46 protein-coding genes and 24 pseudogenes (2 of these 70 only partly in view) are annotated in these 57034 nt (G+C 61.5%); 48 read left to right on the forward strand and 22 right to left on the reverse strand.

Annotation, left to right across the window (positions count from 1 at the left end; all coding sequences use genetic code 11):
• The 20 genes and pseudogenes from QNJ43_RS21890 to QNJ43_RS27640 all read left to right on the forward strand — a co-directional run.
• A protein-coding gene (locus tag QNJ43_RS21890; RefSeq protein WP_300473092.1) for an AraC family transcriptional regulator crosses the window boundary here: on the forward strand, positions 1-159 show its final stretch. 645 nt of this gene lie to the left of the window's left edge; 159 of the gene's 804 nt are visible here — the last part of the coding sequence; its start codon lies beyond the left edge, outside the window; its stop codon occupies positions 157-159.
• Between the two features lie 120 nt (positions 160-279).
• Positions 280-516 (forward strand): helix-turn-helix domain-containing protein, encoded by a 237-nt coding sequence (locus QNJ43_RS21895; protein ID WP_300473095.1) that lies wholly within the window; start codon positions 280-282, stop codon positions 514-516.
• 169 nt (positions 517-685) lie between these two features.
• Positions 686-1931: pseudogene (locus QNJ43_RS21900) on the forward strand (sarcosine oxidase subunit beta family protein).
• 198 nt (positions 1932-2129) lie between these two features.
• A pseudogene (locus QNJ43_RS21905) lies at positions 2130-2412 on the forward strand (sarcosine oxidase subunit delta).
• On the forward strand, positions 2412-2810 hold the full coding sequence (locus tag QNJ43_RS21910) for a (2Fe-2S)-binding protein (RefSeq protein WP_300473097.1): 399 nt from the start codon (positions 2412-2414) through the stop codon (positions 2808-2810). The pseudogene QNJ43_RS21905 and the gene QNJ43_RS21910 overlap by 1 nt, the downstream one beginning before the upstream one ends.
• Positions 2800-3078, forward strand: coding sequence for an FAD/NAD(P)-binding oxidoreductase (locus QNJ43_RS21915; RefSeq protein WP_300473100.1), 279 nt, complete (start codon positions 2800-2802; stop codon positions 3076-3078). Before QNJ43_RS21910 ends, QNJ43_RS21915 begins: the two co-directional genes overlap by 11 nt.
• A gap of 4 nt (positions 3079-3082) precedes the next feature.
• Complete coding sequence (locus tag QNJ43_RS21920; protein WP_300473102.1) at positions 3083-3997, forward strand: hypothetical protein; 915 nt, start codon at positions 3083-3085, stop codon at positions 3995-3997.
• 24 nt (positions 3998-4021) lie between these two features.
• Positions 4022-4165, forward strand: a pseudogene (locus QNJ43_RS21925) (hypothetical protein); the annotation flags it as partial.
• Between the two features lie 125 nt (positions 4166-4290).
• Complete coding sequence (locus QNJ43_RS21930; RefSeq protein ID WP_300473402.1) at positions 4291-5418, forward strand: glycine cleavage T C-terminal barrel domain-containing protein; 1128 nt, start codon at positions 4291-4293, stop codon at positions 5416-5418.
• Positions 5411-5899, forward strand: a complete 489-nt coding sequence (locus tag QNJ43_RS21935; RefSeq protein ID WP_300473105.1) for a sarcosine oxidase subunit gamma family protein — start codon at positions 5411-5413, stop codon at positions 5897-5899. The genes QNJ43_RS21930 and QNJ43_RS21935 overlap by 8 nt, the downstream gene beginning before the upstream one ends.
• 189 nt (positions 5900-6088) lie before the next feature.
• Complete coding sequence (locus QNJ43_RS21940) at positions 6089-7990, forward strand: NADH:flavin oxidoreductase (RefSeq protein WP_300473107.1); 1902 nt, start codon at positions 6089-6091, stop codon at positions 7988-7990.
• A 4-nt stretch (positions 7991-7994) separates the two neighbouring features.
• Positions 7995-8740, forward strand: a pseudogene (locus tag QNJ43_RS21945) (DUF3483 domain-containing protein).
• Between the two features lie 6 nt (positions 8741-8746).
• Positions 8747-9853 carry a (Fe-S)-binding protein gene (locus QNJ43_RS21950; RefSeq protein WP_300473110.1) on the forward strand — a complete coding sequence of 369 codons (1107 nt, stop codon included), beginning with the start codon at positions 8747-8749 and terminating at the stop codon, positions 9851-9853.
• A gap of 202 nt (positions 9854-10055) precedes the next feature.
• The gene (locus QNJ43_RS21955; protein ID WP_300473113.1) at positions 10056-10412 is read left to right on the forward strand and encodes a hypothetical protein; all 357 of its coding nucleotides are present in this window, start codon (positions 10056-10058) and stop codon (positions 10410-10412) included.
• Positions 10413-10535: 123 nt separating this feature from the next.
• Complete coding sequence (locus QNJ43_RS21960; RefSeq protein ID WP_300473115.1) at positions 10536-10739, forward strand: hypothetical protein; 204 nt, start codon at positions 10536-10538, stop codon at positions 10737-10739.
• A 42-nt stretch (positions 10740-10781) separates the two neighbouring features.
• Entirely contained in the window at positions 10782-11081 is a 300-nt protein-coding gene (locus QNJ43_RS21965) for an FAD-binding protein (RefSeq protein WP_300473118.1), read from the forward strand.
• Complete coding sequence (locus QNJ43_RS21970; RefSeq protein WP_300473120.1) at positions 11074-11805, forward strand: electron transfer flavoprotein subunit beta; 732 nt, start codon at positions 11074-11076, stop codon at positions 11803-11805. Before QNJ43_RS21965 ends, QNJ43_RS21970 begins: the two co-directional genes overlap by 8 nt.
• Before the next feature lie 392 nt (positions 11806-12197).
• Positions 12198-13317: pseudogene (locus tag QNJ43_RS21975) on the forward strand (aromatic ring-hydroxylating dioxygenase subunit alpha).
• 62 nt (positions 13318-13379) lie between these two features.
• On the forward strand, positions 13380-14072 hold the full coding sequence (locus QNJ43_RS27635; protein ID WP_346433095.1) for an FAD-binding oxidoreductase: 693 nt from the start codon (positions 13380-13382) through the stop codon (positions 14070-14072).
• A 30-nt stretch (positions 14073-14102) separates the two neighbouring features.
• Positions 14103-14486 (forward strand): 2Fe-2S iron-sulfur cluster-binding protein, encoded by a 384-nt coding sequence (locus QNJ43_RS27640; RefSeq protein WP_346433096.1) that lies wholly within the window; start codon positions 14103-14105, stop codon positions 14484-14486.
• Between the two features lie 461 nt (positions 14487-14947).
• On the opposite strand, the gene QNJ43_RS21985 is transcribed toward QNJ43_RS27640, so the two are convergent.
• From QNJ43_RS21985 to QNJ43_RS22005, 5 genes and pseudogenes are all read right to left on the reverse strand, one after another.
• Positions 14948-15391, reverse strand: a complete 444-nt coding sequence (locus QNJ43_RS21985; protein ID WP_300473122.1) for a glycine betaine ABC transporter substrate-binding protein — start codon at positions 15389-15391, stop codon at positions 14948-14950.
• Positions 15351-15767, reverse strand: coding sequence for a glycine betaine ABC transporter substrate-binding protein (locus QNJ43_RS21990; protein ID WP_300473404.1), 417 nt, complete (start codon positions 15765-15767; stop codon positions 15351-15353). Before QNJ43_RS21990 ends, QNJ43_RS21985 begins: the two co-directional genes overlap by 41 nt.
• 208 nt (positions 15768-15975) lie before the next feature.
• Positions 15976-16749, reverse strand: coding sequence for an ABC transporter permease subunit (locus tag QNJ43_RS21995; RefSeq protein WP_300473124.1), 774 nt, complete (start codon positions 16747-16749; stop codon positions 15976-15978).
• A 267-nt stretch (positions 16750-17016) separates the two neighbouring features.
• Positions 17017-17574, reverse strand: a complete 558-nt coding sequence (locus QNJ43_RS22000) for a CBS domain-containing protein (RefSeq protein ID WP_300473127.1) — start codon at positions 17572-17574, stop codon at positions 17017-17019.
• A gap of 91 nt (positions 17575-17665) precedes the next feature.
• Positions 17666-18004 (reverse strand): annotated as a pseudogene (locus tag QNJ43_RS22005) (ATP-binding cassette domain-containing protein); the annotation flags it as partial.
• A gap of 21 nt (positions 18005-18025) precedes the next feature.
• Between QNJ43_RS22005 and QNJ43_RS22010 the strand changes: the two are divergent.
• On the forward strand, positions 18026-18199 hold the full coding sequence (locus QNJ43_RS22010) for a hypothetical protein (protein WP_300473129.1): 174 nt from the start codon (positions 18026-18028) through the stop codon (positions 18197-18199).
• An 818-nt stretch (positions 18200-19017) separates the two neighbouring features.
• Here QNJ43_RS22010 and QNJ43_RS22015 read toward each other — a convergent pair.
• From QNJ43_RS22015 to QNJ43_RS22035, 5 genes and pseudogenes are all read right to left on the reverse strand, one after another.
• The gene (locus QNJ43_RS22015) at positions 19018-19242 is read right to left on the reverse strand and encodes a formate dehydrogenase subunit delta (protein WP_300473132.1); all 225 of its coding nucleotides are present in this window, start codon (positions 19240-19242) and stop codon (positions 19018-19020) included.
• A 117-nt stretch (positions 19243-19359) separates the two neighbouring features.
• Positions 19360-22183, reverse strand: a pseudogene (gene fdhF, locus QNJ43_RS22020) (formate dehydrogenase subunit alpha).
• Positions 22184-22190: 7 nt separating this feature from the next.
• A pseudogene (locus QNJ43_RS22025) lies at positions 22191-23766 on the reverse strand (NADH-quinone oxidoreductase subunit NuoF).
• Positions 23763-24215: pseudogene (locus tag QNJ43_RS22030) on the reverse strand (formate dehydrogenase subunit gamma); the annotation flags it as partial. The pseudogenes QNJ43_RS22025 and QNJ43_RS22030, both read right to left, overlap by 4 nt.
• A 151-nt stretch (positions 24216-24366) precedes the next feature.
• Positions 24367-25263: pseudogene (locus QNJ43_RS22035) on the reverse strand (LysR family transcriptional regulator).
• Between the two features lie 414 nt (positions 25264-25677).
• On the opposite strand from QNJ43_RS22035, the gene QNJ43_RS22040 reads away from it, so the two are divergent.
• From QNJ43_RS22040 to QNJ43_RS22055, 4 genes and pseudogenes are all read left to right on the forward strand, one after another.
• Entirely contained in the window at positions 25678-27204 is a 1527-nt protein-coding gene (locus QNJ43_RS22040) for an ABC transporter substrate-binding protein (protein WP_346433097.1), read from the forward strand.
• An 18-nt stretch (positions 27205-27222) separates the two neighbouring features.
• Positions 27223-28164, forward strand: a pseudogene (locus QNJ43_RS22045) (ABC transporter permease).
• An 89-nt stretch (positions 28165-28253) separates the two neighbouring features.
• A pseudogene (locus tag QNJ43_RS22050) lies at positions 28254-29035 on the forward strand (ABC transporter permease); the annotation flags it as partial.
• Between the two features lie 18 nt (positions 29036-29053).
• A pseudogene (locus QNJ43_RS22055) lies at positions 29054-30480 on the forward strand (ABC transporter ATP-binding protein).
• On the opposite strand, the pseudogene QNJ43_RS22060 reads toward QNJ43_RS22055, so the two are convergent.
• The 5 genes and pseudogenes from QNJ43_RS22060 to cyoA form a co-directional block, all read right to left on the reverse strand.
• Positions 30477-31160: pseudogene (locus QNJ43_RS22060) on the reverse strand (SURF1 family protein). The pseudogenes QNJ43_RS22055 and QNJ43_RS22060 sit on opposite strands and share 4 nt — an antisense overlap.
• Positions 31161-31243: 83 nt before the next feature.
• Positions 31244-31615: a cytochrome o ubiquinol oxidase subunit IV gene (cyoD, locus tag QNJ43_RS22065; protein WP_300473135.1), complete on the reverse strand. Its 372-nt coding sequence runs from the start codon at positions 31613-31615 to the stop codon at positions 31244-31246.
• Positions 31612-32244: pseudogene (gene cyoC / locus QNJ43_RS22070) on the reverse strand (cytochrome o ubiquinol oxidase subunit III). The gene cyoD and the pseudogene cyoC overlap by 4 nt, the downstream one beginning before the upstream one ends.
• A gap of 4 nt (positions 32245-32248) precedes the next feature.
• A pseudogene (locus QNJ43_RS22075) lies at positions 32249-34078 on the reverse strand (cbb3-type cytochrome c oxidase subunit I).
• A gap of 154 nt (positions 34079-34232) precedes the next feature.
• Positions 34233-35162 (reverse strand): annotated as a pseudogene (gene cyoA, locus QNJ43_RS22080) (ubiquinol oxidase subunit II); the annotation flags it as partial.
• Between the two features lie 350 nt (positions 35163-35512).
• Between cyoA and QNJ43_RS22085 the strand changes: the two are divergent.
• Positions 35513-36759: pseudogene (locus QNJ43_RS22085) on the forward strand (MFS transporter).
• Positions 36760-36824: 65 nt separating this feature from the next.
• Here QNJ43_RS22085 and QNJ43_RS22090 read toward each other — a convergent pair.
• From QNJ43_RS22090 to QNJ43_RS22105, 4 genes and pseudogenes are all read right to left on the reverse strand, one after another.
• Positions 36825-37634: pseudogene (locus QNJ43_RS22090) on the reverse strand (phosphoenolpyruvate hydrolase family protein).
• Between the two features lie 18 nt (positions 37635-37652).
• Positions 37653-38216 carry a Tm-1-like ATP-binding domain-containing protein gene (locus tag QNJ43_RS22095; RefSeq protein ID WP_346433098.1) on the reverse strand — a complete coding sequence of 188 codons (564 nt, stop codon included), beginning with the start codon at positions 38214-38216 and terminating at the stop codon, positions 37653-37655.
• Positions 38173-38292 (reverse strand): Tm-1-like ATP-binding domain-containing protein, encoded by a 120-nt coding sequence (locus tag QNJ43_RS22100; RefSeq protein WP_300473138.1) that lies wholly within the window; start codon positions 38290-38292, stop codon positions 38173-38175. The genes QNJ43_RS22095 and QNJ43_RS22100 overlap by 44 nt, the downstream gene beginning before the upstream one ends.
• Positions 38243-38851 carry a Tm-1-like ATP-binding domain-containing protein gene (locus tag QNJ43_RS22105; protein ID WP_300473140.1) on the reverse strand — a complete coding sequence of 203 codons (609 nt, stop codon included), beginning with the start codon at positions 38849-38851 and terminating at the stop codon, positions 38243-38245. The genes QNJ43_RS22100 and QNJ43_RS22105 overlap by 50 nt, the downstream gene beginning before the upstream one ends.
• Before the next feature lie 900 nt (positions 38852-39751).
• Here QNJ43_RS22105 and QNJ43_RS22110 point away from each other — a divergent pair.
• From QNJ43_RS22110 to QNJ43_RS22180, 14 genes and pseudogenes are all read left to right on the forward strand, one after another.
• Positions 39752-39937 (forward strand): hypothetical protein, encoded by a 186-nt coding sequence (locus QNJ43_RS22110; protein WP_300473142.1) that lies wholly within the window; start codon positions 39752-39754, stop codon positions 39935-39937.
• Between the two features lie 8 nt (positions 39938-39945).
• The gene (locus QNJ43_RS22115) at positions 39946-40539 is read left to right on the forward strand and encodes a LysR substrate-binding domain-containing protein (RefSeq protein WP_300473145.1); all 594 of its coding nucleotides are present in this window, start codon (positions 39946-39948) and stop codon (positions 40537-40539) included.
• 200 nt (positions 40540-40739) lie between these two features.
• The gene (locus tag QNJ43_RS22120; protein ID WP_300473409.1) at positions 40740-41075 is read left to right on the forward strand and encodes a hypothetical protein; all 336 of its coding nucleotides are present in this window, start codon (positions 40740-40742) and stop codon (positions 41073-41075) included.
• Between the two features lie 53 nt (positions 41076-41128).
• On the forward strand, positions 41129-41401 hold the full coding sequence (gene dctP, locus QNJ43_RS22125) for a TRAP transporter substrate-binding protein DctP (protein WP_300473147.1): 273 nt from the start codon (positions 41129-41131) through the stop codon (positions 41399-41401).
• 16 nt (positions 41402-41417) lie between these two features.
• Complete coding sequence (locus QNJ43_RS22130; protein WP_300473150.1) at positions 41418-41552, forward strand: hypothetical protein; 135 nt, start codon at positions 41418-41420, stop codon at positions 41550-41552.
• A gap of 64 nt (positions 41553-41616) precedes the next feature.
• Complete coding sequence (locus tag QNJ43_RS22135; protein WP_300473152.1) at positions 41617-41988, forward strand: TRAP transporter small permease subunit; 372 nt, start codon at positions 41617-41619, stop codon at positions 41986-41988.
• Positions 41989-42040: 52 nt separating this feature from the next.
• Complete coding sequence (locus QNJ43_RS22140; protein WP_300473154.1) at positions 42041-42280, forward strand: TRAP transporter large permease subunit; 240 nt, start codon at positions 42041-42043, stop codon at positions 42278-42280.
• A 1-nt stretch (position 42281) separates the two neighbouring features.
• A complete protein-coding gene (locus tag QNJ43_RS22145) occupies positions 42282-43343 on the forward strand; it encodes a TRAP transporter large permease (RefSeq protein ID WP_300473157.1) in 1062 nt (353 codons plus the stop codon).
• Between the two features lie 52 nt (positions 43344-43395).
• A pseudogene (locus QNJ43_RS22150) lies at positions 43396-43623 on the forward strand (dihydrodipicolinate synthase family protein); the annotation flags it as partial.
• Between the two features lie 133 nt (positions 43624-43756).
• Positions 43757-44050 (forward strand): hypothetical protein, encoded by a 294-nt coding sequence (locus QNJ43_RS22155; RefSeq protein ID WP_300473160.1) that lies wholly within the window; start codon positions 43757-43759, stop codon positions 44048-44050.
• Positions 43959-44297, forward strand: coding sequence for a dihydrodipicolinate synthase family protein (locus QNJ43_RS22160; RefSeq protein ID WP_300473163.1), 339 nt, complete (start codon positions 43959-43961; stop codon positions 44295-44297). Before QNJ43_RS22155 ends, QNJ43_RS22160 begins: the two co-directional genes overlap by 92 nt.
• Positions 44297-46498: pseudogene (locus QNJ43_RS22165) on the forward strand (molybdopterin-dependent oxidoreductase). The gene QNJ43_RS22160 and the pseudogene QNJ43_RS22165 overlap by 1 nt, the downstream one beginning before the upstream one ends.
• A gap of 56 nt (positions 46499-46554) precedes the next feature.
• Positions 46555-47311 (forward strand): annotated as a pseudogene (locus QNJ43_RS22175) (SDR family oxidoreductase).
• Between the two features lie 955 nt (positions 47312-48266).
• On the forward strand, positions 48267-49007 hold the full coding sequence (locus QNJ43_RS22180) for a DUF554 domain-containing protein (protein ID WP_300473165.1): 741 nt from the start codon (positions 48267-48269) through the stop codon (positions 49005-49007).
• A gap of 56 nt (positions 49008-49063) precedes the next feature.
• Here the strand turns inward: QNJ43_RS22180 and QNJ43_RS22185 are convergent.
• The 3 genes and pseudogenes from QNJ43_RS22185 to QNJ43_RS22195 form a co-directional block, all read right to left on the reverse strand.
• Positions 49064-49721: pseudogene (locus QNJ43_RS22185) on the reverse strand (3-oxoacid CoA-transferase subunit B).
• The gene (locus QNJ43_RS22190; RefSeq protein WP_300473167.1) at positions 49714-50376 is read right to left on the reverse strand and encodes a 3-oxoacid CoA-transferase subunit A; all 663 of its coding nucleotides are present in this window, start codon (positions 50374-50376) and stop codon (positions 49714-49716) included. The pseudogene QNJ43_RS22185 and the gene QNJ43_RS22190 overlap by 8 nt, the downstream one beginning before the upstream one ends.
• Before the next feature lie 202 nt (positions 50377-50578).
• The gene (locus QNJ43_RS22195; RefSeq protein ID WP_300473169.1) at positions 50579-51316 is read right to left on the reverse strand and encodes a DeoR/GlpR family DNA-binding transcription regulator; all 738 of its coding nucleotides are present in this window, start codon (positions 51314-51316) and stop codon (positions 50579-50581) included.
• A gap of 65 nt (positions 51317-51381) precedes the next feature.
• On the opposite strand from QNJ43_RS22195, the gene QNJ43_RS22200 reads away from it, so the two are divergent.
• The 8 genes and pseudogenes from QNJ43_RS22200 to arsB form a co-directional block, all read left to right on the forward strand.
• On the forward strand, positions 51382-51720 hold the full coding sequence (locus QNJ43_RS22200) for a hypothetical protein (RefSeq protein WP_300473171.1): 339 nt from the start codon (positions 51382-51384) through the stop codon (positions 51718-51720).
• 112 nt (positions 51721-51832) lie between these two features.
• Positions 51833-52018 (forward strand): hypothetical protein, encoded by a 186-nt coding sequence (locus tag QNJ43_RS22205; protein WP_300473174.1) that lies wholly within the window; start codon positions 51833-51835, stop codon positions 52016-52018.
• A 180-nt stretch (positions 52019-52198) separates the two neighbouring features.
• Positions 52199-52969, forward strand: a complete 771-nt coding sequence (locus QNJ43_RS22210; protein ID WP_300473177.1) for an ABC transporter ATP-binding protein — start codon at positions 52199-52201, stop codon at positions 52967-52969.
• Positions 52970-52981: 12 nt separating this feature from the next.
• Positions 52982-53191, forward strand: coding sequence for a TOBE domain-containing protein (locus QNJ43_RS22215; protein WP_300473413.1), 210 nt, complete (start codon positions 52982-52984; stop codon positions 53189-53191).
• Entirely contained in the window at positions 53191-54093 is a 903-nt protein-coding gene (locus QNJ43_RS22220) for a sugar ABC transporter permease (RefSeq protein WP_300473179.1), read from the forward strand. Before QNJ43_RS22215 ends, QNJ43_RS22220 begins: the two co-directional genes overlap by 1 nt.
• A 157-nt stretch (positions 54094-54250) precedes the next feature.
• Positions 54251-54919, forward strand: a complete 669-nt coding sequence (locus tag QNJ43_RS22225; protein WP_300473181.1) for a carbohydrate ABC transporter permease — start codon at positions 54251-54253, stop codon at positions 54917-54919.
• A 190-nt stretch (positions 54920-55109) separates the two neighbouring features.
• A complete protein-coding gene (locus QNJ43_RS22230) occupies positions 55110-56108 on the forward strand; it encodes an extracellular solute-binding protein (protein ID WP_300473416.1) in 999 nt (332 codons plus the stop codon).
• Between the two features lie 403 nt (positions 56109-56511).
• Positions 56512-57034 (forward strand): annotated as a pseudogene (gene arsB, locus QNJ43_RS22235) (ACR3 family arsenite efflux transporter) (it continues 511 nt past the right edge of the window).

The raw sequence follows: 57034 nt of genomic DNA on the forward strand, positions 1-57034 counted from the left end.
CTGATCGAGTGGCATCTCGGCCGGGCCGCGGCGCAAAAGGCGATGCATATCCTGCAGGTGAACCCCGGACGCCCGTCCGGCCAGTCGCAACCGCCGCCGCCGGTGGGCGGGCCGGTGCTCGATGAGCGTGTCCGCCGCGCCATGCTGATGATGGAGTAGCATCTGAGCAGTCCGCTCGCCATGGAGGAGATTGCGGCGAAGCTCAAGATTAGCACGTGGCAGTGCGAACGGGTCTTCCAGTCGGCGACGGGCATGAGCCCGAATCGGTTCTAGCGGCTTTTGCGCCTGCGCTACGGGCTGTGGATGCTGAAGACGTTGAGCCGCCCTGTCACCGACGTGGCGCTTGAGGCGGGGTTTGCCGATTGTGCGCATTTCTCGCGCTATTTCCGAGAAGTGTTCGGCCTCTCTCCGTCGCAAGTGCGCAAGGAAAGCGAGACCGCGGGGCCGGGACTGACCATCCCAATGCGACGGCCGGACAAGCCGCAAGGCCCGCAGGAGCGGCGTTTTTACGAGTAGGCCGGATTTGCGGGGGCTGTCCGTCCCGCGTTGCCGTGCGATGTCGATTTCGACCTGTCGATGTCGGGTTTATTTAAGTGCGGTGGCCCTGCCATTCTAGCGGCAGGTTCCGTTTCGGGATCATGCTTGCCGATACCTGTCATGAGGCGTGTTGGGGAGATGATCGGGCATGGCCTCCTATTCCGTTTTCGCACTGGCGAATAATGCATTGTCCCACCATGCCGGTTGGGAGCGGGCCTGGCGCGATGCCGCGCCGGAGGCTGCCTATGACGTCGTCATCATCGGGGCGGGCGGGCACGGGCTGGCGACTGCCTATTATCTGGCCAAGGAACACGGCATCACCAATGTGGCGGTGGTCGAGAAGGGCTGGCTCGGTGGCGGCAATACCGGCCGAAACACCACGATCATCCACTCCAACTACTTGTGGGACGAGAGCGCGGCGCTCTACGAGACCTCGCTCAAGCTCTACGAGGGGCTGAGCCAGGATCTCAACTACAACATCATGTTCTCGCAGCGCGGGGTGCTCAATCTCGCACACAATCTCTCCGATGTGCGCGAGGCGCACCGGCGGACCCATGCGCTCAGGCTGAACGGCATCGACAGCGAGTGGCTGGATGGCTCGGGCCGTGAAGGATTTCTGCCCGATCATCAACGCGTCCGACGACGTGCGCTATCCGATCGGCACGTTGCAGCGTCGCGGCGGCACGGCGCGCCACGATGCGGTGGCCTGGGGGCTGGCGCGGGTGGTGAGCGCGCGCGGCGTCGATATCATCCAGAACTGCGAAGTGATCGGTATTCGCCGCGAAGGCGGCGAGATCACGGGCGTGGAGACCGTCAAGGGTTTCATCGGTGCGCGCAAGGTGGCGATCGTCACCGCCGGTCATTCCTCGGTGATGGCCGACATGGTGGGCCTCAGGCTGCCGATCGAGAGCCACCCGTTGTAGGCGCTGGTGTCCGAGCCGGTCAAGCCGATCATCGATTGCGTGGTCATGTCGAACGCGGTGCATGTCTATGTCAGCCAGTCCGACAAGGGCGAACTGGTGATCGGGGCGGGCATCGATGTCTTCATCGGCTATGGCCAGCGCGGCAGCTTCCACATGATCGAGCATCAGATGGGCGCGCTGCTGGAACTTTTCCCGGTCTTCTCTCGGCTCAGAATGATGCGGCAATGGGGTGGCATCGTCGACGTGACGCCCGATGCGAGCCCGATCATCTCGAAGACGCCGATCGACAATCTTTTCATCAATTGCGGTTGGGGAACGGGTGGCTTCAAGGCAACGCCGGGGTCTGGCTGGGTCTTCGCGCACACGATCGCGAAGGATGAACCGCACCCGGTCAACGCGCCCTTCACGTTGGAACGCTTCACCTCCGGCCACTTGATCGACGAACACGCCGCCGCCGCCGTGGCGCACTGAGGGGACGGATATGGGACAGGCTTCGTTTCGGTTTTCAGTCTCCCCGCCGTCATCCCCCGGCGTAGTCCGGGGGATCCATCGCGCGGGCCCGGCATGTCGTCGCCCATGGATTGCCCGGACTGCGCCGGGCAATGACGGAGGAGGGGGCGGAGCCCGGATAGCTCAGTTTGAAGCGGCTTTCTCGAAAGGGGCCCAGTCATGCTCTTGATCGAATGCCCCTGGTGCGGGTCGGGTGACGAAATCGAATTCTCCTAATGGCGGGGAAGCCCATATCGCCCGGCCGGAAGACCCATCCGCGCTCACCGACGAGTAATGGACCGAGTTCCTGTTCATGCGCTATAATCCGAAGGGGGCGCACAAGGAACGGTGGTGTCATAGCGCCGGGTGCCGGCGCGGGTTCAATGTCGAGCGCGATACGGTGAGTTACCGGATCAATCGGGTCTATGCCTGCAATGCCGAGACGGTCGGGGAGGAACGGTGATGGCGGATTTGTGGACCTCTTCCGGCGGTCGCATCGACCGTGCCAATCCTCTCTCGTTCCGCTTCAACGACAAGCGGTATCAGGGGTATCAGGGCGATACGCTCGCCTCCGCGTTGCTGGCGAACGGGGTGCATCTCGTTGCGCGCAGCTTCAAGTATCACCGTCCGTGCGGCACCGTGTCGGCCGGATCGGAGGAGCCGACGGCGCTCGTTCAGCTTGAGACGGGTGCCTTCAGCGAGCCGGACCTTCGAGCGACCCAGATCGAGCTTTACGACGGACTAATCGCCGCGAGCAAGAATGCCTGGCCGAATGTCTCCCACGATGTGGGGGCAATCAACGACCTGTTCTCCAAGCTCTTCGTGGCGGGCTTCTACTACAAAGACCTTCATGCATCCTAAAAGCTTCTGGATGCGGGTCTACGAGCCGATCATCCGGCGCGCGGCAGGTTTCGGCGTCGCGCCCAAGGAGGCCGATTCTGACACTTACGACAAGATGCACGCCCATTGCGATGTGTTGGTCGCGGGCGCGGGACCTGCCGGTTTGATGGCGGCGCTTGAGGCGGCCAAGGCCGGGGCGCGGGTGATCATCGCCGATGAGCAGGCGGAATTCGGCGGCTCCCTTCTGGGCGCGGCTCGCGAGATCGACGGGGGGGGGGCCGGCTACTGAGTGGGTGGAGAAGATCCGGGCCGACCTCGCGGCCTTTCCGGAGATCCGGCTTCTGCCGCGCACGACGGTTGCGGGCTATTATGACCACAACTATCTGACGCTGGCTGAGCGTAAGTTCTATCATCTGGGGCGGGGCGCGGACGGGGTGCGCCAGCGGCTCTGGAAGGTGCGGGCCAAGCGCGTGGTTCTGGCAACCGGCGCGCATGAGTGGCCGCTGGTCTTTGCCGACAACGACCGGCCGGGGATCATGCTGGCGGGAGCAACCCGCACCTATGCCAACCGCTACGGCGTACTGCCGAGGCGTTGCGGCGTTGTCTTCACCAACAATGACAGCGCCTATGACGTCGCAATCGATCTGGCGAAGGCCGGATGTCGGATCGAGGCCATCTTGGACGTGCGTGTGCAGGCAATGGGTCCGGCAGCGGAGCGCGCCTTCGCGGTGGGGCTTCGCGTCATCTGCGGGGCCGCGATCGTCGGCGTGAATGGTACCAAGCGCGTGAAGGGCGTGGAGATTGTCCGGCTCGCCGCCGACGGAGAAACGGCCAGCGGCCCGGTGGAGCGGTTGTCGTGCGATTTCGTGGCAGCGTCGGGCGGTTGGACCCCGGCGGTGCATTTGATGTCGCAATCGGGCGGCAAGCTTCTATATGACGATGAAAAGGCCTGTTTCGTACCGGATCGCTCGGTGCAGGCCGAAAGCTCGGCCGGGGCCTGGAACGGAGCCTTTTCGCTTCTCGGTGCTCTGAGCGAGGGCGCTGCGGCCGGTCGTGCGGCTGCCGAGGCTGCTGGGCTGACCCCGGCGAAGAGAGCCGCGTTTCCGAAGGTGGAGGCGGAAGAGCCTCAGCCGATCCATCCGCTTTGGATCGTTCCGGGCAAGAAGCCAGTCGGGTTCGGCAAGGCGAAGAATTTCGTCAACGTTTAGAATGACTTGACGGCGGCCGACGTCATGTTGGCCTCGTGGGAAGGGTATCGCTCGGTCGAGCACCTGAAGCGCTACACGACGACCGGCATGGGTACCGATCAGGGCAAGACCTCGAACGTCAACGCGCTGGCGATTCTGTCCCGCACACTTTCAAGCCCGATCCCGGCGGTCGGAACCACGACCTTCCGTCCACCCTACACGCCGGTGGCCTATGGCACGCTCGCCGGGCGGGACGTTGGCGAGTTGTCGGATGTTGCCCGCGTAACGCCGATGCATGGCTGGCACGTGGCGCGATCTTCGAGGATGTCGGCCAGTGGAAGCGGCCCTGGTACTACCCGAAGAACGCCGAAAGCATGCAGAATGCGGTGTCGCGCGAATGTCTGGCAGTCAGAAATAGCGTCGGCGTGCTCGATGCGACGACGCTCGGCAAGATCGACATTCAGGGCCCGGATGCGGCCGACTTCCTCAACCGCGTCTACACGAATGCCTGGTCGAAGCTCGACATCGGGCGGTGTCGATATGAGATCATGTGCAAGGAAGACGGCATGACCTTCGACGACGGCGTGACCTTGCGGCTCGGCGAAAACCACTTCCTGATGACGACGATCACCGGCAATGCGGCCGCCGTGCTCGACCGGCTGGAGGACCACCTTCAGATCGAATGGCCGGATATGAAGGTCTATCTGACGTCCGTGACCGGGCACTGGGCAATCGCTTCCATCGCTGGGCTGAAGGCGCGCGGTCTGATGCGCGATCTGGCACCCGATCTCGATCTCTCTGTTGAGGCCTTCCCCTTCATGTCGATGAAGGAAGCAACGGTCGCTGGGATCGAGGCCCGCGTCTACCGGATCAGCTTCACCGGGGAACTCTCCTTCGAGATCAACGTGCCCGCCTATCAGGGTATGGCGCTGTGGGAGGCAATCTTTGCGGCCGGGGAGAAAATACGATTGACGCCCTATGGCACGGAGACGATGCATGTGTTGAGGGCGGAGAAGGGGCTCATCATCGTCGGGCAGGAGATCGACGGCACGGTGACGCCCTACGATCTCGGTCTCGACTGGATCGTCTCGAAGAAGAAGGCCGATTTCGTCGGCAAGCTGTCCTGCTCGCGGCCCGACACGGCGCGCGACGATCGCAAGCAACTGGTCGGGCTTCTGACCGACGACCCGAACGAGGTTCTGCCGGAAGTTGCACAGATCACCGAGGAAGCTGACGGCACGCCGCCCGTGTCGATATTGGGTCGCGTCACCTCCAGCTATCACAGTTCTACGCTCGGCCGCTCCATCGCGCTTGCCGTGATCAAGGGCGACCGGAACCCGATGGATGCGACGGTTCATGCGTCGCTCGGGGACAAAACCTTGCTGTGCAAGGTGGTGGCGTCGATCTTCTTTGATGCCGAGGGAGAGCGTCTCAATGGCTGATGCGATTATGACGAGCGATATGCGCGCCGGAGCGCTAACCCGGCCGTTTGCGGGGCTGGAGCCGTTTGTCGAGGCCGGACCTCTGACCCTTCGCGAGATGCCGCTCGGCGGGCAGATCGATCTTCGCGGCGACCCGAAGAATGCGGGCTTTTTGGAGGCCGTCGCCTCGGTTCTCAGCTGCGCTCTGCCGCTTGCGCCCAACACGGCGGCGCAAGGGCGGGATGTCTTGGTGCTCTGGCTAGGGCCGGACGAATGGCTGGTGCTGAGCGCGCCGGGAATGGAGACGGGTCTCGTCGGATGTCTCAGGGAAGCGTTCGGCGACCGCCATTGCGCCGTGGTCGATGTGACGGGCAACCGGACGATCTTCCGGCTTTTGGGCGCTGGGTTGCAGTCTCGATCTGCATCCCTCGTAATTCGCGTCCGGTCAGTGCGCGCAGACGCTTCTGGCGCGTTCGGGCGTGATCCTTGTCCAGATCGATGACGTCCCTACCTTCGATATTCTGCCGAGGCGCTACTTTGCCGAATATCTCTGGCGCTGGCTGGAGAATGCGATGGGGGAATATCGGTAAAAAGTGCGGCGGTCTGTCGCAATTGGCGCAAAACTTGTCGCAAAGGGATGTGAAGGCGTTCGGTCGCGATTTCAAACTCGTATCGTGAAAGGAAGTTGCCGATGTCCGCTCCGCACGATGCCCTGCTCCGGCCTTTGACGATCAAGGGGCTCACGATCCGCAACCGGATCATGAGCACCAGCCACGCGCCTTCCTACGGCAAGGACGGTCGCCCGCAGGAGCGCTACCAACTCTATCACGAGGAAAAGGCCCGGAGCGGTATTGGCCTGACCATGTTCGGCGGCTCTTCCTCCGTTTCGCCGGACAGCCCGGCGACGCCGTGGAACCAGATCTCCATCGCAGATGACGGCGTGATTCCGTATTTTCGGGAGTTCTCCGATCGTATCCATGCCCACGGCGCGGCGCTGATGAGCCAGCTCACCCATATGGGACGGCGCACGTGCTGGGATACAGAAAACTGGCTGACGACGACAGTTTCTCCCTCGCGCGAACGCGAGCCTGCCAGCCGCTCTACCCCGAAGGAGATGGAAGATACCGACATAGCGCGTGTGGTGCAGGATTTCGCCGCCGCCGTGCGCCGCTGCAAGGAAGGCGGGCTCGACGGGTGCGAGTTCTCCGCCGCCCACGGCCATCTGATTGATCAGTTCTGGAGTCCGTCGTCGAACAAGCGCAGCGACAAGTACGGCGGAAGCTTGGAAAACGGCATGCGCTTTTCCATCGAGGCGCTGGAGGCGGCGCGCGAAAGTGTGTGCGACGATTACATCATCGGCATCCGCATGTCGGGTGATGAGTTGATCGACGATGGGCTCAGCCATGAAGATTGCCTGATCATCGCCCGCACGCTGATGGAGCGCGGGCTGGTCGATTTCATCAATCTCATCGGCGGGCAGGCGCGCGATCATCTGGCCCATGCGATCTCGCTGCCCAACATGTCCTTTCCCGTCGCGCCGTTTCTTGCACTGGCGAGCGCCATCAAGCGCGAGGTCGGCGTGCTGGTCTTCCATGCCCAGCGCATCACGGATCTGGCGACGGCCGGACGTGCGGTTTCCGAAGGCCATATCGACATGGTGGCGATGACGCGGGCCCATATCGCCGATCCCCATATCGTCAGGAAGCTGATGGAAGGTCGGGCCGACGATATCCGTCAATGCGTCGGCGCGGGCTACTGCATCGATCGCATCTATGCCGGGGGCGATGCGCTGTGCATTCAGAACGCGGCACCGGGCGGGCAGGTCTCTATCGCAGCCAAAGCGACATGGCGCGAGGCCCTGTCGGGCATCACCTGCTGGCTTGCGCAGCAGGCGGAGAATAAGGGCGTCGAGATGCGGCTCAGAGAAGCCGCGACCGCAGAAGCGATCTCGGCCGAGACACCGGACGTGGTGCTGATCGCCACGGGCGGGATGGCGAACCGCGGTTCCATACCCGGCGCGGAGCTTGCGCATACGATCTGGGAGATGCTGACGGGTGCGGTGGAGCCTGCGGAAAACATTCTCATCTATGACGGGATCGGTCAGCATCAGGCGCCGTTTTGCGCGGAGATGCTGGCAAAGCAGGGGGCGCTCGTCGAGATCGCCACGCTCGACCGGATGATCGGCGAGGAAATCGGCGTCACAAATCAATCCGTTCACCTGCGTGAACTTTACAAGCACGGGGTGATCTTCTCGCCCAACCTGCAGCTCACTGAGATCTATATGGAGGGTAACAAGCGGGTGGCGGTGCTGCGCAACGAATTCACGCTGGAGGAGGAGGAACGGCTCGTCGATCAGGTGGTGGTCGAATACGGCACCTTGCCCGAGGACGGGCTTTATCACGACCTGAGAGAAACGTCGGTCAATCGCGGCGAGATGGATATCGATGCGCTTCTGGGCGATCGTCCGCAGCCGTCGGTCGAAGGGTTGAACGGGGCGGGCGGCTTTGCGCTTTTCTATCTGAGCGATGCGGTGGCAAGCCGCAACATTCACGCCGCGATATATGACGCGGCGCGGCTGTGCAAGGACCTGTGAGACCATGGTCGCGGGGCTCGTCAGTTGGGCTGTCATCGCGTTGCTGGTCGCGGGTGCATCGCTCGCCGCGCTCTATTCGCGGCGCTGGCGGGCGGGGGCTGCGGCGGAGGTCGATCTGGTCGCCGGGTTCAAGGCGCTGCCGAAGCGCTATCTGGTCGATGTGCATGACATTGTCGGCCGCAAACCCTTCAATGCGCGGTTTCATGCGCTGACCGCCGGGGGCTTTCTTGCCTCGTTGGTCCTGATCGTTCTGGCCGTTTTGCCGAGATTGGGCGGGGCCGTCGTTTGGGCGCTGGCGGGGCTCGCTCTTGCGGTGATGCTTGCGGGGGCGCTGATGGTCGGCTAGCGACGGCAGGTGTCGCGGCCGAAAGAGCTTTCAGGCGAGCGGTTCGCGCGGCTGCCGTTCTCGTTGCTTGCCTATGCCGTCGGGCTGTTTGTGGTCGCAGTCGATCGTGTTGCCGGCGGTGTCCTGCCTCAGCCGGTGACTGCGGCCTTTGCCGTGCTCGGCCTTCCGTGGGGGGGGACCTCGTGCTGGGTGTTGGGCGCGGACCGTTGAAACATGCTGTTCACGGCGCGCTGTATCTCGTTGTCCATCCGCGCGCCAACCGGTTTTCCGACAAGAGGCGCAGCCGTGAGACGGCTCTCCATCCGCTTAATCTGAACGATCCGAAGCTCGGCACGGAAGTGCCGCTCGATTTTGCCTGGAACAGGCTTCTGGGGTTCGAGGCCTGCGTCCAATGCGGGCGGTGAGAGATCGTGTGCCCGGTCTATGCGACGGGCTTGCCGCTGAACTCGAAGGCGATGATCCAGGATTTCGTCGGAGCGTTGGGAGACGGGTCGACCGGCTATGCGGGGCATGGGCATCCGGGGCGGGAACCGTCAGGACAAGGCGAGCCGCTGCTGCCGGTGGGTCGGTGGGTCGGTGGGGGGCGGCGATCCACCCGATACGCTGTGGGCCTGCACCACGTGCCGGGCCTGTGTCGAAGCCTGTCCGATGATGATCGAGCATGTGGATGCGGTCGTCGATCTGCGCCGGTTCGAAAGGCAGCAGGCGTTCTGGAAGAATTGCGCGCAGCCGATAATCCCGGCGGATTGCCGCTCTCCCGCCGGATCGACTGGGCCTCCGATCTCGCGCTGCCACTGGCCGGTGAGCGGGACGGGGTCGACGTGCTGCTATGGCTGGGAGATGAGGCCTTTGACCTGCGCGGTCAGCAATCTCTGCGCGCTTTCATCAAGCTTTTGCACAAGGCGGATGTCGATTTTGCGGTGCTCGGCGAAGAGGAGCGCGATTGTGGCGATCTTGCCCGCAGGCTCGGTGACGAAGCGACGTTTCAGGATCTCGCACGCCGGAACATCGCGACGCTGGAAGGCGTGTCCTTCAAGCGTATCGTGACGATGGATCCGCACGCCCTGCATGTGCTTCGCAACGAATATCCGGCCTTCGGCGGCGTCTTCGATGTCGTCCACCACACCCAATTCCTGCTGGATCTGGTGGAGGAAGGACGGCTGACGCTCAAGGGCCTGCCGGAGGCGCTGACCTATCACGATCCCTGTTATCTCGATCGTTACAACGGCGAGAAGGACGCGCCGCGCAAGCTGCTCGATGCACTCGGTGTGGAGCTTCGCGAGATGGAATTTTCGGGCAAATTCTCCCGCTGTTGCGGCGGTGGGGGCGGGGCGCCGGTGACCGATATTGCCGGGGATCGGCGCATTCCGGACGTGCGCATGGATCAGGCGCGAGAAACCGGGGCCGCTTGCGTTGCTGTCGCCTGTCCGAATTGCACGGTGATGCTGGAAGGCGTGGTCGGGCCGCGCCCGCAGGTTCGCGAAATCACGGAATTGGTGCTGGAGGCCGCGATATGAGAGTACGCCGGGATCCAAGACGTGAGCGCGAAGAGAGGCGGCAGACCGGATGCGCGCGTCTGCGTTTCGCTCTGTCCGCATTGAAGTCGTCGAGCGCCCGGGTGCGGCGCGAACCTCGCCTGTTGCGTCAGGCCGCGCGGTTTCCACAGCGCCGCGTCTGAGGCTTGCATGGCGCGGAGTCGTTCCCGCGCGCGAGACAGGCGTGGCAATCGCGGCCCGCACGCCGGTGGAAACGGTGCATGTCATTTCCGATCCCGCGTTCCATGTGCTCGTCGTGCTCGACATGGCGGACGGCGGGTTGAGCGAAGCGGATCGTCAACTGATTGCGGCCGGCCGGGTTCTGGCGAATGTGGGCGGCGGGGCTGTCTGTGCTCTGCCGCTGGGCGGCGACGGCGATTTCGGACCCACCGGGGGGGATCGCGTCATGAGCGCTCTGCTGGAGGATGAACGGGCCTATGATCCGGAAGGGCGGACGGCCGCCGTACTTGCCGCGATCACGGCTCTCTCTCCCCGCCATGTGGTGTTTGCCGAGACGCCAGATGGGGGCGATATCGCGTGACGGGTGGTGGCGCGGTTGGGAGACCGTTTGTTTTCCGGTGTAGAGACCCTGGAGTCGGGAGCAAACGGCGAGATGCGCGGAGTGCGCAAGGCGGATGGTGGGCGCCTCGGATAGTCGGCAACTTTGCCGCGTCTTCTCTCTGTCGTGCCCTATGCTTTTCCAGCCCATCACGGTGCGCCGCATGAGGGCCGCGTTGCCGATGCGCCGTCGCTTGAACCGGCCGAGAGACGCATCGTCAGTGCCCGGCGTCTGCCGATCGATCCCGATACGGTCGCGCTGGAAGAAGCCGATTTCCTGTTGAGCGGCGGAAACGGCGTGACGGATTGAGACGTCTTCGCCGATCTTGCCGCAGCGCTTGGCGCGACGCGGGTGGGCAGTTGGGTCGTGTGCGATCAGGGGCACTTGCCGGGTGAACGGCAGGTCGGAGCATTCGGCATACTGGTGACGGCCGGGTGCTATTTTGCGCTGGGGATTTCCGGCGCGCCGCAACACTTGCAGGGGATCACGCGGGTCGGCAGCGTGATTGCCGTCAACACCGATCTTCATGCCGAGATGATCAAGCGGGCGGATCTCGCCATTGTCGCCGATGCGCAGGCCGTCATGCCCGCACTTCTGCGACTGCTGACTGAGTGGCGGGGACCGAACGATGTGGGCAGGAGCGATGATTAAGGTCGCGGTGCTTCTCTCGCTCGTTCTCCATCCTGCAAGCGGGCTGGCGCGGTGCGCCGGGCTCGATGCCCGGGCGCTGGAACTGGCTCTGCGGATGCCGGGCGCGGAAATCCATGCCGTTCACGCGGGCGATCCTGAAGCCCCGGCCTTGCGGGATTATCTCGGCATGGGGCTTGAGAGCTTGACTGTTCTGGCATGCTCTGCCGGATGCGATCCGGTTCCGGCACTGATTGCGCGGTTTCGGGAGATAAAGCCCAATCTGGTACTGACGGGCATGCGGGCGGAGGCAGGTGAACAGAGCGGGATGGTGCCCTATCTGATCTCCGAGGCGCTGGGCACGTCGCTCTTGTGCGATGCGGCGGATGTCGCATGCGAGGGGGAGACGGCGCGCGTGGTGCAGGCGCTTTCCCACGGGCGTCGGCGGGAGGTTTCTGTCCGGCTGCCATCGGTTCTGCTGGTCAACGAGGCGGGGCCGGTGCCGCGGGCCCCGGCCTTTGCCAAGGCACGGCGCGGGCAGATCCTGTCCTTTGCAGCTTCAAATCCGGATGATGCCTTTCTGGCGGCAAGCGAGATGCATCCCTGGTGGGCCCGGCCGAAGCGAATGGCGATGCCCGGCGGCGGATCGGCGCTGGAACGGATGAAGGCGATGACGGAGGCCAAGGCCGGGGAGGGGCGGCTTCTGGTCGGGCCTCAGCCTGAAGAGGCCGCCGCCGCCATATTATGACTATCTTGCCGGCAAGGGCGTTCTGCCGCTTGAGGAGGCGGACAAGGGACGCTCCTGACGAGCGCATATCCCTTTGCGGCACTTGCGAGATCCGCAAGGTCGTTTGAGCTCTTGTTTTGTGAAATTTGTCGGTTCCAGAAAACACTCTGTCGCAAATTCATACGCGGGCGTCTTTTTGAGGGCGGACAATCTGTCGCAGTTCAGGTTCCCACGCGAGGGGAGAGTGATCTGCATGACGGGTCAACCCTCCATCGAGGCGATGCTGCAACGCCGCATTCCGGGCTACAGCGCTTGAAGCGCCGCTCTATACGCGCGCCGATTTCTTCGACCTCGATATGGACCTAATCTTCCACCGGCACTGGATCTTCGTCGGCGTGGAGCCGGACGACTGCATGACGGTCAAGGTGGGCGCGAGTCCCGTGCTGATCCTGCGTGGCGAGGACATGGAAATCCGCGCCTTTCACAATGTCTGCCGCCATCGCGGGGCGCGTCTCGTCACGGGGCCGAAGGCGACGATCGGCAACATCGTGTGCGCCTATCACGGCTGGACCTACGGCGAGACGGGCGAGCTGTTTTTCGCCGAGCACATGGGGCCGGATTTCGATCATTCCTGCCATGGGCTGAAGCCGGTGCATCTGCGCACCCTGGCCCTGGCCGGGTTGATCTTCATCTGCCTGGCTGAGGAAGCGCCCGACGATTTCGACCGGATGGCGGAGGCCGTCACCCCCTATATCGCGCCGCACGACATCGCCAATTCCAAGGTCGCCTATTCCTACGATCTCATCGAAGACGGCAACCGGAAGCTGACGATGGAGAACAATCGCGAGTGCTATCACTGCGCGATCAACCATCCCGAGCTGACCGTTCCGCTGCAGGAATACGGTTTCGGTTTCTCGCCCGACGATATTGACGATTACCGCCGGGCGGATATCGCCAAGTATCAGGCGGAACTGGAGGTCGCCTATGCGCGCTGGGCCGGACTGGGCCTGCCGTCGGATGAATGCGAGGCGCTGGACAATACCACCGGCTATCGCACGCGGCGGCTGGTGCTGATGGGAGCGGGCGAGTCCCATACGCTCGATACGCGGCGCGACTCGAAGAAACTTCTGTCGAATTTCAAGGATGCGCGGCTCGACGGGCTGTCCTTCTGGACGCATCCGAATTCCTGGTATCACTTCATGGCCGATCATGCGGTCACCTTCATGTGCATGCCGCTCGGGCCGGACCGCACTCTAGTGCGCACCAATCGGCTGGTTCACAAGGATGCCGTGGAGGGCCGCGACTACGATCTGGAGAACCTCATTCCGCGTCTGGATGATGACCAACCAGCAGGACGCGGATCTGGTCGCGCTCGCCCATACCGGCATCGCGCAACCGGCCTATGAGCCGGGGCCCTATTCGCGCTTTACCGAGAGCTTCGTGGACAAGTTCTGCCAGTGGTACGTCGATCGCATGTCGGCGTACCTGTTGAATGCGCTGGCACTGGTCGAAGACACGGTGGCGGGGGAATGACGAGGGAAGGCCCTGGCGCCGATATTGCCGCCGCCGGATCCGGGCAAGAGGATGAGCCCGCCATGCTGTTGCAGCCGCCGCCTTCGGAAACGAGGGAATTTCAGGCCGTTTTGCCCGAGTGGAACCCGGATGTGGACGACGTGCTTGTCTGTCACCAGATCCGCGAGGAGACACACGACGTCAAGACCTTCATCTTTTCAGAACGTTACCATTGCCAATTCCGTTTCCAGTCGGGGCAGTTCCTCACCCTCGATCTGCCGGTGGATGGCTGGAAGATCCAGCGTTGCTACACCATCTCCGCATCCGCCGCGCGGCCCTTCCGGGCGACGATCACGGTCAAGCGCGTTCCCGGCGGGATCTGTTCCAACTGGCCGCACGACAATCTGAAGCCGGGCGACGAGATCCGCGCCGTCGGGCCGATGGGCGATTTCGTTCCCGACCTTGATACGGAGCGGAAGTGGCTGCTGTTGTCGGCGGGAAGCGGCATCACGCCGTTGATGTCGATGGCGCGCACGAGCGCGGATCTCGGTGACGATCGCGACATGATCTTCGTCCATGCGGTCCGCAGCCCGCGCGACATCATCTTCCGTCAGGAACTCGACATGATGGCGCGCCAGCAGGAAGGCATGCGGCTTGCGCTCATCTGCAAGAACCTCTCGCAGGAAAAGAGCTGGCTCGGACTGACCGGGCGGTTGTCGAGCGTCATGCTGCAGCTCATCGCGCCCGATCTCGACGAGCGCGAGATCTATTGCTGAGGTCCGGAGCCGTTTATGGAAGCGGTGCGCATGATGTTGGCCGAGCTCGGCTACGACATGGCGCACTACCACCAGGAAAGCTTCAATTTCGCCGCCCTGGAAGAGGACGACGACTTCGAGATCCCCGAGTCGGACGAGACGGTGGAGCGCACCGTCTTCCGCGTGGAACTGGCCAAGAGCGGGCAAGTTCTGGAATGCGGGCCGGACATGACGATCCTGAATGCGGCGCGTGCGGCGGGCCTCCGGCTGCCGTCGTCCTGCGCACGCGGGCTTCGCGGAAGCTGCAAGAGCCGCATGGTCTCCGGCACCGTCGACATGAAGCACGGCGGCGGGATCCGCCAGCGCGAGGTCGATCAGGGACAGATCCTGTTGTGCTGCTCCAGGCCGACATCGGATGTCGTGATTGACCGGTAGCATTCGTGGGCGGGCTTTCCGTATCCACGAGAGATCTCCTCCCCTCACCCCAGCCCTCTCCCCATGGGAGAGGGAGCCGCTCCAGACGTGCTGCAATATCTCCGCTACACAACGGCGTAGCTGACGACATCATCCGTGCGGCTCAAAGCCAAATCAGCACAAGAGCCTGGCTCTATCACCTCTCCCATGGGGAGAGGTCGGCGCGTATGCGCCGGGTGAGGGGATGCGCGTTTTCCGTATTCCTGAGAGATCGAAACCCCTCACCCTAAACCTTTCCTCATGGGAGAGGGGATACGTCTGTGCCGTGTCGCCGTCGGCTCGGTTCTTGAGGCCATCCCCAAACCGCAGGCAAAAAATACCGGGCGCCGAAGCGCCCGGTATCGTGACCCGTTAGAGGGTTATTCGTTCGGCGATTACTTCGCCGCAGCGCGGGCTGCGGCGAGCCAGCCGTCGACTTCCTTCTAGTGCTTCTCGATCCAGGCGGTCGCTTGGGCCTTGACGTCGTCGTCGCCCTTGTTCATCGCGGCGTTCTGGGCATAGATGTCCGGAAGCGGGATGGAGACTTCCTGCAGAAGCTTCTTCACGGCCGGGTTCTTCTTGAGTAACTCGGTATTGGCCACCGGCACGATGTCGTTGGCCTGGAAGCTCATGGTGCAGGGGTCGGCGACGCAGGTGTCCAGACCCGTGGCGGGCTTGGGCATCTCGATGTCCGGGTTGGTGGTTGCCTCGATCCACATGACGTCCTTGCCCGGCTTCAGCTCGTTCACCGTCCAGGTGTAGAACATGATGTGTTCGCCGCTCTGGTAGGCAGTGATCGCATCGGCCATGGAGGTGGAGTAGCCGGCTTTGATCGGGTTGATGTCGTCACGCAGCTTCAGCTTGTCGAGCGTCTCGGCAATGCGCACAGCCCGGTGGGCAGGTCACGAGATCAGCCTTGCCGTTGCGGTCGAAAGCTTCCTTGACTTCCGGACGCTTGAAGTCTTCCAGCGACTTGATGTTGAACTTTTCGATCGCCGCCTTGTCGACCAGGTAGTCCTGGAGGGCGCCGCCCTTGGCCACGGCGCCGACAAGCTCGGCACCCTGGTCGATGGTGGACTTGTAGGTGTTGTGCAGCGGGAACCAACCGTTCACCCAGAGGTCCATGTCGCCCTGGGCGACGGACTGGTAGAAGGCCGGGACATCAAGCGTGGTCGGGCCCTGGACGTCGTAGCCGAGCTTCTGGAGAAGCTGGCTGTAGATCTCGGAATGGAACCAGCCTGTATCCCAGGTGTCCTGTGCCATTTTCACGGTGACACCTTCGCCAGGCTGCTCCTGAGCCGAAGCGGCCGTCGGCGAAAGTCCGATCGCAAATATGGCTGCGGCTGTCAGGGATCGCATTAGATGAGGCATATGTCTCTCCGTTTTTGAAACGATGATCGGAGCCGGCTCCCCCCCTGGAATTTTGGCTACTTCTGAAAACGGGCCGAAAAGGCCCGGGTACAGACGGCAGTTAAGCCGCCTTGTCCTGTGTCGCGGACGCCGCTTCCTGCTCCATGTTCTGCCCCTTGAAGAAGGACAGCAGAGCTTCGCGCAAGGACGAGCCGGAATGCGGCTCGACAAGGTCCTGCGTGAGGCGGTCGAGGACGATGGCCAGGATCACAATGCCGACACCGCCGGCCGTCGCTCCGCCCACATCCAGCCGGCCGAGGTCGGTATTGACTACGAGGCCAAATCCGCCCGCGCCAATCAGCGCGGCGATGACGACCATGGAAAGGGCCAGGATCAGGGTCTGGTGCAGACCCGCCATGATGATTCGCATGGCCAGAGGAATCTGCACTTCCCACAGCATCTGCCACGGCGTGGAGCCGAAGGCTTCCGCCGCTTCGATCAGGTCGGTGCGCACGTTGCGGATGCAGATATTTGTCATGCTAATGATCTGCGGCAGCGCGAAAATGATGGTTGCGATAATGCCCGGTGCCATCCCGACGCCGAACAGCATGACGATCGGCACGAGATAGACGAAGCTCGGCACCGTCTGCATGATGTCGAGGATCGGCCGGACGATCTTCCAGGCGAGGTCGTTTCTCGCCACGAAAATGCCGGTCGGAACACCGATGACCGTGCAGAAAAGCACGGACGTGATGATCATCGACAGGGTCGTCATGGTTTCAGGCCACAACTGAATCATGTTAATGAAGATGAAGCTGATAATCGTCAGGATCGCCATGCCGCGACCAACGATACGCCACGACATGAGCGCGAAGACGGCGGTCGTGACCACCATCGGAATCTAGGCAAAGAACGCGTCGAGAGCGTTCAGAATCTCATTCACCGGGACCTGAAGAGCACGGAAGAACGGCCGGAAATTCGGGACCAGGAACCCGCGTACGAAGGTATTGATCCAATCATCGAACGGAATGACAAGAAGTCCGTGTGGACTAATCATTGCGACCTCATGTCGTCTTGTTGCTCTTCGTTTGCTTCGGAGGGGCTTTCTTCCGCAGCCGTGTCTTCGTCCTCGACCTCCTCTTCGGAGTGGTTTTCTCCGTCGTCACCGACCAGGTGCATCGAAGATGCTTTCCTGCGTGACCACGCCGACGAGCTTGCCTTCCTCGTTGGTGACGGCAACCGGAACGCCCTCCTGGGCGGGGCCGTACAGCTCGTTGAGGTAGGCGTCTTCTTTCTCTGGAGGCGGCTCGGGCTTCATCAGCTTAGAGACGAGGGTTCCCGGAGGCGCGTCGTTGGCGTCCTGGCGGGTGATGTAGCCGCCCGCCACGCCGTCCTTCACCACGTGAATGGTGTCGACGTCGTTGATCACCATCACCTTGAGCACATCGGCGACCGTCGCCCTGGGCGAAATCTTGTGCGCTTCCAGCGCGATATCGGAAGTCGTGTAGACGCGGCTGCGGTCGATATCGGCGACGAAGGCGCGCACGTAGTCGTCGGCCGGGTCGGAGACGATGTCCTGGGCGGTACCGACCTGCACGAAAGAGTCGTCCTTCATGATGGCGATACGATCGCTCAGAAACAGCGCCTCGTTGAGGTCGTGGGTGATGAAGATGATCGTCTTTTTCAGTTCCTTCTGAAGAACGATCAGTTCGTCCTGCATCTCGCGCCGGATCAACGGGTCGAGTGCGCCGAAGGGGTTCGGCCATGAGAAGGATCTGCGGATTGGTGGCCAATCCGCGGGCAAGGCCCACGCGCTGCTGCATGCCGCCGGACAGTTCGGAAGGATAGCTGTCGGCGTGGTCCTGAAGACCCACCTTGCTCAGCGCTTCCAGTGCGGCCGCACGGCGTTCCTGCTTGCTCGCCCCCTTCATCTTCAGACCGTAGGCGACGTTTTCGCCGACCGTCTTGTGAGGGAACAGCGCAAAGTGCTGGAACACCATCGTGATCTTGTGCCTTCGCACTTCGCGCAGGTGGGACATGCCACAGGAGGCGACATCGTTCTTGTCGATCCAGATTTCACCGGATGTCGGCGGGATAAGGCCGTCGAGCATGCGCACCAACGTAGATTTGCCTGACCCTGAAAGACCCATGATGACGAAGATCTCGCCTTCATGAACCTCGAAGCTGACATCGTTCACGCCGACAACAACGCCAGTTTCCCGAAATATTTCCTCTTTCGTTTCGCCGCGTTTCAGGCGTTTCAGCCCCTCGCTATTATCATTATTGAAGAACTTTTAGAGTTTTTTGACGATCAGTTTTTCTTTCATGCTCTCTTAGTATCGTGACTGTATTAAAAATTTGACCGTCAATCACTCTGTTTTGACGTAGTTTAATTTGGCATATGGACGAGTCTTCATAATTAGATTCACTGTGATCGTCACATGAAGTATCGTTCTCTACATGAATACTGAAGCGTTGGTTGTCTATAATTCGCGGCCACAATCATGCCATGTAGGTTAATATCTTGTGGATCGCGGGTTTTTGCGAATGCGGGTGTCGGATGCGCGGGGGGAATGTCGAGGTGCGCTGCACCTTGATCACGTGCCGCGTTCGGCAACGTTCTCATGTCCGTTTCACGCCGCGTCGCCGTTCGGTGACGGCTGCTCGCGTGAACGTGGTGCGCAGTCTCGCGCCTCAGACGGTTCCGCCTTCTGCGGTTCCGGATCTGTCCGTTTCCATGCATGGGGGTGCGTGAACGGTCAGGGCCTGGAACCGGCGGACGCCATTGCGCCAACGGGGGGGATTTGAGGTGGTCGTGGAGGAAAAGAATGGCAGAGAGGGCGAAAAATTAAGTCGGGTACCGCCTGTGGATTTCCGGCAATAAATAACACCTTCCGTCCAGACGACCCCGCCTGGACGGTAACAAGCCAATCAAGTTTGATGCGTTGTGCACGCTCTTGCCGTTCAGATCAATTGAATCCGGACGACAGAGCTCTCTGGTCGAAGTTGTTTTGACGCCATATGAGCCTCGTGTCGGAGCCCTTACAAGGCAGCGCGAGCCCGCACTACCTTTCCACTCGGCGATATAACTCAACGAGACACGATTTGGTTCCGTTTTTTTATCTGGGGCGGCCGATCGGGCCCAGGCACCCGCCGATCCGGGTCATGCAACTGGCTCGGGGAACTCGATCATTTTCGCCGCTTCGATGACCAGCGGCTTCAGGCCGTTGTCGTCCTGGCCGAGGGTTTCGGAAAACTCCCGGCGCATGCGCGGTTCCCAGAACTTGTTGATGTGAGCGGCAACGCCGGCGGCGGCCTCTTCAGGGGCCTGGGACTGGAAAAAGGTCTCGATCTGGTTCGCCTTGTAGACGAGTTTTGCAGCCGACATGGACGGCTTCTCCCGGTAGTGCCCGACAAGCGGGGCCGTTGAACGAATTGCCTCCCGCCGCAAGGGGCGGCTCACGGCCGGAGGTGGCGGCTCGGGTATTGTTTCCGTTGCCGGCAGTTATTCAACGGCGTCGACCGTGGTTGCGATCCTGCGGGCCTGCTCTTCATATTCGAGCTGCCAGTCGATCGGTTCGTTTGACATGGAGATCTGCACGGCCGTGACCTTGTATTCCGGGCAACTGGTCACCCAGTCGGAATCGTCGGTGGTCACCACGTTGGCCTGCGTGGAGGGGCGGTGGAAGGTCGTGTAGACCACATCCGGCGCCACGCGGTCGGTGATCAGGGCCCCAGGCTCATCTCGCCGGAGCGGCTTACGACGCGCACCCAGTCGCCGTCCTTCACGCCGCGTACTTCCGCGTCGATCGGGTTGATCTCCAGCCGGTCTTCCTCGTGCCAGACCGAATTGGCCGTGCGCTGGGTCTGGGCGCCGACATTGTACTGGGAGAGGATACGCCCGGTGGTGAGAAGCAGCGGGAAACGGGGCCCGGTGAGTTCGTCGGTCGCGACGTATTCGGTGCGGATGAACTTGCCCTTGCCGCGCACGAAGCCGCCCACATGCATGATCGGCGTGCCCTCGGGGGCTGCGTCGTTGCAGGGCCACTGGATCGAGCCCTTCTCCTCCAACAGGTCGTAGGTGACGTCGGTGAAGCTCGGCGTGGTCGCCGCGATTTCCGCCATGATCTCAATGGGGTGACTGTAGGACCAGTTCGCCCCCATGGCGTCGGCGATCAGTTGGGTCACCTCCCAGTCGGCATAGCCCGCCTTCGGCGTCATGACCTTGCGCACGCGGTTGATGCGGCGTTCCGCATTGGTGAAGGTGCCGTCCTTTTCCAGGACGGTGGAGCCGGGCAGGAAGACGTAGGTGTAGTTCGCCGTTTCGTTGAGGAAGAGGTCGTGGACGACGACGGACTCCATGGCATCGAGCCCGGCGGCGACATGGTGGATGCCGGGATCGGACTGCAGGATGTCCTCGCCCTGGATGTAGATACCCTTGAAGGAGCCGTCGACGGCGGCATCGAGCATGTTGTTGATGCACAGGCCCGGTTCGTCGTTGAGGCTGACGCCCCAGATTTTCTCGAAGCTCTCGCGCACCGCGCCGGTGGAGACATGGCGATAGCCCGGGAACTCGTGCGGGAAGGAGCCCATGTCGCAGGACTCTTGCACGTTGTTCTGACCGCGCAGCGGGTTCACGCCGACGCCGGGCCTGCCGATATTGCCCGTCGCCATGGCGAGATTGGCGATCGCCATCACCGCCGTGGAGCCCTGGCTGTGTTCGGTCACGCCCAGCCCGTAATAGATCGCGCCATTGCCGCCGGTGGCATAAAGTCGGGCTGCGCCGCGGATTTCTTTCGGATCGATACCGGCAAGCGCGCCGACCGTCTCAGGGCTGTTTTCAGGACGCGAGACGAATTCCGCCCAATCCTGGAACTCGTTCCAGTCGCAACGCTCGCGGATGAAGATCTCGTCGTAGATCTTCTCGGTGACGATCACGTGGGCAAGCGAGGTCAGCACCGCGACATTGGTGCCCGGGCGGAGCGGCAGATGGTGGGCTGCCTCCACATGGGGGTGCGCACCAGGTCGATGCGGGGCGGGGCGATGACGATGAGCTTTGCGCCCTCGCACAACCGCTTCTTCAACCGCGAGCCGAAGACTGGATGGCCGTCGTTTGGGTTGGCGCCGATCACCAGTATCACGTCGGATTGCTCGACGCTGTCGAAATCCTGGGTTTCGGCCGAGGCCCCGAACGTCTGGCCGAGGCCGTAGCTGGTGGGGGAATGACACACACGGGCGCAGGTATCGGTGTTGTTGTTGCCGAAGACGGCGCGCGCCAGCTTCTGCACGAGGAAGGTTTCCTCGTTGGTGCAGCGCGAGGAGGTGATGACGCCGATGCTTTCGCGCCCGTGCTGGTACTGCAGGCGGTGGAACTCGCTCGCTACGTGGGCCAAAGCCTCTTACCAGGTCACTTCGCGCCAGGGATCGGAGATCTTTTCGCGGATCATCGGGTTGAGGATGCGGTCGCCGTGATTGGCTTTGCCTTCCTTGTAGGGCAGCATGCGGACAAGCTCGTCGCCGGCGCATCTCCGCCTTGAAGGAACAGCCGACGCCGCAATAGGCGCAGGTGGTGACGACCGAATGCTTCGGCTGGCCGATCTCGATAATCGACTTTTCCTGAAGCGTACCGGTCGGGCAGGCCTGAACGCAGGCACCGCAGGAAATGCATTCGGAACCGAGGAAACTCTCGTGCATGCCGGGCGAGCCGCGCGATTCAAAGCCGCGGCCCTCGATGGTCAGCACGAAGGTACCTTGCACTTCCTCGCAGGCCCGCACTCAGCGCGAGCAGACTATGCACTTGGACGGGTCGTAGGTGAAGTAGGGATTGGATTCGTCCTTGGCCATCCAGCGGAAATTGTCGGCGCCGTCGGAGGCCTCGGCCTTGACGTGGTTTTCCCTGTCATAGCCGTAGCGCACGTCGCGCAGGTCCACGACGCCCGCCATGTCCTGCAACTCGCAATCGCCGTTCGCCGCACAGGTCAGACAATCGAGCGGATGGTCGGAAATGTAGAGTTCCATCACCCCGCGGCGCAGCTTCTTCAGCCTGTCCGTCTGGGTGTGAACCACCATGCCGGAGCTTGCCGGAAGCGTGCAGGACGACGGCGTGCCGCGCTTTCCTTCGACCTCGATGAGGCACAGGCGGTAGGAGCCGAAAGACTTGACCATGTCGTTCGCGCACAGCTTCGGGATCGCGATCCCCGCTTCCGCTGCCGCGCGCATGACGGAAATGTCTTCCGGCACGGTGATCTCGAAGCCGTCGATCGTCAGCGTGACGGTCTTGTCGGACTTGACGGCGGGGTTTCGAAATCGGGCTCTTGAATGAGTTTCATGGGTCTATTACTCCGCCGCTTCCGCGATCGCGTGGGGACGGAAGTCCTCCGGGAAATGGGTCAGTGCGCTCACCACGGGAATCGGGGTGAAACCTCCCAATGCGCACAGGGAACCGAGTTTCATGGTCTCGCAAAGATCGCTCACCAGCTCGATCTGGGCGTCGACGTCTTCTCCTTCGGCTTTCCGGGCGGCGATGCGGTCGATGACCTCCACGCCGCGCACCGCGCCGATGCGGCAAGGCGTGCACTTGCCGCAAGACTCAAGGGCACAGAACTCGAAGGCGAAGCGGGCCTGCTTGAGCATGTCCACCGTGTCATCGAAGACGACGATGCCTGCATGGCCGATCAGGCCGCCGGCATCGGTGAAGGACTCGTAGTCGAAGATCGTGTCGAACTTCTCCGGCGGAAAATACGCGCCGAGCGGTCCGCCGACCTGAACGGCTCTGACCGGTCGCCTGCTCAAGGTGCCGCCGCCGATATCCTCCACGATCTCGCCGAGCGGCGGGCCGAAGGCGGTCTCGAAAAGGTCGCCGTGGCGCACGTTGCCCGCGATCTGGATGGGGATCGTGCAGTGCGACTTGCCGACCCCGTAATCGCGGTAGAATTCCGCGCCCTTGTCGAGAATGATCGGTACGCTGGCCAGCGACATGACGTTGTTGATCACGGTCGGGCGGCCCAGGAAGCCTTCAAGGGCCGGGAGCGGCGGCTTGGGGCGCACCACGCCGCGCTTTCCTTCCAGCGAATTCAGCAGCGAGTTTTCCTCGCCGCAGACATTAGGCGCCCGCTCCCATGCGGATTTCCATGTCGAAGGCGCGGTCGGAGCCCAGAACGTTGGGGCCGAGAACTCCCGCCTGGCGTGCGATCTCGACCGCCTCTTCCATGATGCGGATGGCATCGGGATATTCGGAGCGGGTGTAGAGATAGCCCTCGGTCGCGCCCGTCGCGATGCCCGCAATCGCCATGCCCTCGATGAGCACGAAGGGATCTCCCTCCATGATCATGCGGTCGGCGAAGGTGCCGCTGTCGCCCTCATCTGCGTTGCAGACGATGTATTTGTGCTCGCCCGGGGCCTGAAGCACCGTGTTCCACTTGATACCGGTGGGAAAGCCCGCACCGCCGCGACCGCGCAAGCCCGAATGGGTGACCGTTTCGACGATCGCTTCCGGCGTCATCTTCGCGGCATTGCGCAGGCCCGTCAGGCCGCTGTGTTACTCGTAGGATTTCAGCGAATGCGGATCGATCACGCCGCAGTGCGCGAAGGTCAGCCGGGTCTGTTTCTTGAGGAAGGGGATTTCTTCCGTCAGACTGAGCGAGAGCGGGTGATCGGCGCCGTTCTGGAAGCTGGCGTCGAACAGGCTCTCCACATTGCTCGGCAGAACCGGACCTTAGGCGATGCGGCCTTCCGGCGTTTCCGCTTCCACCATCGGCTCCAGCCAGTAGAGGCCGCGCGAGCCGTTGCGCACGATCTCAATGTCGAGACCGCGCTTGTCGGCTTCCCTGGCGATTGCGGCGACGACGTCATCGGCGCCCAGTGCGATGGATGCGGAATCGAGGGGGGGGGGGACGAAGATCCGGGTGGTCATGCCTTCACCTCGCGGATGACGTCATCGAGACGGTTTTCATCGAGGCGGGCGACGAGCTTGCCGTCGACGGTGGCTGCTGGGGCACAGGCGCAAAGACCGAGGCAGAAGACGAGCTCAAGCGTGATGGAGCCGTCCGCAGACGTTTCGTTCCAGTCGAGGCCCAGGAGCTCGCGCGCTCTGTCGGCAAGCGCTTCGCTGCCCACGGACTGACAGGCTTCCGCCCGGCACAGGCGGATGACATGGCGGCCGGACGGCCTCTCGCGGTAGTCGTGATAGAAACTCATCACGCCATGCACTTCGGCGCGGCTGAGATTGAGCTTGTCGGCGATGACCCGGAGGGCTTCGTCGGGAACGTGACCGTAATCGTCCTGAACTTCGTGCAGGATAGGCAGGAGCGGACCTTCCCGCCCAATATGAGTGTCGACGATTTCGGTCACATGTTTTGTGACCTCTTCAGCCGAAGGCTGGGTACATCATCGGGCGTCTCCCATACGCACAAAGTGTAGAATTGTCCTTTATCTATTATGCGGTATGCGGCTATTCGGCTGCGACATCTCGGCATTCAATAAAGCCGTGCCGTTTTGCGATTGCAAAAGTCTATCAATGAGGTGGGATGAGCGCCGAAATGCTGCGGGCCTGCTGCAGCATTTCGGCTATCACCGGGGTGTAGGGTTCTCGATAATTCGCAATGAGTCCAATGGTATGAGCCGCGTCGGGGGCGTGAATGGGACCCGATCGGAGGGAGAGGAAGGCATCGAAGGTCTCGACCAGCCGGGAGGGCATGATGCCGGACCATTTTCCGGTTCTGATATGGCTAAAAAGGGCAATGATGGAGTCCGACTCAAGTGTCGGCGTCGCCGTTACCCCTGCTTCTTCAAGGTGCTTATCAACGATGCGGTGGTTCTGCATATCCTCGGTCAATAGGCACAAGGGAACGCCGACCACTTCCGCCCATGTGACGCTTTCGCGATCAGCGAAGGGCCCGTTCTCGGTGGTCACGAATCGATAGTGTTCGGTGTAAAGAGGGACGCTCGTCACCTTTCCCAGCGGCTCGTTGTCGAGATAGGTGATGCCGACATCGACCTCCAGGTTGATCACCAGCGACAGGATTTCGACCGAGGAACGGCCCAGCACGGTGAAGCGGATGTCGGGATGGCGTTCGCTGAAGGCGGCGGTGAGATCCTTCACCATGGAAAGAGCTATCGGGATGACGGCGATGCGGAAGTCGCCGGTCAACCCGTGGCGGGCGGCGTGCATTTCCTCCTGCATGGCGCGGGCGTCGGCGACGATGCGCCGGGCCCAGTCGAGAACCCGCATGCCCTCGGGGGTCAGCCCCTGGAAGTGTGAACCGCGCTGGACGAGCTTGACGCCGAGCAGGTCTTCAAGCTGCTGAATGGCGGCGGACAATGTCGGCTGGGTCTAGCGACATTCCTCCGCCGCGTGGCCAAAGTGTTTTTGCTTTGCCAACGCGATGAACATTTCAAGCTTGTCTATCATGGCATGAAGCGCTCCAGACTGGCTGCCGGCCGAGCGTAGCCCAGTCAAGACAATGCCGAAAGCCGGTTAGATGTGGTCCTTCGTCGTCGTTGGGGCCGGGCTACGGTGTCACATCAACGGGGCTGAAAGCCTCCGTTTGGTCCGTCGGCGCGATCATTGAAGACGGGAGAACCGGATGCGGGCGGTTCTCTCTCTACCGACAGCCATATGGTCGGTGGTACATAACGGTCATGGTGCGATTGACCTTCGAGGAGACGAGGCAAGACCATGTGGAGTGAGACGGACAAGATGAACAAGATCGCGCCGCGAAAGCTTTGGCGGCATTTGCGACGGTTGTCTGTCGAGATTGCTGCCGGTTTGGTCGCGGTGTTTCTGCTGGCCGGCACCGGTAGTGCGGTGTAGGCGGCGGAAAAGATGATCACGGCGGTGATGAATTCGGGTCTGCGCATGCTCGATCTGCTCGTCACCACCGCGCATATCGTGCGCGATCACGGCTACATGATCTATGACGTGCTCGTCGCCCAGGACCACACCTTCACGCCCAGGCCGCAAATGGCGGACTGGACGATCTCTGACGACAAGAAGGTCTACACGTTCACGCTTCGCGACGGGCTGATGTTCCACGACGGGAACCCGGTCACCGTAGCGGATGCAGTTGCCTCGCTCAAGCGCTGGGGCAAGCGCGATTCCGGCGGTCGGCTCATCTTCGACGTGACCGAGAGCTTCGTTGTTAAGGACGACAAGACGATCGTCTGGACGCTGAAGAAGCCGTACTGGCCGCTGCTCGACACCTTGTCGAAGATGTCGGCCGTCCCGCCCTTCATCATGCCTGCGCGCATTGCCGCGACCACGCTGGATCAGGCGATCACTGACTATATCGGCTCCGGCCCGTTCAAGTTCGTGGCGAGCGAGTACAAGCCCGGTGTCTCCGTCACCTACGAGAAGTTCGACGTCTACGTTCCGCGCAAAGAGCCTGCCGACTGGATGACCGGGGGCAAGGTGTTGAAGGTGGACAAGGTGAAGTGGGTGACGATGCCCGACACCCAGACCGCCATCAACGCGCTGCTTGCCGGCGAAGTCGATTATGTGGAGCAGATCCCCGTCGATCTCCTTCCGATCCTTCAGGCCAGCGACAACGTCGTCGCGGAGGTGCGCGATCCGCTCGGCTTCCAGGCTATCGGTCGCATGAACTTCCTCTATCCGCCCTTCAACGACGTGAAGATCCGCCAGGCGGCGATGATGGCGCTCAGCCAGCAGGACATTCTCGGCGCGCTGATCGGCAATCCCGACTACTACAAGGTCTGCGGTGCGATCTTCGGATGCGGTACACCGCTGGGCGACGAGACCGGCGCCGAAACGCTGACCCACGGCGGCGACATCGAGGCTGCGAAGAAGATTTTGGCGGAAAGCGATTACGACGGAACGCCCGTCGTGTTGTTGCAGACCACCGATCTGCCGATCATCGTCGTGCAACCCGTCGTTGCCGCCCAGGCACTGCGCAAGGCCGGGTTCAACGTCGACATGCAGCCGATGGACTGGCAGACGCTGGTGACGCGGTGCGCCAGTCAGGCCAAGCCGTCGGAAGGGGGCTGGAACCTGTTCTTCACCAACTGGTCCGTGCCGGAAATCGCCACGCCGCTGATCAACCCGATGCTGAACGGTCGGGGCAAGGAAGCGTGGTTCGGCTGGCCGACGGACGAGAAGCTCGAAAACTTGCGCCGGGATTTCATCGCGGCCAAGACTCCGGAGGAGCGCAAGCGGGTGGCGCATGAGATCCAGGTTCATGCGCTCGACGTGGTCAACTACATCCCACTCGGCCAGCTCCTGTCGCCGCAGGGACGCAGCAAGAAGCTGATCAACATGATCCCCGCTCGTTCTGGAACATCGAGAAGGTGGATTGATCGCACGGCACCCGGCGCGGGCAGGCCCGTTGCCGGGTAGCCGGGAAAGTTGCAGCCGATGACGGGCTACATTTTCAGACGCATTCTGGCGGTCATACCGGTCGTACTGATCGTTGCCGTGTTCGTCTTCCTGCTGTTGCGGCTGACGCCGGGCGATCCGGCTGCGATATCGGTGGGCGACGCGGCAACGCCCGCCCAGCTTGAGGAGATCTGCGCTTCGCTCGATCTGGATCAACCCATCTACGTGCAGTTCGTCGATTGGGTCGGGCGGTTGCTGCATGGCGATCTGGGGATCTCGCTCATCTCCAATACGCCGGTTGCTGGGATGATCGCCCAGCGCATCTGGCCGACGCTCAACATCGCATGGTTATCGATTGTCCTTTCGGTTCTCATCGCCGTGCCGATGGGCGTTCTTGCCGTCTGGCGGCATCGCACATGGGTCGACTATGCGGTGATGAGCTTTTAGGTGCTCGGCTTCTCCGTACCAGTCTTCGTCATCGGCTATGTGATAATCAAGGTCTTCTCCATCGATATTCGCTGGCTGCCGGTGCAGGGCTATACCACGCCTTCCGAGGATTTCGGCGCGTTCCTTTCTCGCGCGATCCTGCCGTGCCTGACGCTTGCGATCATCTATGTGGCGCTGATCGCCCGCATGACGCGCACAAGCCTGCTGGAGGTGCTGGGCGAGGATTACATCCGTACCGCACGTGCCAAGGGCGTTAAGGAGCGCGTCGTCTTCTTCCGGCATGCGCTGCAGAATGCGGCGGTGCCGATCCTGACCACGATCGGCACCGGGTTCGCGCTGCTCGTCGGCGGGGTGGTGGTGACGGAAACCGTCTTCAACATTCCCGGCATCGGGCGGCTGACCGTCGATGCGATCCTGGCGCGCGATTATCCGGTCATTCAGGGCGTCATCCTTCTGATGAGCTGCCTGTACGTGCTGATCAATCTGGTGATCGATCTCTCCTACAGCCTGTTCGATCCGAGGATCCGCTATTGATGCCGTCCTCGCCGCGCCCCGCCTCCAGTCTGAAGAGCGTTCTCCGTCTGCTGTCGCTGCCGAAGATCTGGCGCGTCGGTCCGACCCCGATGATTGCCGGCATCGTGCTTGCCGTGATCGTGATCGCCTGCCTCGCCGCCCCGCTCTACGTTCCCTACGACCCGCTTGCCATCGATGCGCTGCACCGGCTGAAAGGATCGAGCGCGGAGCACCTTCTGGGAATCGACTCCTACGACCGCCACATGTTCTCAAGGGTCGTGATGGGAGGCCGCATATCGCTTCTCATCGGTGTCGGCGCGGCCGTGATCAGTGTTGCCGTAGGGCTCGTGATCGGGCTCGTCTCTGGCTTTTTCAGGACGGCGGATGCGGTGATCATGCGCATCATGGACAGCCTGATGGCGATCCCCTCGATCCTCTCTTGGCCATTGCGTTGGTGGCGCTCAACGGGCCGGGGCTGTGGTCGGTGATCGCCGCCATCACCATCTCCGAAATTCCGCGTGTCGTCCGGCTTGTGCGGGCCGTGGTGCTGTCCTTGCGCGAGGAGCCTTACGTGGAGGCGGCGATCACGCTGAGCTCTTCCAGGGGCAAGATCCTGTGGCAGCACCTGATGCCGAACACGCGTGCGCCGCTTATCGTGCGAGGCACCTACATCTGTGCATCCGCCATTCTGGTGGAGGCGATCCTGTCGTTTCTGGGCGCAGGTGTGAGCACCGAGATTCCGACCTGGGGCAACATCATGGCGGAGGGACGGCTCTACTTTCAGATCAAGCCGATGCTGATCTTCTGGCCGGGGCTGATGCTGTCGGTGTGTATCGTCTCCATCAATCTTCTCGGCGATGCCGCGCGCTATCTGCTCGATCCACGTCTGAAGACGCGCGGAGGCTGGTCTATGGAGTTCAGATCCCGCGATTTCGGCAATGCGGATCCGGTTCTTGCAATCGAGAATCTGACCGTCCGGCTTGAGGGCAAGACGAATGCATCGCTGATCCTGGACGGTGTGTCGCTGTCCATCCGTGCCGGTGAGACGGCGTGCCTCGTGGGCGAGAGCGGGTCCGGCAAGTCGGTGACGGCGCTGGCGGTCATGGGGCTTTTGCCGGGCGGTGCGCTGGGAGTTGCGGGCGGGCGTATCGATCTGTGCGGGGAGAACCTGCTCGATCTTAGCCCCAAGGTCATGCGCAGGCGGTGGGTCGATCAACTGTCCATGGTCTTTCAGGAGCCGATGACGGCGCTCGATGTCACCACGCAGAAGCAGATCCTCAGTCTGATCGCGGGCTTGCAGGAGCGGCGCGGGACGGCGGTGCTCTTCATCACGCACGATATGGGCGTGGTGGCGGAAATCACCGATACCGTCCACGTGATGAAGGGCGGGCGGATCATCGAATGCGCGACGACGGAGAACATTCTTCGCGCGCCTCGAGAAGACTACACACGCGATCTCCTGCGGGCGGTGCCGAGCTTGTCGCCGCGCGCGCCGCGTGCCGAAGCGGACGGTGAGTCGGTTCTGAAGATCGAGGACCTGGGAAAGCGCTACGGTTCGCGAAGCTGGTTTGCCCGGCAGGCGCCGGTCGAGGCCGCCCAGGGTGTCGGGTTCTCCGTCCCGCGCGGTCGCACGCTCGGGATCGTCGGGGAGAGCGGATCGGGCAAATCGACGGTGGTGCGCTGCATTCTGCGGCTGGTCGATCCGAGCAGCGGTTCGATCCGGGTTGGGGGAACGGATATTGCGCCGTTGTCGCGGTCCGCGCTCAAGCCCTATCGTCCGCGCATCCAGACCGTCTTTCAGGATCCCTTCCGCTCGCTCAATCCGCGCTGGATTATCGGGCAAAGTCTGATCGAAGGGTCGCTCAATTGCGGGTGCGCACGAGCAAGCGGATGGCGCGTGCGCGGGAACTCCTGAGGCTGGTGGGACTGCCGGAGGATGCGGTGAAGCGCTATCCGTATCAGTTCTCCGGCGGTGAGCGTCAGCGTATCGCCATTGCCCGTGCCATCGCTATGGAACCCGATGTCCTTGTGGCGGACGAAGCGGTCTCCGCGCTCGATGTTTCGGTGCAGGCTCAGGTCCTGCGCCTGCTCGACGATCTGCAGGAGAAACTGGGCATCGCGATCTTGTTCATCACCCACGACCTGCGGGTCGTGGCGCAGATCTGCGACGAGGTCGCGGTCATGCGGGAAGGGCGGGTCGTGGAGTTCGATACGGCGGCGAACGTTCTCGGGGCGCCGCAGCATCACTATACGCGGGCGCTCATCGAAGCTGCACCCGGCCGCGATTTGGATTGTGCCAATTTCCGGGCGTTTTCCCGCGATCCGGAAGGTCTCTAGCCGCGCCGTGCGCGCCGCTCTTCGCGGATGAGGAAGAGTCCCGCGACCAGGGACATCAGCGACAGGGCGAACCAGGTGATCGCGTAGACGAGGTGGTTGTTATGGAAACGCACCTTGGTCAGACCTCCGACGGGATAGCGTCCGGGATTGGGCGTGGCGTCGGCGTCGATGAAATAGTGCGCTGTGTCGCTTAAGTCCCGCTTCTCGGCAATGGCGGCTATGTCGCGGGAATACCAGTTGTTGGCCGACGGATTGTTTGAACGCAGGAAACCTCTGCCCGATTCGCTCACGCGCAGCAGCCCCTCGACCGTGACGGAGCTGTCGGGCTGGCCTTAGGCGATTGTCGCGGAATCCTTGCGCTCCGGCGGCACGAAGCCGCGATTGATCAGAACTGTGAAACCGCGCGCGCTTTCAAGCGGGGTCAGAACCCAGTAACCGCTGCCGAGATCTTTCGTGGCGCGGACCAGCGTTTCGCGGGAATTGAGAAAGCGGCCGGTGATGCGAACGTGACGATATTCATCTGCGTCGCGGGTGACGGTCGACCATGTGTCAGGGCCGGGGGCCGGGCTTGCCGGGGCATGGACGCGGTCGATCAGGTCGAGTTTCCAGGCGAGGTGCTTGACCTGCCAGACGCCGAGTGTGGCACCTCCGAAAAGGCGGATCAGGATGAGGACGCTCACGAAGATGAGCGTCCCCGGTTTGCGATGATGGTGGGGGCTGAGGGCCGCGTCGCGCCTCGCCTCCGCACCGTCGTGGGACTGTGTCACGGCAGTTGGCTCATGTCGTGCTGGGGCATCATGTTCAGGTGGTACATCACCCAAAGCGAACCGGATAGCGTTATCGCCACGATGATGAGCGTGAAGACCATCGACAGAAAGTTCCAGCCGCCTTCCGATTTCGCGTCCATATGAAGGAAGTAGATCATGTAGACGATGATCTGGATCACGGCCATGGCCATGATCACGGCGACCGTGGTCTGGTTATCCAACGCGCCGGTCATGACGAGATGGAAGGGGATCGCCGTTAGGATGACGGACAGGAGGAACCCCTTTATGTAACCGCTCAGCGTGGCATGCGCGGGGGCGGTGTCGTGGTGGTCGTCATGGGTGTTCATGACGTGCTCTTCGGCGCTCATCGCAGCATCCCCATCAGATAGACAAAGGTGAAGACGCCGATCCAGACGACGTCCAGGAAGTGCCAGAACATGCTCAGGCACATCAGGCGGCGACGGTTGGCCTCGATCAGGCCGTTCTTGGCGATCTGGATTGTCAGCGTGAAGATCCAGACGATGCCGAAGCTCACGTGCAGGCCGTGGGTGCCGACCAGCGTGAAGAAGGACGACAGGAAGGCACTGCGCTGGGGCGTGGCACCCTCGTGGATCAGGTGGGCGAACTCGTAGAGTTCGAAGCCGACAAAGGCGATGCCGAAGGCCGCGGTGATCAGCAACCAGCCCTGCGTGCTCCTGACATTCCGGTTCTACATCGCGATGACGGCAAAATCGTAGGTGATGGAGGAAAGAAGCAGCATGGAGGTGTTGAGTACCACGAGCGGCAACTCGAACAGATCCTTGGGGGCGGGCCCGGTGGCATAGTTGCTGCCGAGAACGCCGTAGGTTGCGAAAAGAACCGCGAAGATGAGGCAGCCGCTTATCAGGTAGATTCAGAACCCCAGGAGGGTGCTGGAGCCTTTCGGATGAACGTGCTCCGTTTCGTGGTGGTAGATGCGCGGTGCTGTGTCCTGCGCTGCGCTTGCAGTTGCTGTCATGTGATCAACCCTGTGCGGCGAGGAAGCGCGTACGCTCGGTTTCCGTCTTCTCCATCGTGTCGGCGGGGATGTGGAAGTCGCGCTTGTAGTTGAAGGTGTGGCCGATACCGACGGAGAGAAGGTCGATGAAGCCGAGCGCCGCAAGCTACCAGATGTACCAGATGAGGGCAAAGCCGGTGACCAGGCTGAGGCCGGCCAGGATGATGCCCGCGCTGGTGTTCTTCGGCATGTGGATCGGCTGGAAGCCGGTCAGCGGCCGTTTGTAGCCGTGCTCCTTCATGTCCCACCGGGCGTCTAGGTCGTGGACCACGGGCGTGAACGCGAAGTTGTAGTCCGGCGGGGGCGAGGAGGTCGCCCATTCCAGCGTACGCGCATCCCAGGGATCGCCCGTGGTGTTGCGAAGCTCTTCGCGCTTCAGGTAGCTGACGACGAGCTGCACCAGGAAGGCGCCGATGCCGACGGCGATGACGGCCGCGCCGACGGCGGCGATCACGAACCAGATCTGCAGCGAGGGATCGTCGAAGACGGGCATGCGACGCGTGACGCCCATGAGACCCAGCACATAGAGCGGCATGAAGGCCATGTAGAAGCCGATGACCCAGCACCAGAAGGAGATCTTGCCCCAGAACTTGTCGAGCTTGTAGCCGAAGGCCTTCGGGAACCAGAAGTTGATTGCCGCAAAGAGGCCGAACAGCATGCCGCCGATCACGAAGGTCAGCATGAAGGGACTGTCCAAATCATCGGCATCTCATAGCGGATGCGGCCCTTGTACATCGTGAACAGCCAGTTGAACATCTTTGCTCCCGTTGGGATCGAGATGATCATCGTCGTAATGCCGAAGAAGGAGTTCACGCTGGCACCCGATCCCATCGTGAAGAAGTGATGGAGCCAGAACAGGTAGGACAGGATGGTGATGACGATAGTGGCGTAAACCATCGAGGTGTAGCCGAACAGACGCTTGCCGCAGAAGGTCGAGGTGACTTCCGAGAAGACGCCGAATATCGGCAGGATGAGGATGTAGACCTCTGGGTGACCCCAGATCCAGATGAGGTTCACGTACATCATCGGATTGTCGCCGAAGTCGTTCGTGAAGAAGTTCGTTCCCACGTAGCGGTCGAGCGACAGCAGCACCATCACGGCGGTGAGCACCGGGAAGGCGGCGATGATCAGCACGTTGGTGCAAAGCGCGGTCCAGGTGAAGACCGGCATCTGCATCATCTTCATGCCGGGAGCGCGCATCTTGATGATCGTACAGACCAGATTGATGCCCGATAACAATGTGCCGACACCGGCGATCTGCAGAGACCAGTATATAATAGTCGACGCCGACATCGGGGCTGTAGGAGATTTTGGACAGCGGCGGATAGGCGAGCCAGCCGGTGCGAGCGAATTCGCCGATGAACAATGACATCATGACTAGCACGGCACCGCTTGCCGTCATCCAGAAGCTGAAATTGTTCAGGAACGGAAACGACACGTTGCGGGCGCCGGTCTGCAGCGGCACGATGTAGTTCATCAATCCGGTCACGACCGGCATCGTCACGAAGAAGATCATGATCACGCCGTGGGCGGTGAAGACCTGATCGTAGTGGTGGGCGGGTAGATAACCTTCCGAGCTGTTGAAGGCGATGGCCTGCTGGAGGCGCATCATGATGGCATCCGCAAAGCCGTTCAGCAGCATGATGATGCCGAGGATCATGTACATGATGCCGATGCGCTTGTGGTCCACGGTGGTGAACCATTCCCGCCAGAGGTAGACTCACAGGCGGAAATAGGTGATGGCGCCGAGCACGACGATGGCGACGACCGCGAAGGTCACCAAGAGGATCGGCATATCCAGGGGCAACGAGTCGAGACCCAGCCGACCCAGCAGGAACGATGTCTGCGGCAATGGGCATGATCGGCTGTTCGATTCCGGTGATGGAACCGACCGGCGTGCCCTTTCGCGTGCCGTCCGCATTTCGCGTACGCGTCCCGAACGGATCCGTGCTGGTGCAGAGGCTTGCGATGTAGCTCGGCCCGGGGCCGAAAATGGCTCCGCGGCGCGAGTGCTTGTCGTATTCAAGCTCTTTGGGCAGCACGTTGTGGATTCCGGCGAGACCCAGTCCGCCCTTGTTGTCGATCGCCATCATCTCGCCCATGCACATCTTGACCGGGTCGACGCACATGTTCAGGATGCGCAGATAGAGATCGGACTGAAAGCCGGAGTAGTAGGTGACCGGCGTGTTTTCACTGGGCCGTTCCAGCGCGAGGTAGGTCTTGCGGTCGAGCGCGCTGCCGCCCTCGCGCACCTTCTCCACCCATTGCGCGAAGTCGTCCTTCGACAGGTCGTGGAACTTGAAGCGCATGCTGGAGAACCCGGCGCCGGAATAGTTGGCGGAAAAGCCGTCGTAGACGCCCTTCTTGTTGATCACCGCATGCAGCTTCGTCTCCATGCCCGGCATGGCGTAGATCTGACCGGCGAGCGCGGGGATGAAGAAGGAGTTCATCACCGAAGAGGCCGTGATCTTGAAGGTGATCGGACGATCGACGGGCGCGGCAAGCTCGTTGACAGTGGCGCCCCCGTATTCGAGGTAGAAGAACAGCCATTTCCAGTCGGGGGCGACGACCTCGACCTCGAGCGGCGTGACGTTCTCCGGCACTCGCTTTCCTTCCGCGATGCGGTCAAGCGGGCGGTAGGGGGCGAGCATGTGGGTGGTGACCCAGGTGATCGATCCGAGACAGATGATGATCAGAAGGGGGGTCGCCCAGATGAGCAGCTCCAGCTTCAGCGAGTGATCCCAGTTGGGTTCGTAAGCTGCATCGTTCCCCTTGCGATAGCGTCAGGTGAAATAGACCGTAAGGCACATGACCGGCAACACGACGATGAGCATCAGGATGGTGGCCAGCACGATGAGGTCGCGCTGCTGGATTGCCATGTCGCCTGTTGGGTTCAGAACGACGAGGTTACAGCCTCTCAAAAGCGTCAGGAGGGGGAGGGCGAGAAAGGCGCGGGTCCGACTCAAGACATTACCTGTGGTTCGGTCGATGAAGGTCAGCGGCGGCGCAGCCGCGAAGGTGCGTCAGCCGTCATTGATAATTCGCAAACAGTGACGGTTTGTCGCGCTCTTATAGGGGGCATCTAGGGGGCATCAAAACCGAAAGAGAAGTCAGGGTTCTCACGCTTGCGCAGAGTTACCTTGCGGCAGATAATTGCTCCGTCCAGAGGTGTACGAGCAGTTCGTACCGGGAGGAAATAGGGACGTAATTAAAAATGGCATTTGGATCTATGGAGTTAAGCCCTAAGGGAAGCTCGGCGGGGCACGGTGCCGTCCGTCCTGGAGATATCGCGACAGGTGTGATCATTGGTCGCACTTCAGAATTTTTCGATTTCTTTGTTTACGCGATTGCATCCGTCGTCGTGTTCCCATTCGTCGATGCGCTGACGGGTACGCTCTACTCCTTTGCCGTCTTCGCGCTGGCTTTCCTGGCGCGGCCGATCGGCTCCGCGATATTCATGGCAATCGACCGGGCTTACGGGCGCGAGACAAAGCTGACGATCGCGCTGTTGCTGCTGGGAACGTCGACCATCTGCCTGGCCTTCCTGCCGGGATGCGGACAGGTCGGTGCCGCATCGATCCTGATTCTCTGCGTGCTACGAATCGGCCAGGGGCTTGCGCTCGGCGGAAGCTGGGACGGTCTCTCCTCGCTGCTGTCGATGAGTGCGCCGCCGGACAAGCGCGGCTGGTACGCGATGGTGCCGCAACTCGGCGCGCCGCTCGGGTTGATGGTCGCCAGCGGTCTCTTCGCCTATCTGGTCGGACAGCTTTCGGCCGAGGATTTCTTCTCCTGGGGCTGGCGCTATCCCTTCTTTGTCGCCTTCGCTCTCAACGTGGTGGCGTTGTTTGCGCGGCTCAGGATCGTCGATACGGACGAATTCCGGCGCCTCTTCGAAAGCCGCGATCTTCAGCCGACATGGTCGTCTCCACGGTCCGTTCGCAGGGACGTGCCATCGTCATCGGTACTTTCGCGCCGCTGGCGAGCTTCGCGCTCTTTCACATGGTGACGGTATATCCGCTGTCCTGGGTCTTCCTGGTCAGAGGCCACGAAACGTCGGAATTCCTGATGATCGAGGTCGGGGCCGCGCTGCTGTGCCTTGTCACCATCGTCGCATCGGGCTGGTTGGCCGATGCGCATCGGGCGGCGGCGTCTCTTGGGCTGGTCGGCCGTCGCAATCGCGCTCTTCAGCGGTGTCGCGCCGTTGCTCCTCAACTTCGTGGGCACGGGCGACGTGGCCTTCATGGTGGTCGGGTTCGCCCTTCTGGGGCTCTCCTTCGGTCAGTGCTCAGGGGTGGTGGCCTCCAGTTTCTCCAACGAATATCGCTATACGGGATCGGCCCTGACGTCCGATCTCTCCTGGATGTTCGGGGCGGGCTGTATCTGCTGTCAGGCGCGCTATGCACGCTGATCGCCCTCGGTTTGAACGGCGGTTGGCGAAGGCCTGAGGGGAGCCGGGTATCTCCGCACAACGCATAGTGCCCAACAAAAAAGCCGCCGGGATCCGTCCCGGCGGCTTTGTCGTTCTTTGTCGCGCGAACGTGTCAGCGTCGGATTTCGCCGAACTTGATGATCTGTTTCTTGATGGCGACTTCCGTCGGCAGACTCTCCATGGAGCTGGCGCCGTAGAAGCCGTCGATGCCCGGCACGTTCTTGATAATGTAGGCCGCATCGTTCGGCATGGAGATCGGGCGGCCGCGGCACAGCACGATGACGTCGTCGCGCACCGAGCGCGCGGCATCGGCCCAGGCGGAGATCTTCTCCACGCAATCATCAAGCGTGACGGGCGTTTCCGCCCCGATGGCGCCGCTGGTGGTCAGGCCCACGTGGCACACGATGATGTTGGCACCCACTTCCGTCATCGCCTTGGCGTCGTCGGTTGAGAAGACGTAGGGCGTCGTCAGCATGTCCTTCTTGTGCGCGGCGCCGACGATATCGACCTCCAGCGCATAGCCCATGCCGTTCTCTTCCAGATTGGCGCGGAAAGTGCCGTCGATCAGGCCGACGGTCGGGAAGTTCTGGATGCCAGCGAACCCGAGCTCTTTCAGTTCATCGATGAAGTGCTCGGTGATCATGAAGGGGTCGGTGCCGTTGACGCCCGCCAGAACGGGCGCGTTCTTGACGACGGGCAGCACTTCGATCGCCATTTACTTGACGATGTCGTTGGCGTTGCCGTAGGCGAGCGAACCGCGTCCGGCCATGCGATAGCGGCCGGAATTGTAAATCACGATCAGATCGATTCCGCCGACTTCCTCGCATTTCGCGGACAGTCCGGTCCCCGCGCCTCCGCCGATGATCGGCAGTTTGTCGGCAATCTTCTTTCTCAGCTTGGCGAGAATGGCGGTTCTGGACATTTATGTCATGGCTTGATCCTACTTGATCAGTTCGAGGAATGCTTTGGCGAGCGCGTCGGGGAACGCGCTGTTATTGATATTGTTACCGAGTTCGATCAGCTCGCGGTTGGGTGCATCCACCCAGCCTTCGCGGATCGTATCAAAAAGGGCCGCATCGGCTTCCGGGTCGTGGAAGGGCATACCCAGCGCATCGATGGCGGAGACGCCCTTCAGCGGCAGGAAGAACCGTACAGGCCCTTCCATCTTGTTTACCCGCTCCACGATGAACTTGCCGATGGCGCGGTTTTCCTCCGGCGTGGTGCGCGTCAAGGTCACTTGCGCATTGTGAACGTGGAGGTTGCGATCGCGGAACTCCTTCGGCACCGTGTCCATGGCGCCGAGATTGACCATGTCGACCGCGCCCACGGAGATCACGCAGGGCAGCTTGGTGCGGATGGCTGCACCGAAACGGTCGTCGGTGCACGGGAAGACGCCACCGATCAGATGGTCGGGCACTTCGGTCGTCGTCATGTCGAGCATGCCGTGCAGAAAGCCGCTTTCAGCGAGCTTCTCCATCGACTGCCCGCGGATGCCGGTGGGCATGGAAGACGGCGACGTCGAAGCGATCTTCAAGGTGTTTGCGGGCCTGGGTTACGGAATCGGTTGTGACGCCGAACATGGTCAATGCCGATGGCGGGCTTGTCCGACTCGTGAGACGGGATCTCCCCCTTCACCATTCCCGCAACCGCATGGGCGGCGTTGGCGATGACGCGCCGCGATATCGCGTTAAGGCCGGCAATGCCGACGACGGAATACATCATCGCGATGTCATTGGGGCCGAAATAGGGCGCGGTGTTGCCGGAGGCGACGGTCGACAGCATCAGCTTCGGCGTGCCGATCGGCAGGGTGCGTATCGCGTGCGTGACCAGATCCGTATTGCCGCTGCCGCCGAGGCCCAGCACGCCGCCGACATCGTCGCGGGTCTTGAGGAAGGCGGACAGCGCATCGGCCATGCCTGCAACTGCGGCGCCGCGGTCTGTCAGGCCGAGCACGGCCTTCTCGCCTTCGGGGTGATAAGAAGCGACCGTTGCGGGCTCGGTATCCGCACCTCCCGACGACTTCTGGGTGCTGACGTCGACAAGGACGACTTCAACTCCGGCATTTCGAGTGGATATGGCCGCAAACTGCAGTTCCGGCGCCTTTGTATCAAAAGTATCAATGACATAAAGTCTTTTCACATCTATCTTCCTTAGCCAGATCAACGCCTGCGGACGAGACCGTATTTCCTGGCGAGAAGAGTGCGTAACGGGGCATGAAGTCGCATGACTGTGCTTTGACACATCTCCTCTTCATTGGAACGGGAGATATGTGTCACCGCACCGAGATGACGTAAACGCGAGATTTCCTGTCATAATTCCGGAGAACCGACTGAGCCGTGCAGGGAATTCCTCTGTGCGGGGCGGTTTGGGTTTCGAATATTTGCTCTTTGTTGGCAAAGGGCTGTTGCATTACGTTCGGCAGTATTGGCACTATTGCTCATAAGTTGTGGCGGTCGGCGAAAACGGGGGGGCTCCGTTCGGTATTTAATACAAAAGAGTAATAGCCGGCGCCAACATGTATTCGATGGTCGCGGGAATGTGCGGGGATCTTATTTCGTCCCGAGAGCGCCTGCGGTCCTAGTGCCTAGAAGACGTTTCGGCATTTTCTCCGGGGGGCGAAAATGAGAATTATTTTTCAATTAAACGCGGCGGAAAGCGCTTTAGGCGACCTGGAATTGCCCAATAGTTCAAATTGAATATACGGTATTTCGATCTGGTCGCAGACGCGCAGTGCCGATCTTGTCGACAAGGTGCCTTTCAGTTCCGCTGTCATGCTCGCGGGATTGTCCGCTTCAACGCGAAATCCGAGCCGATCGTCTGTCTTCGCGAAGACGGCGAACGGAGCGTTTGAGGGTGGTTCGGAGGCGAGTTCTGCGATACCCACAGGTTTGGATTGAAACGTGAATCAGAAGCAGATCAATGCTTTCCGGATGGTGATGCGATACGGCTCCATTACGGCGGCCGCAAACGCGCTCAACGTTTCCCAGCCGGCCGTCAGCCGTCTTTGTGGCCGACCTGGAGAAAGCCATCGGGTTCCCCTTGCTGCTGCGTCTGGGCGGCAAGGCTCAGCCGAAGCCGGAGGCGGACGAGTTCTTCCCGGAAGTCGAGCGCATGTTCTACGGCTTCGATCGCCTGGCGCTGGTGGCGGAGCAGATCCGCGACCTGCGCCGTGCGGCGTTCCGGATCGCCTCGATGTCGATGGTGAGTTTCGAGATCGTACCGTAGGCGATGAAGTGGCTGGCGGATCTCTCCCAGGGCATCAGCATCACGCACAATGTTCCATACCTCGTCGCGGATCCTCGATCTTCTGGCCTCGCACCAGATTGATCTCGGTATCGGTCAGTCCTTTTCCTCCTTCCTCCGCCGACAATCTGGATGTGCTGGCGGCGTTTCGAACCGACTGCGTGTGCGTGATGCGGCCCGACAATCCGCTCGCTTCGCGCACGTCTCTGACTCCGCAGGACTTGAAGGACGAGCCGCTGATCGCGTTGATCTATCGGACGCTGACCTGGAGCTTCATGAGCCAGCGTTTCGCGGAAGCCGGGGTGACGCCGAAGGTGGTGGCGGAGACGCAACCGTCCTATTCGGCTTGCGGCATGGCCGCACTGGGGCTCGGCGTGGCAATCGTCGACCCGATCTCGCCGGGAATTTTCGGAAGTGCTTTACGCACGGTTCCGTTCGAACCGAAAATTCCTTTCAATTTTCAAGTTCTGAAACCCGCGGACGCTGCACTTTCACGTGCGGGAAAGCGGTTCTTGGAAGAAGTTCTAGCAACCATTGAGGAGCGACATGACTATGGACAGATTATTCATAACATTCCGGCATAGGACCCTCGGATTTTTGTATTTGATTTTATCCCACCGCCTCGGAACTATCTCTAATCAAAAAAAGCACCAGCCAAGGAAATTAAAATGAATATCGCTCGTCGCACGTTTCTGACCCTGTCGGCCACACTTATCGGCTTCGCCGCTGCCAATGTCTCGGCATCGGCCGCCGACTACACCCTTCGGCTGCACACGCTCGTAAAATCGCCGTCCAGATCTTCGATTCCGGCCAGCTCGGCCAGGATCCGGCCGTGATCGGTGAGATGGGCTTCGGCACCATCGACCTGATGATCTCCACGGTCTCCAACGCCGCGCAGCAGATCCCGGAATTCTCCATCTTCACCATGCCTTGCCTCTTCAACGGCATGGACGACGCTCTGGCGAAAATCGGCCCGGGCAGCAAGGTTCATGCCCATTTCGAAAAGGTCTACGAAGAACATGCGGTGGGCATGAGGTTTCTGGCGCTCGGCGCGTCCGGCACCCGCAACATGTCGACGGCCTTCGTCGCCGTGACGTCGCCGGCCTATCTCGACGGTTGAAGATGCGCACTCCGCCTTCGCCGATGGACGCCAAGACCTGAGCCGCCTTCGGCATGCTGCCGGTCACGGTGGCGTGGGGCGAGCTCTATGCGGCTATGCAGACCGGCGTGGCGGACGCGATGGAAAGCTCGCTACCGGGCTATACCGGATCCAAGCTCTATGAGGTGGCTCCGAACCTTGCGCTGACCCAGCACACCATCCAGATCAATCATATCTCCATTTCCCAGCGCACCTGGGACAAGCTTCCTGCGGACTTACAGAAGGTCGTCCAGGATGCCGTCGTCAAGGTGAATGCCTATGGAGTGGAAAAGGCCAAGGAATTATGACGTCAATCTGGTGAAGATGCTGGAGACGGAACACGGCGTGAAGGTCACGCACCCGGACAAGGCCGCTTTCATCGAGAAGGTCGCTCCGATGCAGGTCGAGCTCGCCAAGGAGCTTGATCTCACGGACGAATACGAACTCCTGAAAAACTAATGCCTTCAGCCGGAAGACACTTATGTTAACCCGTCTTTGTGACTGGGCGGCCGAGGCCTTGCGCGTGTTCGCGTGGGTCACGTTCGCAGCCCTGATTATTACCGTCGGCCTTCAGGTTCTCGCACGCGATCTTCTGCATGCTCCCATGATCTGGACCGGCGACGTCGCCCAACTCCTCTTCACCTGGCTGATCTTCCTCGGCGCTGCTGCCGGCCTTCGCGTCGGCGCGCACTACACTGTCGATCTGCTGCCGATGCATCGGCGTTTCGTGAAGGTGGCAACCGACTGGACCGGCTTTCTGTCAGGCGTGCTTGTCGCGGCCCTGCTGCTGCGGTTCGGCTGGGAATTGGCCGCCATCCGCTCCACCGCCGTCATTCAGTCGCTCGGCATCTCGCGCTTCTGGATGTTCCTGTCCATTCCCGTCTCGGGGCCATGATGCTTCTGTTTTTTGCGGAGATGCTTCAGGGTCTTCTGAAACGGAGGGTGGCATGAACCCTCTCGTCATCCTGTTGCTCTCGTTCCTCTTCCTGATCGCGATCCGGGTGAATATCGGTTTCTCGCTGATCCTGTCCTCGGCCTTCGTTATCGTGCTGCAGGAGCTGCCGCTGGTTTCCGTCGTCAACCAGATGTACGCCGGTATCGACAGCTTCACGCTGCTGGCCGTGCCCTTCTTCATGCTGCTCGGGCGGATCCCTCAATGCCGGTTCGATCACCAACCGGCTGCTTGAGGTGGCGGATACGACCGTTGGGCACATCCGTGGTGGGCTGGGGCATGTGAACGTTTTCGTGTCGATGGTGTTCGCCTGCCTGTCCGGCTCGGCGGCCGCCGATACGGCGAGCGTGGGCTCGATCCTCATTCCGGCAATGAAGAAGGCCGGGTACACCGCGCCTTTCGCCGTCGCCCTGACGGCGGCCTCATCGACGCTCGGGGTGATCATTCCGCCGTCCATCATCCTCATCGTCTACGGCGCCTTCAGCAACGTTTCCATCGGTGTGCTGTTTGTCGGCGGCGTGGTGCCGGCTCTTCTCGTCGGCCTGTTCATGATGGCCTACACTTACGTGCTGGCGGTTCGCTACGGCTTCCCGACCAACCCGTTTCCCGGCATTCCGGCGGTCGGCCGGGTTCTGGTGCGCGGTGCGCCGCCGCTGATGATCCCGGTCATCGTGCTCGGTGGTATCATCGGTGGGTTCTTCACGCCGACGGAAGGCGCCATCGGTGCCGTGCTGTGGGCCCTGTTCCTGTCGCTCGTCGTCTATCGCGACATCAAGTGGCGGGACGTGCCGAAGCTCTCGTCCGATGCGGTGATCGACTTCTCGATCCCGATGTTCACGGTCTCGGGCGCCGGTGTCTTCGGCTGGCTGATCGCCTATCTGGGGGCTTCCCAGATCGTCGTGAACTTCATCCTCGGCGTGACCTCGAACGGCTTCCTGATCATGTTGCTGCTGATCGGTTTCCGGCTGCTTGTCGGCATGGTGCTGAACTCGATCTCCGCGACGCTGATTTTCCTGCCGATAATTCAGGTACTTGGCGACACCGCAGGGATGAACCCAATTCACATGGGCGTGCTGAGCACTATTGTTCTGTCCGTTGGGCTGGTGACGCCGCCTTACAGGATCTGTCTTCTCGTTGCTATCCAGATCGGCGAGACGTCACTGGGACGTTCGATGCTGGCGGCCGCACCGATATGCGGTCTGACGATCCTGGTCGCCATTCTCTCGATCTGGTTCCCCGATATCGTTCTCGGGCTGCCGAAACTGCTGGTGCCCGATCTCATCAAATCCGGAGGCTAAAGCCATGGCTCACATCAAACCAAAGGGATCGTTCGTGGCGCTTGTAACGCCGATGAACGCCGGCGGAAGCATCGATTTCGAAGGCTTCCGGACTCTGCTCAACTGGCACGCGGAAAACGGCACCGAAGCGGTCCTGATCATGGGATCGACCGGCGAGGTTTCCATGCTCTCGGCGGAAGAGCGCAAGAAGATCATCTCTGAGACGGTGAAGATGAAGCCGAGCAAGATGCTGATGTATTACGGCGTCACCGGCAACAACACCGAAACGACGATCGACTATGCGCGCTATGCCAAGGGCGAGGGCGCCGACGGCACGATCGTCGCCGCGCCCGCCTATATATATGTGTGTGTGTGCCGACAATGCGTCGATCACCGACTATACGATGGAAGTGCTCGACAGCACCGATCTCGCGATGGGCTTCTACAACAACCCGCCGCGGGTGAAGACGGATCTGCACTGGACCGACATCCTGAAGCTGGCCAAGCACCCGAACATGGTCGTGCTGAAGGAATCCACCACCCGCGTGGGGCAGGTGGCTCAGGTCTGTGCGGCCAAGCTCGACATGTCGATCATGTGCTGCTGCTCGCCCAACCTCGGCCTTCGTCATTCCGACCATGGCGCTCGGCGGGCACGGCACGGCCAACATGACCGGCAACCTCATCCCGCGCGAGATGGCTGTCATCTCCAAGCTGTGGGAGACCGGTGAGGACGCGTTCAAATGCCGCGAGGCATGGCTCACCAACCTGCCGGTGCTGCACTTCGTCTATTCCGCGATCAACCCGGTGGCAGTGAAGACCCTGATGCGCGTCATCGGTCTGTCCTCGGGTCCGCTGCGCAAGCCACTGCAGCCGGCATCGCCCGCGATCCTTGACGCCGGACTGAAGGCGTTCTCGGATCTGGGTCTGGCGGAGAAGCACGGCCTCAAGGTGTGGCCGGAGGCTGTCGCGGCCTGATGGTCCTGAATAAGTCGGCTCGAACGAACCTCACCCATTGGGGCGCCTTTTCGGTGACGGTCGTTGACGGCCGTCTCCGGAAGGCCGAGCCGTTTGAGGGAAGTGGCGCCGATCCCGATATGATCGGCGCCTTGCCCTCGTTTGTTCATTCCGACCGGCGCATCGACCGTCCCCATGTCCGCCGCAGCTTCCTGGAAGCCGGACCACGTGCCGCAGGCGCCGGCCGTGGACGGGACGAGATGATCCCTGTCGACTGGGCGACGGCGCTCGATCTCGTTGCGGGCGAACTTCGCCGTGTCTATGCCGATCACGGTCCCACCTCTGTTTTCGGAGGCTCCTACGGTTGGTCCAGTGCAGGTCGGTTTCATCATGCGCGCACGCTGATACGCCGGTTTCTGGCTGCTGCCGGTGGCTACACGGATCAGACCAGCAACTACAGCTGGGGGACTGCCAACGCGATCCTGCCGCATATTCTGGGCTCTACCGATGCCGTCTCGCATGCGGCAACCGGCTGGGAGACGATTGCCTCCGACGGCGATGTGGTGGTCGCCTTTGGCGGTCTCAATCCGAAGAACTGGCGGGTGACATCCGGCGGGGCCGGGTTTCACCACATGCCTGAGGCGATCGCGAAGGTGGCCGCGCGCGGCGTGCGGTTCACGATCATCTCGCCGCATGCCGACGATATTCCACCCGGTCTCGATGCGACGCTGATCTGGCCGAGGCCCAATTCCGATACCGCGATCATTCTGGCGCTGGCGCATGAGGCCGTTGTCAGCGGGCGGGCCGATATGGCGTTTCTGGAACGCTACACGAGCGGTCACGAGCAGTTTGTCGATTATCTGACCGGCAAGAGCGACGGTATCGCCAACACGCTCGATTGGGCAACGGACATTGCCGATGTTCCGCTCGAGGATCTCACCACGCTGTGGGAGATGGTCCAGCAGGGGCGGGTGATGCTCTCTGCCGCGTGGTCGTTGCAGCGCGCCGATCACGGAGAACAATCCTTCTGGGCACTGATCGCGCTGGCAGCGATGCTCGGTCAGATCGGTCTGCCGGGTGGCGGCTTCTATTTCGGCTACGGGTCCATGAACGGGGTCGAGGCCTCTGCGCGCCGGGGCTTTGTGCCCTCGATGAGCAAGCTCTCCAACGCGCACGGGATGAGCATTCCCGTTGCCTCCTTTACCGATGCCTTTCTCAATCCGGGCAAGGAGATTGCCTTCAACGGCAAGACGGTTCGCTATCCGGATGTGCGGCTCGTCTATTGGGCGGGCGGCAATCCCTTTCACCACGCGCAGGATTTGCGGAAGGTGGAGGCCGCGTAGCGGCGCCCGAAGACGATCATCGTGCACGAGCCGTGGTGGACGCCGACGGCTGAGCGCGCGGACATCGTCCTGCCCGCCACGACGTCCTTCGAGCGCAACGATATTGTCAGGACTTCTCGTGATCCGCATGTCTCCGCCATGCCGCGGCTGATCGGTCCGGTTGGAGAGGCGCACGATGATTTCGTGATCTTCCGCGATCTCGCCGAACGCCTCGGGTGCCGTGAGATCTTCGATGAAGGGCTCGATGAGGAAGGGTGGCTGCGCAAGCTATGGTCGCAGACGGAACGGCGCGGGGCGACGGAGGGGATCAACGTTCCCGACTTCGATACGTTCTGGGCCGAGGGCGTATGGGACGTTTCCTTGCCCGAGACGCCGAAAGTGCAGTTGTCGGACTATCGCGCCGATCCGCAAGGCGCGCCGCTGGCGACGCCGTCCGGCCGTATCGAATTGTATTCGCCCACGATCGCGGGCTTCGGCTATGACGACTGCCCGCCCGATCCAAGCTGGCTGGAGCCGTCGGAATGGCTGGGCTCGGCAGAGCCGGACGAATTGCATCTGGTCACCAACCAGCCTGCCAAGCAGCTCCACAGTCAGCTCTTTCAGGCAAACCACACATCTGGTCCGGCGGAGGTCCGCATCTCACCTGCGGATGCTCAAGCGCGCAAGCTCGTCGATGGCGAAGACGTCCGGCTCTGGAATAAGCGCGGTGCGTGCATGGGGCGTGCGCTGGTCGATAAAAGCCTTCGCCCCGGCGCGCTGGTCATGCCGACGGGAGCGTGGTTTGCGATCTCCATGGACGGTCTTGAGATGAACGGCAATCCGAATTTGCTGACGCATGACCGACGCACCTCGCGGCTGGGGCAGGCGGTGCGGCTCTGAGCGCCCTGGTGCGGATAGAGCCGGCTGGGCAGTAATCTGAGTAAAGAGGACGATCAATGGATCTTGGCGTTCGCGGACGCAAGGCGCTCTTGACCGGCTCCAGCAAGCGCATTGGCGCGGGAAGGGGTGGACGTGACGCTTGTTGCGCGCACCGAAAAGACCCTCCTGCAAACCGCGCAGGACATCCGCGACGAGATGGGCGTTTCGGTGACGCCGGTTGCCGCCGACATTACGACGGAAGCCGGGCGGGCGGCGGCGCTTGAGGCCTGTCCGCAGCCGGATATCGTTCTCAACAATGCGGGTGGCAAGCTGCCGGGCGATTTCCGCGATTGGGGGCGCGAGGAATGGATCGACGTCATCGATCTGATGATGTTGCTGCCGATCATGATCATGCGGGCCGTTGTGGACGGCATGATGGAGCGCGGCTTCAGCCGGATCGTCAACATCGTGTCGCGCAGCGTGAAGAGCCCGCAGGCCGAACTCGATCTCTCCAATGGTGCACGGTCGGGACTGGTCGGCTTCACCGCCGGGTTGGCGCGCCAGACCGTTCGTCACAATGTGACCATCAACAACCTGCTGCCGGGGATCGTGGACAGCGACGCCCAGCGCGAGCATGTGGAAGGTCTGATCACGGACGGCGGCCCGTCATTTGACGAGATATGGGCTGCGTGCGCGGCCGGAAATCCCGCGGGGCGTTACGGTCGATCGGAGGAAATCGGTGCCTATTTCGCCTTTCTCTGCAGCGCTCAGGCCGATTTCGTTACCGGGCAGAGCCTGCTGATCGACGGCGGCGGTTATCCCGGAATCTACTGAAGAGGCGATCGAGACCTGGCGGAGAACTGCCGCCAAGTGCCGCTTTTCGAGCGCGTTCCCTGCTTCAAGGCTTTAAGAGGTTACTGCCGAATGCTGGAGCGCCGGCCTCTGTCAGGAGGCCGGATTGCCGAACTCGCTTCCGCCTTGCCAAGGGGTAGGGCTTTGCGGCGGAATATCGCCGGACAAGGCGTCATGCGCGGCAAGGTGGAGCCTGGCGGTGTGTGTGTAGCGCTTCCATGCGGGGCCGAAGCTGGACTCCAGAAGGATGTCCTCGGCCCGCCGGTCGGTCAAACAAGTCCGACGCCTCCAGTCGCACCTCACGGTCGGGACCAACGCCTTCCGCTGAGCACATGGCACGTGCCATTTTCTCGATGAGATCGTGCTGGGTCATGGTCTTCTCCTCAGCGCTAAGATAGCACCTGGTGGCAGCATTTCGAGCTGAAATGCGTCGCAGAAACGGAGCGTGAGCCCGACTGCTGCCTTTACAAGGAATTCACGTCAGCGGTGCGAGGTCAATTGCATTTTTCAGCGCGCCCAGGCCTCCTGCGGCAATGTTCCGCATCCGAGTTGAAATATACCGTGATTCAAAAAGTGTCTTCTTATCACTATTGTGAATGGAAATTAGCTTTTTTAAATTAAGTTAGATGATTTTTGGGTACGGATTTTATGAAATCCGCAGTATAAAATGGCGTAATTGAAATAAATAAAGAAAATTTATTTGAAGATACGGAAATTATGTATATTTATTATTTACATATATTTCATCTTAACTGTTTCGCTTGATTTCAAAGGAAGTGCCGCAGTCCGGAAATGGTCGCATCGACAGGTTGGGGAGTGCCGCTAGCGCGCTCTCGAGGTGTTGCCATTTCGCGTGATCCGCGCTTTCGCACTGAGTGGCGCCTCTTCCGTGAGCCCGTGTTCGATGCATTTTGAGAGAATAAGGCATAAGCGCTCCATGATCGGACCAATCGTCAATTCGGCATCAACGCTGGTGGGGGGCGTTGTGGGAGGACTGCTCGTCGACAGGCTGAGCGAAAAATTCCGCACCCAGTTGCCGATGACCTTCGGTGCGGCGTCGATGGCAATCGGCATCACGTTGACCATCAAGATTCACATGTTGCCGCCGGTCATCGCGTCGCTGCTGATAGGCGCAATCATCGGCGAGGTCCTCTCGCTGGAAAAGAGGATCGGTGTCGCCGCGTCGAAGACGCGCTTCATCTTCGACAAGATCTCGCCTCCGAAACAGAATTCGAACCTGTCCCAGGAAGAGTATCTGGACAAATTCATCGGTGTCCTCGTCCTGTTCGTGGCGTCGGGATCCGGTATCTTCGGCTCGATTAACGAAGGGATTACCGGCGATCCGTCCATCCTGATCGCCAAATCCTTTCTGGACCTGATGACCGCGGGCATCTTCGCCACCGCGCTCGGTCTTTCGGTTGCGGCGATCGCCGTGCCGCAATTCATCGTGCAGTTGCTGCTATTGCTGTTTGGCCGGTCGTTGCTGTCGGTGACGACCCCGGGAACGGTGGCCGACTTCTCTGAGCTCGGCGGGATCATCATGTTCGCCACCGGCTTCAGGATCTGCGGGATCAAGTCCTTCCCGATCGCCAACATGCTGCCGGGGCTCTTTATCGTGATGCCGCTGTCGGGCTTCTGGTCGACCTATTTGCTGCCCTGGATTCAGGCCGTCGGGTGACCTGAATGCAAGCGAACCAGGGTCCGCTTGCGTTCAATTCTCAACGGGTCCGCGGATTAGGCCGGGATCACTATTTCGGGCACCTGTTCGGGTACGATGAGCGTGGCATCGGTTGCCTCCAGCACGTCCTGGACGCGGATCCCGGGTGCGGTTTCCTTCAGCATCAGACCGTCTGTCATGGGCTCGATGACGGCCAGTTCCGTCACGACCAGATCGATGCGCCGTGTTGCGGTGAGGGGATAGTGCATTCCTTGACGATCTTCGCAGCGCCCTTGACCGTGTGCCGCATGGCGACGATCACGCGCTTGGCTCCGGCTACCAGATCCATCGCGCCGCCCATGCCAGGGACGCGCTGCCCCGGTACGATCCAGTTGGCAAGATAACCGCGCTAGTCAACCTGCAGGCCGTCCAGCACGGTGACATCCAGATGTCCGCCGCGGATCAGTCCGAAGGACAGCGCGGAATCGAAGGCGCAGGCGCCCGGCATGATTCCGATCGGATCGTTGTTGGCGTCGATTAGGTCGTTGTTCGACAGGCCCGGGTGCGGCAGCGTGCTCATGCCGATGATGCCGTTTTCGGGCTGGAGAAAGGCCTGGACGTTTTTCGGCAGGAAGGCGGGCTCCAGCGCGTCGACAAGCCGATACCCAGATTGACCAGATCGCCGGATTTCAGTTCCTGGGCGACGCGGGCGGCAATGAGTTCGCGGCTATTCACGGTTAAGCTCCTTGGCGAACAGGTAATCGACGACCACATGCGGTGTAACGATGACGTCCGGTGCAAGACTGCCCGTCGGAACGATGGATTTCGCTTCCGCGATCACGGTCTCTGCGGCCATGGCCATGACCGGATTGAAGTTTCGTGCTGTCAGCGAGTAGGTCAGATTGCCCCGGTAATCGCTGGTCTTGGCCCTCACGAGTGCAAAGTCGGCTTTCAGGGGGAGCGCGATCAGGTAGGTCTTGCCATCCAGTTCGATCGTCCGGCGACCTTCGGCGGCAAGGGTTCCGACGCCTGTGGAGGTGAGCACATCGCCGAGGCCGTAGCCTGCCGCGCGGATCCGCTCGACCAGCGTTCCCCGCGGAACCAGATCCACATCGACCGTGCCGCCGATCATCAGCTTCTGCATGATCGAGTTGGTGCTGATATGGCTGGTGATCACCTTGACGACCCGGTCTGCCTCGATCAGCTTGCTGACGCCGACCCCTGGACTGGCCGTATCGTTGGTGATGACGGTCAGGTTCTTTTGGCCTTGCAGCATCATCTCGTCGACAAGTCGCGGAGGGGATCCGATCTCCATGAAGTCTCCGATCATTACGGAAGCGCCATCGGGGATGCCTGCCACGGCATCGGCGGCGGAGACTATTTCAGACATGTAAGGGTTTCCTGGAGAAGGATGTAATCCGGGAGCGGTTTCCTCAGGTGGGAAGAGTGCCGGGTACCATACACGCGGAGCGTGTGTCTCCGTGGCAATATGCTCGGATGTCGAGTGCAGTCCTCGCAACGACTGTCGAGTAGCCTGATCTGTATATCGGGTTTGTTGGCGAGTCGCTGTGTCGGAAAGCGATATCTATCGGCTAAACATTTTCGCCTGCAGTGGGCACGCCTTCTCCATCTATCACCTCATCGAAATCGGACAAGATGGCAATGGTGGCAAGGGCGCTGCGGCCGAACTTGCTGGGCGTCGCCAAGAGCAGGCTTCGGCGCGCGGCGCGCATGGCCGACTTTTTCACCGCAATCTTCGACATGTCGTAATCCATGACGCGGCCGCCATCCTCGATGCCGGAGCAGGCGATGAGCGCGTAGTCGAAGTTCAGCCCGTGCAGCGCGGCGATGATTTCCTCGCCCGTCAGGGAGCCGTCCCTTCCGGTCATGCGGCCGCCCAGGACGTTCACGTCGTGGCGGGAGGGATCGAAGGCGAGAGCGGCCCGGATGCTGTTGGTGAAGATCTTCAGGCCTTCGCGCTCGTTCAGGGCTTCCGCTGTGAACTCGACCGTGGTTCCGACGTCGAGAAACACGCTGGCGCCGTCGGGGATGAGGTCGGCCGTGCTCGTCGCCACCTTGCGTTTCGCATCGACTGAGATGTGAGCCTTCTGGTGGTGGTTGAGCCTCAGGTTTTCTTTCGTATCGACAACGCCCGCGCCTCCGTGGAAACGCTGCAACCTTCCGGCCTCTGATAAGGTGATGATGTCGCGGCGGATCGTCTGGGCGGAGACATTAAACTCGTCCGCCAGGTTCTCTATGGTCACGAACCCCTGGCGTTCCGTCAGGTTCAGGATTCTCTGCTGGCGGGAGGAAAAGGCCGGAAGTGTCATTTCAATGTCCTAATTCATCCATTAGAATGTAAGAAAATTTATAAAAACGATAATGGAGATGTTCTATGGGCACAAGGATCTACGGCATTGACGGCACTCAGGTCTACAGCGAATCTGGCGTACTAGATCCCTGGGCCTGGACCAGGAAGCCGGGTGTCGCGAAGCCGGAAACGGCAGTGGATGCCAGTGCCCTGGAGGCTTTGCGGGTGGTGGGTGCGAGTGGCCTGGCGCGGCGCGTTCCCGTCGGCGTCATCGGTCCGAGAGAAGCGACCTCGGAGCAGCTCGAGGCGGCGGAGCGAGTCGGCACCGAGCTCGGCAAGCTCGGCCTGACCGTCATCTGCGGCGGCAAGAGCGGCGTGATGGAGGCCGTTTCACGCAGATGTCTGGGGGCTGGCGGCCTGTGACCGTCGGGCTCGTACCGGATCACGACTGGCGGGAGGCGAACAACTTCATCGCCCTGCCGATCGCAACGGGCCTGAGCGAGGCGCGCAACATGATCATCGCCAAGTCCTGTTGGTGCTGGTGGTCGTCGGAGCCTCCTACGGCACCTTGTCGGAGGTTGCCTACGGGTTGCACTTCTCCAAGCCGGTGATCGGGCTGGCAGGTGCGCCCGGTGTTGAGGTCGTCGTCCATGCGAAAGACGTTGGGGAAGCCGCCGCGCTTCTGGCCGAGTGCATGCTCATGGCAGTGAAGGCGTCATAAAAGTTACATGTCATACTCACATATTGGAAGAAAGATTGCATCCGGATGCCACGAATTATCTGAGAATCCCACCCTGTCCCTTGACAGTGTCAGCCGTAGTTTCGGCGACAATCTGGTCCTGGACGATATCAACATCACGGTGATGCCCGGCAGCTTCACGGCGTTGCTCGAGGCTTCGGGGTGCGGAAAGTCCACCACCTTGCGCATCATGGCCGGGCTCGACCGCCGACTTCGGGGAACGTCTACCTAGACGGGGCTGAGGTTTCGGGCAAGACGGCGCATGAGCGCAACGTGGCCATGGTGTTTCAGTCCTACGCGCTCTATCCGCACCTGACGGTGGCGGAAAACATTGCGCTGCCGCTGGCAATGCGGCGGTTGAACGTTTTGCAGCGTCTGCCGATGGCGGGCCTGCTAGCGCCGGGCGTGCGGCGCGTGCGCCGGGAAATCCGGGCAACCGTTGCGGAGACGGCCGATGCGCTCGGCCTTGCGGTATTTCTTGAGCGAAAGCCCGCCGTCTTGTCGGACGGTCAGAAACAGCGCGTGGCACTTGGTCGGGCTTTGGTGCGTGATCCGGAGCTTTTTCTTCTCGACGAGCCGCTTTCCAATCTGGATGCGCGGCTCAGGGTGCGCATGCGCTCCGAACTCGTGGCGCTCCACAAGCGCACGGGCAAGGCCTTAGTCTATGTCACGCATGATCAGGCCGAAGCCATGGCAATGGCCGATCAGATCGTGGTGATGATCGGCGGCAAGATCGCGCAGGCCGGGCGCCCGCGCGATCTTTATGAGCGCCCGGCATCGCGTGACGTGGCGACCTTCATCAGCGCGAATTCGATCAACTTCTTCGGGCCTGACAATCTCCCCGTGGGCTTGCCCTCCGGCCATCCCGGGGCTGCGGGCGGTGTGTTCTTTGCCATTCGTCCCGAGCACCTGCTGCCGGGTGACGACGGTTAGTTCGAGGGCGCGCTGCAGGCGGTGGAAGATCTCGGGGCGGAGACGATCCTGGCACTTCGGCTCGACAACGGCGACGAATTGCGCGCTGTTGCCTCCGGCGACTACCAGATCCCGGCACCGCGGACGCGGGTGAAGGTCGGATACGCGCCGCATCGCCTTCATGCCTTCGATGCAGCCACGGGGCTTCGGCTTCCCGATCCGGCTGGCGGGGAGAAAGCGTGATGGTGGGCTCCTCGCGATTGTCGATCGAGCGGCGCGAAGGGTTGACGACCCTGTGGCTGACCGGCCCCGCCACGCTGGTCCTGCTGCTCTTCATCTTCGTGCCAGTGGCCATCGTGACGCTTCTCTCCTTCACCGACTATCAGTTCGGGACTTCGACCTTCAACTGGATCGGGCTTGAGAACTACGCCGATCTCTTCGGTCCGCGGATAAGGCGGCGGGCGATGGTCAACATGTTGATCTACGTGGTGATCGTCATTCCCTTCTCTGTCGGGTTCGGGTTGCTGGTCGCCATGGGCGTGCACCGGATGATGAGCTGGGCGCCGGGGCTCGCCAATGCGCTGCGCACGATCTACTTCCTGCCGGTGACCGCGACGCTCGTTGCGATGGCGGGCGCCTGGCAGATGGTGCTGCATCCCTCGCTCGGGATCGTGAACCACATGATCGCCGGTCTGGGCGGAACGCCGCAGAACTGGCTCAGCGATCGCGGGCTGGTACTCTACACGCTCGCCATGATCGGGATCTGGCAGACGGTCGGCTACAACATGGTGCTGTTCCTGGCCGGGCTCGTTTCCATTCCCTCCGATCTCTATGAGGCGGCGGAAGTGGATGGGGCAGGGGGCGGCTGGTCGCGGTTCTGGACGGTGACCTGGCCGATGCTCGGGCCCACCACGCTGTTCGTCATGGTGGTGCCCGCGTCCAACGCCTTCTGGGTGTTCAAGACCGTGGCGACGCTCACCAAGGGCGGCCCGGCCTACACGCTGGTCTACGCGCTTTATCGGGAAGGCTTTGTCTACTTCAAGGCGGGCTATGCCAGCGCCATCACCGTGGTGCTCTTCGCCTTCCTGCTTATCCTCACCTTTCTCCAATTCCGCATCGTTGAACAGAAGGTGCATTACCGATGACCGCTCGTCGCTTGCTTGGCCGTCTCGTTTCTCTCGCCCTGCTGCTGCTCGGTGCTGCCTTCATCCTCCTGCCGTTCGTGTGGATGCTGTCGCTGTCGCTGAAACCGGACGACGAGATCTTCGCCCCTGTCGTTCGCCTCCTGCCGTCGCATCTCGAATGGTCGAACTTCGTGACGGCGATGACGAAGACCGATGTGCCGCTGTTTCTGTGGAACGGGCTGATCGTGGTGGGCGGGATCCTGTTCTTCCAGATGCTCTTTGCGGTGCCGTGCTCGTTTGCTCTGGCCCATCGTTGCTTCAGGGTAAGGCCGCTGATCTTCGCGCTCGTTCTGGGCGCCCTGCTGGTTCCCTTCCAGGTGGCGGTAATTCCGGTCTTCCTCGGGCTTGCGAAGGTGCATCTCCTCAACACCTACTGGGCGTTGATCCTGCCCTTCATGCCATCGGCCTTCGGGCTGTTTTTTTCCGGCAGGCTTTCTCGCAGCTTCCCGCCGAGCTTTTCGAAGCCGCGCGGGTGGACGGATTGTCGGAGACGGAAATCGTCTGGCGTATCGCCTTTCCGCTGGTGCTTCCCGCGGCCACCGCGTTTGCGATCTTCTCGGTGACGGCACACTGGAACGATCTCTTCTGGCCAATGATCGCGATCTCCGATCCGCATCTGGCCACTCCGCCAAGGGGCATCCTCTTCTTCCGCGATCAGGAATCCGGCAATCAGGTCGGGCCGTTGATGGCCGCAACCGTGATCATCACCGCGCCGCTGGTGGTCGCCTTCCTGTTCGCGCAACGCAAGTTCACTCAAGGGTTGGCAAAGGCCGGTCTCAAGGGCTGAAGGAAACATAACCAACAAGAACGCGGGCCAGCCGCGTCGACGGTCAATGTGCAAGCAAACAGGAGCACCTGTTCCGATGAAAATCGCATTTGTTGCTGAGGCCTTCGCTCTGGCGTCTACGGCGGCCATGGCGCAGACCACTCTGCGAGTCGACTATGCCAATCCCAATATCTAGACCGAAACCCAGAAGATCCTCGCCGACGAGTTCATGAAGTCCCATCCGGACATCACCATCAAGCTCGACGGCCCGGCCGATATCTATGCCGACGGCGTGCAGCGGCTGCTGTGCCAGAACGTGGCCAATGACACGCCGGACGTGGCCTATGTCGGCCTGAACCGTCTGCGCATTCTGGAAGAGCGCGGCATGACGCAGCCGCTCGACGCCTTCATCGGCGACAATGCGGAAGAGCAGGGCTACACGCACGCGCTGCTGTCGCTGGGCACCTACAAGGGCAAGCAGCACGCGCTGGCGACATCGGCCTCCACGCTCGTCATGTATGTGAACCCGGAGCTGGTGAAGAAGGCTGGCGGGTCCATGGACGATTTCCCGACGACGTTTGACGGCGTCATCGGCCTGGCCGCCAAGATCAGCAAGCTCGGCCCTAATATCGACGGCATCTGGATCGAGCCGCATGACTGGCGCTATCAGTCCCTGCTCGGTTCTTTCGGCGGTCGTCCGCTGAACGAGTATGAGAGCGACGTTACCCTCGACAGCGAGGCCGGTATCGCGGTGGCCGGTCTTTATGGTCGCTTCGCCAAGGAAGCGGGCATGAAGTCCTATTCGGCAAGCGATGCGCGTCAGGCCTTCCCGGCCGGCACGCTCGGCATCATGCTGGAAAGTTCCTCGCTGCAGACCAGTTTCGAGAAGGCGGTGGGCGATCGCTTCAAGGTGATCGTGAAGGGGGTTCCGATCGAGGCCAAGGACAAGAGCAAGGTTTATTTCCCGACCGGCGGTTCCGGCATCGCGATGCTCACAAAGGACGAGGAGCAGAAGGCGGCTTGGGAATATATCGCCTTCGTGACCGGTCCCGTCGGCCAGAAGATCATCGTGGAACACACCGGCTATGCCCCGGCCAACGCCAAGGTCGTGCGCGACAAGAGCTATCTTGGTTCGTTCTACGAGAAGAACCCGAATGCGCTGGTGGCTCATACGCAGATTGCCAACTTTGCGGGTCCCTGGTACGCCTAATCCCGGTGCGAATGGCGTTGCAGTGACCGACGAAATCGCCGCCGCTCTGGTTGAGGTGTGCGACGGCGCAGATGCGACCGCGACCATCAAGGATCTCGCGGAGAACGTGCGCGACGAACTCGGCATGAAGTAAGCCTGCACTCACTTGCAGATGGAAGAAGTGGCCCGGGGCGGTGAAACGCTCCGGGCTTTTTTTGTGTGCGGTGGGTCGTTGCGAATTGCACAAAACTCGCCCATGAAGGATCTAGCGGCTTGACTGTGCTCTATATTTCATTTCTCGAAGGTACGCGGGATCTGCAGGTGTGCAGTCCGGTTGCCGAGGTGCTGGCCGAGACTTGCCTCACGTGCACCCGTCCTAATGCGTGAGCCCTGATCCGACAGCAACAGCAAGGCAAACGAGACCATGACTACAGACGACGTCGTTCATGCGCCGCCGTCCGCAGGTGGGATTGGTTTTTCCGAGAAGTGGCTCTCGGTGTGGGTGGGCCTGTGCATCGTGGCGGGCATCGTGCTCGGCAATCTGCTGCCCGGTCTTTTCGGCATGCTCGCCGGTCTGGAATCCGCGTCGGTCAATATTCCGGTCGCGATCCTCATCCGGGCGATGGTCTATCCGATGATGATGGCCGTCGATTTCGGCAGTCTGCGTCATATCGGCGAACGTCCGAAGGGGCTGGTGCTGACGCTCGTGGTGAACTGGCTGATCAAGCCGTTCACGATGGTGGCGCTCGGCGTGTTGTTCTTCGATTCTGTCTTCGCGGATCTGATCGCCCCGGCGGATGCGCAGGAATACGTTGCCGGTCTCATCCTGCACGGCGATGGTCTTCGTCTGGTCTCAACTCACGAGGGGGGATGCGACCTATACGCTGGTGCAGGTCTCGGTCAACGATATGATCATGGTCTTCGCCTTTGCCTTTGCACCGATCGTG

Source organism: Breoghania sp., assembly GCF_030066895.1.
Classification (GTDB): domain Bacteria; phylum Pseudomonadota; class Alphaproteobacteria; order Rhizobiales; family Stappiaceae; genus Breoghania.

Bases quoted from the DNA above. Each gene is read 5' to 3' on its own strand.
- QNJ43_RS21910 (WP_300473097.1), top strand. From the start codon at position 2,412: ATGGCGGATTTGTGGACCTCTTCCGGCGGTCGCATCGACCGTGCCAAT.
- QNJ43_RS21915 (WP_300473100.1), top strand. From the start codon at position 2,800: ATGCATCCTAAAAGCTTCTGGATGCGGGTCTACGAGCCGATCATCCGG.
- QNJ43_RS21935 (WP_300473105.1), top strand. From the start codon at position 5,411: ATGGCTGATGCGATTATGACGAGCGATATGCGCGCCGGAGCGCTAACC.
- QNJ43_RS21940 (WP_300473107.1), top strand. From the start codon at position 6,089: ATGTCCGCTCCGCACGATGCCCTGCTCCGGCCTTTGACGATCAAGGGG.
- QNJ43_RS21970 (WP_300473120.1), top strand. From the start codon at position 11,074: ATGATTAAGGTCGCGGTGCTTCTCTCGCTCGTTCTCCATCCTGCAAGC.
- QNJ43_RS27635 (WP_346433095.1), top strand. From the start codon at position 13,380: ATGCTGTTGCAGCCGCCGCCTTCGGAAACGAGGGAATTTCAGGCCGTT.
- QNJ43_RS27640 (WP_346433096.1), top strand. From the start codon at position 14,103: ATGATGTTGGCCGAGCTCGGCTACGACATGGCGCACTACCACCAGGAA.
- QNJ43_RS21990 (WP_300473404.1), bottom strand. From the start codon at position 15,767: ATGGCACAGGACACCTGGGATACAGGCTGGTTCCATTCCGAGATCTAC.
- QNJ43_RS21995 (WP_300473124.1), bottom strand. From the start codon at position 16,749: ATGGTGGTCACGACCGCCGTCTTCGCGCTCATGTCGTGGCGTATCGTT.
- QNJ43_RS22000 (WP_300473127.1), bottom strand. From the start codon at position 17,574: ATGCAGGACGAACTGATCGTTCTTCAGAAGGAACTGAAAAAGACGATC.
- QNJ43_RS22010 (WP_300473129.1), top strand. From the start codon at position 18,026: ATGAACCTCGAAGCTGACATCGTTCACGCCGACAACAACGCCAGTTTC.
- QNJ43_RS22015 (WP_300473132.1), bottom strand. From the start codon at position 19,242: ATGTCGGCTGCAAAACTCGTCTACAAGGCGAACCAGATCGAGACCTTT.
- QNJ43_RS22040 (WP_346433097.1), top strand. From the start codon at position 25,678: ATGATCACGGCGGTGATGAATTCGGGTCTGCGCATGCTCGATCTGCTC.
- cyoD (WP_300473135.1), bottom strand. From the start codon at position 31,615: ATGAGCGCCGAAGAGCACGTCATGAACACCCATGACGACCACCACGAC.
- QNJ43_RS22095 (WP_346433098.1), bottom strand. From the start codon at position 38,216: ATGCCCACCGGCATCCGCGGGCAGTCGATGGAGAAGCTCGCTGAAAGC.
- QNJ43_RS22100 (WP_300473138.1), bottom strand. From the start codon at position 38,292: ATGTTCGGCGTCACAACCGATTCCGTAACCCAGGCCCGCAAACACCTT.
- dctP (WP_300473147.1), top strand. From the start codon at position 41,129: ATGCTGCCGGTCACGGTGGCGTGGGGCGAGCTCTATGCGGCTATGCAG.
- QNJ43_RS22130 (WP_300473150.1), top strand. From the start codon at position 41,418: ATGCTGGAGACGGAACACGGCGTGAAGGTCACGCACCCGGACAAGGCC.
- QNJ43_RS22140 (WP_300473154.1), top strand. From the start codon at position 42,041: ATGAACCCTCTCGTCATCCTGTTGCTCTCGTTCCTCTTCCTGATCGCG.
- QNJ43_RS22155 (WP_300473160.1), top strand. From the start codon at position 43,757: ATGGGCTTCTACAACAACCCGCCGCGGGTGAAGACGGATCTGCACTGG.
- QNJ43_RS22160 (WP_300473163.1), top strand. From the start codon at position 43,959: ATGGCGCTCGGCGGGCACGGCACGGCCAACATGACCGGCAACCTCATC.
- QNJ43_RS22180 (WP_300473165.1), top strand. From the start codon at position 48,267: ATGATCGGACCAATCGTCAATTCGGCATCAACGCTGGTGGGGGGCGTT.
- QNJ43_RS22190 (WP_300473167.1), bottom strand. From the start codon at position 50,376: ATGTCTGAAATAGTCTCCGCCGCCGATGCCGTGGCAGGCATCCCCGAT.
- QNJ43_RS22195 (WP_300473169.1), bottom strand. From the start codon at position 51,316: ATGACACTTCCGGCCTTTTCCTCCCGCCAGCAGAGAATCCTGAACCTG.
- QNJ43_RS22200 (WP_300473171.1), top strand. From the start codon at position 51,382: ATGGGCACAAGGATCTACGGCATTGACGGCACTCAGGTCTACAGCGAA.
- QNJ43_RS22220 (WP_300473179.1), top strand. From the start codon at position 53,191: ATGGTGGGCTCCTCGCGATTGTCGATCGAGCGGCGCGAAGGGTTGACG.
- QNJ43_RS22225 (WP_300473181.1), top strand. From the start codon at position 54,251: ATGGTCGAACTTCGTGACGGCGATGACGAAGACCGATGTGCCGCTGTT.